Here is a 57,427-nt window from a genome sequence, read left to right on the forward strand (position 1 = left end):
CCGATGTAGATGAACGCCGTGGCCCGCTCGCGCGCGATCTCGTCCCAGAAGCCGGAGGCCGAGAACTTGCGGCTGAGCACATAGGTCGATTCGCCCGCGAGCACCGCCGACAGCGCGACCGTGAGCGCGTTGTTGTGATAGAGCGGCAGGCAGCAGTACAGGGCATCGTCGGCCCGCAACCGGATGCCGAGCCCGGCGAGCCCCGACATGCTCTTGGTCCAGCGTTGATGGGTCATCACACTGGCCTTCGGCAGGCCGGTGGTGCCGGAGGTGAAGATCAGGAACGCCCGCTCCCCGGCCCGCACCTGCTCGCATACGGCGGGGTCGGAATCGGCCGCGGTGCGGGCGGATTCGGCCAGCTCCTCGGCCGCGAGCACGTTCTGCGCGGGCTCGGGCAGCGAGTCGATCGCCTCCGCGCACTCCTCGCCGACGACAGTGAGCACGCTGCCGAGCAGGCCGATGCTGTGGGCGAGCACCTGATCGCGCTGGTTGTAGTTGAGCAGACCCACCGTGGCGCCGAGCTTGAGCACCGCCAGCACCGTGAACAGGGTCTCGGGCCGGTTGGTCATCAGCACGCCGACCACATCACCACGAGTCACCCCGCGCGCGGAAAGCACCGCGGCGTAACGGTTCACCTCGCTGTTGGCGGCGCGGTAGGTATAGGACCGACCCTCGAAACGCAGGAACACCCGGTCGGGCCTGCGATGCGCGACCCGCTGGAAATACCGGCCGATGGAGGCTTTGTCCTTGGGCCCCACCAGCATTCCGCGCGCGTTGCGCAGCATGCCGGGTGCGTCGAGCGCCATTCCCGGTAGGGCTTTGGCCAGGTCGAACACGCTTACCGTGTCGCGTGCGTCATTGCTCACGTCGATCTCCTACTGTGCGGCCGGTGCGAGCGCGGCGAACGCGGCGGGCAGGTCGGCGGCCACGATGAGGCGCTCGCGTGCCCGCCTCGGCACAATGGTGCGCTCGGACAGTTCATCGATCCAGTGGAACAGGCCGTCGTAGAAGCCGTTGGCATTCAGCAGCACAACGGGTTTGGCGTGTTCGCCGAGGTAGCCGCCGGTCCACGTCTCGAACAGTTCCTCGAGTGTGCCGATGCCGCCCGGCAGGGTGAGGAACGCGTCGGCGCGCGCTTCCATCAGCTGTTTGCGCTGGCGCATGGTGTCGGTGACGAGCAGTTCGTCGGCGTCGACATCGGCGACTTCCTTGTGCACCAGGTGTTTCGGGATCACGCCGATGGTGTGCGCGCCACCCGCCCTCGCCGCGGTGGCGACCGCGCCCATCATCGACACGTGGCCACCACCGGAGACCAATTGCCAACCGCGCCGGGCGATTTCGGTGCCGACGCGCGCGGCGAGGCTGATCAGATCGGGATCGGTGGTGCTGGCGGAGCAGTAGACACAGACGGAGTAGCTCACCATTGATCCTCGGTGCCCAGACGCTCGATATCGGCGTGTCCGCCGGTTTCACCCTGGATGATCCGCACGACCTCGTCGACACTGTCGGTGATCTGGATCAGGTCGAGATCCCCGGGCGAGATCTTGCCGGAGCCCGCCAGGGAGCTGCGCATCCACTCGACCAGACCCGACCAGTATTCGGTGCCGAACAGGATGATCGGGAAACGGGTGATCTTGCGGGTCTGCACCAGGGTGAGCGCCTCGAACAGTTCGTCGAGGGTGCCGAAGCCGCCGGGCAGGCAGACGAAGGCCTGCGAGTACTTCACGAACATCGTCTTGCGGACGAAGAAGTACCGGAAGTTGATCCCCAGATCGACCCACTCGTTGAGCCCCTGCTCGAACGGCAGCTCGATCCCGAGCCCGATCGAGTAACCGTCGGCCTCCGAGCACCCACGGTTGGCCGCTTCCATCGCGCCGGGCCCACCGCCGGTGATCACCGCGAAACCGGCCTGGGCGAGCGCGCTGCCGATCGCCTCGCCCGCCACGTACTCGGGGTGGTCGGGCCCGGTGCGCGCCGATCCGAACACCGTCACCGCGGGCGGGATTTCCGCGAGCGCGCCGAAACCCTCGACGAACTCGGCCTGGATCCGCAGCACCCGCCACGGATCGGTGTGTACCCACTCGCTGTCCTGCCGCGTATCGAGCAGGTTCCGGTCGGCGGTCCGCGCACCGGGCTTGCGATCCCGGCGGAACATCACCGGCCCACGGAACTTCGGTTTGGCCTTCCCAACCTGTTCATCAGCGGAATCGGTAGACATGCTCCCAACCTACTGTGTCGGATCAAGGGGACGGGCGGGAGCTACGGCTTCGTCAGGTAGGTCCGCAGCATGGCGGTGACGGCGGTGATCTGGCTGATCGGGACGTGCTCGTCGCGTTTGTGGGCGAGGTTGGGGTCGCCGGGGCCGAAGTTGACGGCGGGGATGCCGCGGGCGGCGAAGCGGGAGACGTCGGTCCAGCCGTACTTGGCACGCACGCCACCGCCGCCGTGGGCGTTGACCGAGTCGATCAGGGTGCGGGCGGCGGGGGCGGTGAGGCCCGGCAGGGCACCCGGTGAGGAGTCGGTGACTTCGAAGGCGACGTCGAGTCCGTCGACAACCTCGCGGACATGCGCGATGGCCTGCTCGACACTGCGATCGGGCGCGAAACGGAAGTTCACATCCACCTCGGCGACATCGGGCACCACATTGCCCGCGACCCCACCCGAGACACGCACGGCGGACAGACCCTCGCGATACACACAACCGTCGATATCGACCTCGCGCGCCACATACGCCGACAGCCGCGTCAGCAATGGGGCGAGACCATGAATCGCGTTCTCCCCCAACCATGCTCGTGCCGAATGCGCCCGCAAGCCGGAGGTGGTCAATCGCACCCGCAAAGTACCCTGGCAGCCCGCCTCGATCCAACCCGCGGAGGGTTCACCGAGAATGGCCAGATCGCCTTCGAGCCATTCCGGCAATTCACGCTCGATATGCCCGAGTCCGTTGAACTCCGCGGCGATCTCCTCGCCGTCGTAGAAGATCAGTGTCAAATCGTGGGCCGGATCGGCGATCGTCGCGGCCAGGTGCAGGAATACCGCATCGCCGGACTTCATATCGACTGTGCCACAACCGAACAGCACCGCTTCACCATCGACTTCAGCGGGTCGGCTCGGCACATTTTCGGCGATCGGCACGGTATCCAGGTGGCCCGCCAGAATCACTCGCGTCGGCAGGCCGCGCTGCGTCCGCGCCAGCACGACGTTGCCGTGCCGCAGCACTTCGAACCCGGTGGTCTGCTCCCGCAACGCCTGCTCGACCAGGTCCGCGATCTTGGCCTCGTCGCGCGAAACACTCGGCACGTCGACGAGGGCGGCGGTCAGCTGGATGGGATCGGCACGCAAATCGAGAGTCACATCTCGACAGTAGTACGGCGGTGGGGTCCGACACCGCCCACACGGCGACGAGACCGGCGTGGCCGGACGCACAGGGGTCGCGGAACACACATCGACGCTCGCGCGGCAAGATGGAGCTGTGAGTATTCAGGGAGCAACTGCAGTCGGAATCGCCAACGTGACCTCGGACGGGACCGTCCTCGATACCTGGTACCCCAGCCCCGAGCTGGGTGAGTTCACCGAGACCGGCTCGAAGCGCCTCGACGCCGCCGAGGTGCCCGAGTTCGCTGAACTCCTCGGGGTGGACGCCGCGCGTGGGGTCGAGGTGATCGCAGTGCGCACCACCATCGCGGACCTGTCGGCCGCCCCGGTCGACGCGCACGAGGTCTACCTGCGCCTGCACCTGCTCTCGCACCGCCTCGTGCAGCCGCACGGCCTCAGCCTCGACGGCCAGTTCGGCCTGCTCAGCAACGTGGTGTGGACCAACCACGGCCCGTGCGCGGTCGACGGCTTCGAGCAGACCCGGCTGAAGCTGCGCGCCCGCGGCCCGGTGACGGTGCTCAGCGTCGACAAGTTCCCTCGCCTGGTCGACTACGTGGTCCCCGCCGGCGTACGCATCGGTGACGCCGACCGGGTCCGTCTCGGCGCGCACCTCGCCGCGGGCACCACCGTGATGCACGAGGGCTTCGTCAACTTCAACGCGGGCACCCTCGGCAACTCGATGGTCGAAGGTCGCATCTCGGCCGGTGTCGTGGTCGGCGACGGCTCCGATGTGGGCGGCGGCGCCTCCATCATGGGCACGCTGTCCGGTGGCGGCACCCAGGTCATCTCGGTCGGCGAGCGTTCACTGCTCGGCGCCAACTCCGGACTCGGCATCTCGCTCGGCAACGACTGCGTGATCGAGGCGGGCCTCTACGTCACCGCGGGTACCAAGGTCACCGGACCCGACGGCGCCGTCGTCAAGGCCGCGACCCTGTCGGGTCAGGACAACCTGCTGTTCCGCCGCAATTCCACCACCGGCGCCGTCGAGGTCGTCGCCCGCAAGGGCACCGGCGTCGAACTCAATGCCGCATTGCACGCAAACGATTGATCGTCACGAATTGCCGGGCCGCCCGGCCCGGCAATTCTCTACGCAGTCACAATTCAGCAAATATTGCGGTTTCATGACGACGAACCCGAATGTGCGACAAGCAATTTCGCACGCTAACCTTCGTTTCGCTGCTCTGATCAGGACAGCGAAAAAGCGGAGGGATACAAAAGAATGAAGTTCGGAAAGATCACTACTGCTGTTTTCATGGCGGTCGCTGCGGTGGGGATTACCGCTGCCACCGCGCACGGTGCGCCCGCGGTGGCCACCGAGCAGCCCGCTGTAGTGGCTTCGGGGGGCGTGACTTCTGGCGTGACGCACGGCATCAACTACCAGACCACGGTCTCCCCGGCTGACAAGACCGTCACCTGGGCGGTCGACAGCGGCAAGTTCGAGCTCGCCGCCGACGGCGCCTCGGTGCTGCTGAAGACCGCCGACGGCGTGACCGTCGACCAGGCGCCGCTGCGCTCGGAGGTCGCCGGCCTGCCGATCGCCGTGGGCCAGCAGATCAGCGAAGACGGCCGCACCGTCAAGCTGACCTCGACCATGACCCCCGAGGATTCCGCGAAGCTGAGCAATGTCGCGGAACTGAAGGACATCAGCTCCTACGACCGGCTCATGGAGCAGGCCAACAAGAACATGCCCGGCATCGTCATCGGTGGCATCATCGGCGCGTTCTTCCCGTTCCTGTGGCTGATCACCATCCCGGCCGGCATGGTCATCGGCGGCTACGTGATGGGCGGCCAGGAATTCCTGGATGCCGTGATCGCGTTCGCGACCGGTCAGCCCTGATCTGACCTCGCGATAAGGAAAGGCCTCGTACTTCTGCGGAGTACGGGGCCTTTCCGCTGTGAGGCGCATCACCGTCACAGCAGGGCCCCGAGCCGCATCCCATGGTCGAACGCACAACCCCATGGCAGGAGGCACTGATGGACATCGTGGTGATCGGGGCAGGATACGCCGGGACGCTGGCGGCGAATCGGTTGCGTAAGAGGGCCCCTGACGCGCACATCACCGTGGTCAACCCGCGCGATGACTTCATCGAACGGGTGCGGCTGCACGAGCAGATCGCGGGCAGCGGCACCGCGGCCCGCCCCCTCACCGAGATGCTCGCCGACGGGATCGCGTGCGAGACCGCGAGTGTGGACAAGATCGGCGACGGGACCGTCACTCTCGACAGCGGTCGCAACCTGGACTTCGACTACGCGGTTCTCGCGACGGGCAGCATCGCGGACCCGATTCCCGGCGCGATCCCGGTCGGTACCTGGGAAGGGGCCGAGCAGGCGCGGGCCGCGCTCGCGGCGCTGCCCGCGGGCGGGATCGTGACGGTGATCGGTGGCGGTCTCACCGGGATCGAGACCGCGGCCGAGGTCGCCGAAGCCCGCCCCGACCTGCGCGTACGTCTGGTGAGCGATACCGTCGCGGCCTCGCTGTCCGTCGGTGCGCGGCGGCATGTGCGCCGCACACTCGACCGCTTGACCGTGGAGATCGTGGCCGGTCGAGTCATCGAGATCGACGGGACAACCCTGCGGCTGCGCTCGGGCGACGAACTCGATTCCGACCTCACCCTCTGGGCGATCTTCGCCGCGGTACCCGACCTCGCCGCCCGCAGCGGACTGGCCGTGGACGCCGACGGCAGGGCACTGGTCGACGCCACCCTGCGAAGCACGACCGACCCCCGGGTCTTCGCGGTCGGCGACTGTGCGGCGGTGCCCGGCATGCGGATGGCCTGCGCCACTGCCGCACCCCAGGGCGCGCATGCCGCCGATACGCTGGTGCGGATGAGCAAAGGACAGGAGCCACGGCCCTTTTCGCTGGGTTACGCCGGGCAAGGCATGAGTCTGGGCAGGCACGACGGGTTGCAGCAGATCACCGACCGCGCGGATGTGCCCTATCGACTGTTCCTCCGCGGGCCGATCGCGGCGTTCGTCAAAGAACGCGTGTGCCGCCTCGCCGCCAACGCCTCCCGCGCCGGCTACACCGTGTGGTTGCGGGGTCCGCGGCGGTGACGCACGAACCGGCGATCGAGAACACCTTCACCGAGAACCGGCGGCTGCTGTTCTCGATCGCCTACGAGATCCTCGGCTCGGTGGTCGACACCGAGGACGTCCTGCACGACAGCTACCTGCGCTGGCGCGAGGTCGACCGCACGCTGATCGACAATCCGCGCGCCTACCTCGCCCAGATCGTCACGCGGCAGGCACTTGGCGTGCTGCGGTCCACCGCGCGCAGGCGTGAGGAGTACATCGGGCCGTGGCTGCCCGAGCCCTTGGCCACCGAGGCCGAGGGCGGGGTCGAGCACGTGCTGACCGGCGAGGCGGTGACCACCGCGATGCTGCTCGTGTTCGAGAAGCTGACGCCGCTGCAGCGTGCGGTGTTCGTGTTGCGTGAGGTGTTCGCGTTCGAGTATTCGGAGATCGCGGCCGCGGTGGGCAAGTCGGAAGCCGCTGTGCGCCAGCTGAATCAGCGTGCCCGCGACCGGGTGCACGCGCACCGGCACACCGCGATCGCCACCCCCGCACAGGCTCAGTCGGTGGTCGAGCGGTTCTCGATCGCCGCCGCCACCGGCAATGTGGCCGCGCTCATGGACGTACTCGCTCCGGACGTGGTGTTCCTCGGCGACGGCGGCGGCGTGGTGAACGCGGTACGGCGACCGGTACTCGGCCAGGACAAGGTCGCGCGACTGGTCATCGGCCTGCTCACCAAGGGTCGACAATTGGGCGAGATCGGCGTGCACTTCGGCGTCTACAACGCGATGCCCGCGGTCGTGGCGACCGTCGACGGCGTGATCGACCAGGTGACGTCCATCGAGGTGACCGATGGTGTCATCACCGCGCTGTACTGCGTGCGCAACCCGGACAAGCTCAGCTCCGTCCAGATTCCGGAATGAGGCCGACAACCCGGTCGGCGCGCAGGCGGTTGGCCACCGACGACGTGGGCGAGCCCACAGCCGCGAGAAGCAAGCCGTCTCTCGACCTCGCACCGCCCGCACGCTAAGCTTCCAATTATACGGAACCGTATACTAGGAGGTTCGACATGACACTTCCCCCTGGTCAACGCGCGATCGACGGCTTCCCCCGGTTCGGCACGCACCTGCATCACCCACCGCCACCGATTCCCGCGAGCCCGGTGATCGAGGTCGGCGGGGAGCTGACGCAACAGTTCACCCTCACCATGACCGACCTCGCGCAGCTCCCGCGAGTGGAGGTGACGGCCGACTTCCACTGCGTGGCAGGCTGGTCGGCCACCGACCTGCGGTGGGCGGGCGTCCCGTTCGCCACGCTCTATCGCGCGCGCGTCGAACCGGTTCTCGCGCCGGGTGTTTCGATCAGCCATGTCGTCTTCGAAGGACTCGACGGGTATCAGTCCATCGCGTTGCTCGAGGACGCGCTGGCCGATGACGTGCTCATCGCCGACCGACTCGACGGACAGCCACTCACGAGCGACCACGGCGCTCCGGTGCGGCTGGTGAGTCCAAGCCAGTACGGATTCGTCAACACGAAACACCTGTGCCGCATCGGATTCCACACGTCGCAGCCCGTCGACCCGGACAAGTGGTCACCGCTCGCGGCGCACCGCAGAGCGCGCGTGTGGGAGGAAGAGCGGCATCGCTATCTGCCCGGACGCGTGGTGCGCCCGATCTACCACACCTTGATCGGACCGATCCGACGAATGAGCGCTCGGGGAAGCAGCGAACCGCACGCGTGAATCATGCTGTTGGACAGCCTGATTCGGCGATCGAGCGAGTGCAGACTCACTCGGCTGCCGACAGCGGTCTCGAGTCAGGCCAGCAGCTTCTTCTGCACCTTGCCCATCGCATTGCGGGGCAGCGCATCGACGAAGCGCACCTCGCGTGGCCGTTTGTGAGCCGAAAGCTGTTCGCCCACATAGGCGGTCAGCTCAGCACCCAGTGCGTCCGAGTTCGCCTCGCGCGCGACGACGAAGGCCACGATCCGCTGGCCGAGATCGTCATCCGGCAGGCCGACGACGGCCACTTCCGCGACCGCCCGGTGCCCGAGCAGCGTGGTTTCGATCTCCCCCGCGCCGATCCGGTAGCCGCCGGATTTGATGAGGTCGATCGATTCGCGCCCGACGATGCGATGGAACCCGTCGGCGTCGATGACGGCCACGTCACCGGTGCGGAACCACCCGTCTTCGGTCCAGTCCTGTGCGGTGGCGTCGGGCCGATTCAGATACCCGCCGAACAGCATCGGTCCGCGAACCTGCAGGCCACCGATGCTCGCACCGTCGTGCGGGACGGGCTCGCCCGCGTCGTCGCGCAGCCTGGTTTCCACCCCGCGCACCGGCGTGCCGACCCAGCCGGGCCTGCGCTCGCCGTCGGCCCGGGTGGACAAGGTGATCATGGTTTCGCTCATCCCGTACCGCTCCACCGGCGCCTGCCCGGTGAGCTCGGCGAGCTTGTCGAACACCGGCACCGGCAGCGGCGCACTGCCAGAGACGAGCAGTCGCGCCTTTCCCAGTTCCTTGGCCAATTCAGGCTTTTCGACCACCCGCGACCACACCGTCGGTACGCCGAAGTACAGACTGCCGCCCGCTGCCGCGTACGCCTCGGGTGTCGGCTTGCCGGTGTGGATCAGCGGACTACCCACCCGCAACGGCCCGAGTAGACCGAGGATCAGACCGTGCACGTGGAACAGCGGAAGGCCGTGCACCAGTGTGTCTTTCCACGTCCACGCCCACGCGTCGGCGAGCGCGTCCAGCCCGGCGGCGATCGCGGCGCGGCTGAGCATCACGCCCTTCGGTGCGCCGGTGGTTCCCGAGGTGTAGAGGATGAAAGCGATTGCCGCGGGGTCAGGTTCGGGATAGGTGTGCCATGACCGGGCGTGCAGGCGCACCGGCACCACCGGCAGCTCTGTGCCGTCGGGCGCTGCGCCGAGCCAGGCCTGCGCGCCCGAATCGCGCAGAATGTGCGCGAGTTCGGCGGCACCGGAATCCGGCGGCACCGGGACCACGGTCACCCCCGCGATCAGGCAGCCGACCACGGCGATCACGGTGCGCAGCGTAGGTTCGGCCAGCACCGCGACGCGGTCGGCGCGGGCGATGCGCTCCGCCACCGAGGTCGCCGAACCCAGCAGATCACTGCGCGACATGGTGGCATCATCGATGGTGACGGCGTCGGGAATGTCATCCCCGGCGGCGACGGCGGCCGGATTCAGCGAAGTGAGCAGCAGCGGCGGACCATAGGGCATTCGTCAACGCTAACGCGACGCGGTTCACCGCCCGCCGCCGGTCCGTTGACACCCCGACGGCATGATGAGACATTATTCATATAGTTCTCTCACGCTCTCGATGAAAACGGGGTCAACGATGACCATCCTGTCGCGCTCGCGTTCGCGGTCCGAACCGGAACAATTCGACATCCGCGACTACATCGACGGCTCCGCTGCCTTCTACGGCGCGACCGCCAATGTGATCATGCAGCTCAGCCTGGCCCCCGTCGGCTACGGCGTCGCGGAATCGACGGTGCACAGCGGCAGCATCATGGTGCACCCGATCAAACGCACCCGCACCACGCTCACCTACCTGTCGGTGGCACTGATGGGCACCGACGCCGACCGTGCGGCCTTCCGCGCCGCGGTCAACGGCGCGCACCGCCACGTGCACTCCACCGCGGACAGCCCCGTGCAATACAACGCCTTCGACAAGAACCTGCAGCTGTGGGTGGCGGCGTGCCTGTACTGGGGCTCGATCGACGTGATGGATCGCCTCTACGGCCCCGTCGACGACAGCATCGCCGACACCTTCTACGGCTACGCCCACCACCTCGGCACCACGCTCCAGGTGCCGCGCGAGATGTGGCCCGCCGACCGCGCCGCCTTCGACGCCTACTGGACCGAACATCTGCAGCTCACCAGTGTCGACCCGACCATCAAGGCCTACTTCGACAAGCTGCTCGACCTGAAAATGGTCAGCCCGCCCCTGCGCCTGCTCCTCGCCCGCTTCCACCGCTGGTTCACCACCGGCCTGCTCCCTCAACACCTCCGCGACGAACTCGGCATGACCTGGACCCCCGCCGACGAACGCCGCCTGAACCGCCTGATGCGCACCACCGGCACGGTGACGGCCCACCTGCCCCGCCTCATCCGCAATTTCCCCTTCAACGCCACCCTCGCCGACATGCGCCGCCGCCACCGCCGGGGCAAGCCACTGATCTGATCGGGGCTACCGCGCGCCTCACACGTCGACCCGCGACGTTCGGGTTTCATTCCCACGACCCCAACGCCGGCGCACGTAATCGGAGGACGCTAGTGAGCATTCGAACAGTGACATGGTGTCTGGCGGCGGCTGCTGTCGGCCTCATAGCGGCCGCGCCTGCCGCCAACGCCGACGAGGACCCGACGACGGTGCCGTCACGAACGGCCATTTCACTGCGGATGCCAGGCGGATTCGCCTGGGGCACAGCCAATGAGCACGAATCGCGGTCGGCGCTGTCGATGTCCAAGCTCTACATCGTCGACTACGCGCTACGCCACGGCGACGGCTCGCCGGAGGACCGCGCACTCTCGGAACGGATGATCCGGGACTCCGACGACGGCGCCGCCACCCAACTGGCAGGCAAATACCCGCAGGCGATCGAAGCGACCGCGAGCGAATACGGGCTGCGCGAGACCCACGGCACCGCCGACTGGGGCCGGTCGCGCACCAGCACCGCCGACATCACCGACTTCCTGGCCGCCAAGCAGCGCACCGATGCCGGTTCGCCGATCTTCGAGTGGATGGCGGGTGCGAGCAATACCGCCGCCGACGGCACTCCCCAGAATTGGGGCACCGCCCAGCTCCCCGGGGTGCAGGGCAGCAAGTGGGGATGGTCCGATTCCGGTGTCCCCGAGGTGGCTTCCGCGTCTTTCGGACCCAGCTTCTCGGTCGCCGCGCACACCTACGGCACCCCGGCCGACCAGTCCGCGGATGTGCTCGACGCCCTGCCCGCGCTGATCCTGCGCCTGGCCGGAGCGTACTGATCCGGTGCGCGGATCCCGATCTGTCACGCTCCCAAATCAGAAGGGGGCTTGCTGCCACCAGTTGTCGCGGGTCTCCTCGAAAGTGTGACCAGGCCAGGACACCTCGACCACCGAGTTCGCGCTGAACACATTGCCTCGTTCCCTGGCCGCGAGGGTGAACGGCGCGGCGGGGTCGCGTGGGCGGTAGGCGGTGAGGCTGGTGTGGTGCAATTCGCGCGTGGTGTCCTGGGTGGTGTGGCGCAGCAGATAGGCATCGACATCGGCGGCGGCGGGATACTCGGTGTACCAGGCGATGAGCCCGTCGGCGTCGGTGCAGGTGATCTGCTGTAGCGGCGCCGGGTCGCCCGGCAGCACCACCAGCGACGGGGTCGCTGAACAGCTCGCCTCCCGCCAGCCGCGCCCGGAGGGTCCCGGCGGGATCAGGTCGGTGAATCCCGAGGCCACTGACGCGTGCGCACCCCAGGTGGGCGGCGGCGGAACTCGATTCGGGCGCACGAACTTCCAGTAGACGGCCCCCACGCCGACGGCTCCGACCCCGGCGACCATCGCGAGTACGAGCAAGCTCACCGCGAGCACCCGCCATCGCGACGAAACTGCCTGCCGGGTCGCGCCACGGCCGTTCGACGGATTCCTCGGCCCGCTGTCATCGGAGCCTCGCGGCAGGTATCCGGCACGCGGAACAGGCCCGACTCCAGCCGATTCCCCACCTCCGACTCGACGCGTGGCCGCATGCACGGCGGAGTGCGACGACGGTGAACTGACGAGGGTCGGGTTCAGCGAGTCGGCATCGGGAACCGCCGACCACCCCACTCGGCCGGAAGCAGGCGGGGTCGCGGGCGACGTGACCGAACCATTTGCCGCGCGGTCGGCTTCGCGAGCGAGCGACGGCCGGAAGTCGCCGGCACCCGGCGATACGAGGTCGGCGCGGTTCAGCGCCGCTGCCGCCGCGTGCGCGAATTCCGCACAGCTGGCGAATCTTTCGGCAGGCTCCTTCGCCATCGCCCTCGCGATGACCGCGTCGATTCCGGTCGGCAGGTCGGCGATCGTCGCGGAGGCGCGGGGCACCGGTTTGGTCAGGTGAGCGGCGACTACCGCGCCGGGATTGTCTGCGGGGAACGGGCTTTCGCCGGTGAGCAGGGTGAACAAGGTGCAGGCCAGGGAGTACTGGTCGCAGCGGTGGTCGACCGGGGCCCCCGAGAGTTGTTCGGGGGACGCGTAGGCGAGGGTGGCGAGAAAGGCGCCGGTGCGGGTGAGCTGGCGGGCGTCGCCGCGGAGCCGGGCGATACCGAAGTCGGTGAGCAGGGCGCGGTCGCCGGCGCGGGCTGGCGCCAGCAAGATGTTGGCGGGCTTCACATCTCGGTGCAGGACGCCGCGATCGTGGGCGTAGTCGAGGGCTTCGGCGGTTTGGGTGATGATGCCGATCGCGCGGGCCGGATCCATCGGCTCACGGCGGAAGACGGAGGCGTCGGTGCCGTCGACGTACTGCATGGAGATCCACATGAGCCCGTTGTCGACGCCACGGTCGAGCACCGACACGATGCCGGGGTGATCGAGATGGGCGGAAACGTCGGCTTCACGTTCGAACCGGCCGCGCACCTCGTCGTCGGAATACAGTTCGCGGTTGAGCAGTTTCAGTGCCACCTGCCGCGGTAGGCGTGGATGCGCCGCGAGGTACACGGTGCCCATTCCGCCCCGGCCGAGCAGTCGGTCGATGCGATACCCAGCGAAGACCGTGCCGGCGCTGAACTCCACCCCGTGCATCTGTTGTGCCTCTCGATCCTGTCCGCGCCGACTGGCCGGACCCCAACCGGTCCAGCGCAGGACAGCTATCGCCCCTTGTGCTCCACACGATATCGCTCAACCTGGACAGCGCGCACCGCTGGGCGCGATCTACCCAGAGGTTCGTGCGGAAACCGCGTTCAGGACAGGCGTGCGACAGCTTCGGCGATGCGCTCGTCGGCGGCGGTGAGGGCGATGCGCACATGTTCGGGCGAGCGGGGACCGTAGAAATCGCCGGGGGCGGCGAGGATTCCGCGTTCGGCGAGCCAGTCGAGGGTGACGCGGCACGGTTCGCCGCGGGTGGCCCACAGGTACAGACCGGCTTCGGAGAAGTCGATGCGAAAGCCTGCTTGTTGCAAGGCTTTACGGAGGATGTCGCGGCGAGCGCGGTAACGCTCGCGCTGCTGCGCCTCGTGCACGTCGTCGCTGAGCGCGGCGGTCATCGCGGCCTGGATCGGGAGCGGCATGATCATGCCGGAGTGCTTGCGCACCTCGAGCAGTTCGGCCACGAGTTCCGGATCACCGGCGACGAAGCCGGCGCGGTAGCTGGCCAGGTTCGAGGTCTTCGACAGCGAGTGGATGGCCAGCAGGCCGGTGTGGTCACCGTCGCACACGCGGGGGTCGAGGATAGAGACGGCCTCGCCCTCCCAGGTCAGACCCAGGTAACACTCGTCGGAGGCGACCACCGCGCCGCGCTCGCGCGCGAACGCCACCACCTTGCGCAGGTGCTCGACGGGCAGCACCTTGCCGGTGGGATTCGAGGGCGAGTTCACGAAGATCAGCGCCGGATTCTGCGGGCCGATCTGGGTGAGACCGTCTGCGCGCCACGGCTTCGCGCCCGCCAGCAGCGCGCCGACCTCGTAGGTCGGGTAGGCGATCTCGGGGATCACCACCAGATCGTCGGAGCCGACGCCGAGCAGTCGCGGCAGCCCGGCGATGAGCTCTTTGGTCCCGAGCACCGGCAGCACGGCCGTCGACTCGACACCGGTGACGCCGAACCGGCGCGTCAACGCGGCGACGACGGCGGCGCGCAGCTCAGGGGTGCCGTGCGTGGTCGGATATCCGGGGACAGCCGCCACCGAACCCAAGGCCGCCTGGATCAGCGGATCGACCGGATCCACCGGCGTACCGACGGACAGGTCGACGAGGCCGCCGGGATGCGCGGCCGCCTTCTGCTTGACCGCGGCGATGGTGTCCCAGGGAAAATCCGGCAGCAGGCTGCTCACGCGGCCTACCCGGCCATGGGTCGGCACCCCTGCGCTCACTCTTCGGCCATCGGGGGCAGCGCCTTGATGAAGGCGGGGTCGAAATCGACCACACCGACCTTGGTCGCGCCACCGGGGGATCCCAGCTCGTTGAAGAAGTCGACGTTGGCGTTGATGTAACCGCTCCACTGGTCCGGAGTGTCGTCCTCGTAGAAGATCGCCTCCACGGGGCAGACCGGCTCACACGCACCACAGTCCACGCACTCGTCGGGTTGGATGTAGAGCATGCGACCGCCCTCGTAGATGCAATCCACGGGGCATTCCTCGATGCACGCCTTGTCCTTCACGTCAACGCACGGTTCAGCGATGATGTACGGCACTGCCGTTCTCCTAGTCTGTCCTCACCTGCGGGGTAACTCCGCCCACGAAACACTATCCCGACCGCCCACATTACTCCCAGGTCAGCCTGCCCTAACTCACAGTGACGATCACCCGATCGACAACGGTAATGGGACCGCTTTCGATTCGACCGAGCCGTAGACGGTGGTTCGTTCGCGGACCGGGCGGTTGATGCCCGCGGCGATCTCGGTCAACTCCGCGACGGTCTTGGCGGAGCCGTGTTGGGAGCCCGCCATGCGGGAGATGGTTTCCTCCATCAGGGTGCCACCGAGGTCGTTGGCACCGCCGGTGAGCATGGCCTGGGTACCGAGCGTACCCAGTTTCACCCAGCTCGTCTGAATGTTGTGGATGCGACCGTGCAGCATGATCCGGGCCAGGGCGTGGACCGCGCGGTTGTCACGGTTGGTCGGGCCGGGCCGGGCCGCTCCCGCCAGGTAGAGCGGCGCGCTCTGGTGGACGAACGGCAGCGGGACGAACTCGGTGAAACCACCCGTCTCGTCCTGGATGCCGCGCAGCACCCGCAGGTGGCCGACCCAGTGCTTCGGGTTGTCCACATGGCCGTACATCATCGTCGAACTGGACGGGATGCCCAGTTTGTGGGCGGTCGTGATGACCTCGATCCAGGCCGAAGTGGGGAGCTTGCCCTTGGTGAGCACCCAGCGGACCTCGTCGTCGAGGATTTCGGCGGCCGTTCCGGGGATCGAGCCCAATCCGGCCTCTTTCAGCGCCGACAGCCAATCATGGATGCTCTGGCCGCCGCGCGAGGCACCGTTGACGATCTCCATCGGGCTGAACGCGTGCACGTGCATCGACGGGACGCGCGCCTTGATGGCACGGACCAGGTCGGCGTAGCCGGTGACGGGCAGCTCGGGGTCGATGCCGCCCTGCATGCAGATCTCGGTGGCACCGTCCACGTGGGCTTCCCACGCGCGGTCGGCGACCTCGTCGGTGCTGAGGGTGAAGGCGTCGGCGTCGCCCTTGCGCTGGGCGAACGCGCAGAAGCGGCAGCCGGTGTAGCAGATATTGGTGAAGTTGATATTGCGGTTCACCACGTAGGTGACCTCGTCGCCGGAGACCTCGCGTCGCAATGAGTCAGCCAGTGCCGCAACGGCTTCCATGTTGGCGCCGTCGGCAGTGGCCAGGGCCAGATACTGATCGTCGGTGAGTCCCGCCGGGTCCTTCTCGGCGGCGCGCAGGGCGTCGAGCACCTCGGAATCGAGGCGCTCGGGTGCGACGACGGCCAGGTCGCGAGCGTGTTCGCGGATTGTCTCCCAGTCACCGAACGCGCCGACGACCTCCTGGCCGAGCCCGGAATCGCTGCGGCTGTCGGTGTTGCGGCCCTCGGTGTCGATGGCGGTGTTCAGGTCGACGCGGCCGACCGAATCCCACGACTCGTCGGGCTCCTGCCATGGCAGTCCGACCGGCATGGCATCGGGCCTGGCCAACCCGGTCGCGGGGTCGGTGAGCGCGTCGACGTGCGCGCCGATCCGCGGATCGATCCACGGATGGCCGGCGCGAACGTATTTCGGGTGCGCGGAGGTGCGCTCGACGAGGGTGAACCCGGCCGCCTCGGTGATCTCGCGCAGGGTATCGAGGTTCGGCCACGGACGTTCGGGGTTGACGTGGTCGACCGTCACCGGCGACACCCCGCCCCAGTCGTCGATGCCCGCGTCGATCAGCGCCCGGCAATCACTGTGCGACACCAGGTTCGGCGGCGCCTGCACCGGAACATCCGGGCCGAGCAGCAATCTCGTCACCGCGACGGTCGCCAGGAACTCCGCGACGCCCGCGTCGGGAACATCGCGCATGGCGGTGTCGTCCTTGGCACGGAAGTTCTGCACGATCACTTCCTGGATGTGCCCGAACTCCCGGTGCAGCTTGCGAATCGCCATGATCGACTCGGCGCGCTCGGTGAGATTCTCGCCGATGCCGACCAGGATGCCGGTGGTGTAGGGCACCGAGAGCCTGCCCGCGTCGGTGATCGAACGCAGCCGGACCGCCGGGTCCTTGTCCGGGCTGCCGTAATGGCATTCACCCTTGTCGGTGAACAGCCTGGTGGCGGTGGTCTCGAGCATCATGCCCATGGATTGGGCGACCGGCTTGAGGCGGGAGATCTCGTTCCAGCTCATCACGCCGGGGTTCAGATGCGGCAGCAGGCCGGTCTCCTCCAGCACGAGGATAGAGACGGCGCGCAGGTAGTCGAGGGTGGAGTCGTAGCCGCGTTCGTCGAGCCACTGCGCGGCCTCGGGCCAGCGGTCCTCCGGCCGATCGCCGAGGGTGAACAGCGCTTCCTTGCACCCGAGCGCGGCGCCCTGACGGGCGATTTCCAGGACCTCGTCGGGTTCGAGGAACATGCCCTTGCCCTCGGCGCGCAGCTTGCCCGGCACCGTGACGAACGTGCAGTAGTGACACTTGTCCCGGCACAGCTTGGTGAGCGGGATGAACACATTGCGCGAATAGCTGATGGTGTGTGGGCGGCCCGCCGATTCCAGTCCGGCATCACGCACCCTGGCCGCGCTGGCGCACAGGTCGACGAGGTCGTCGCCGGTGGCATGCAGCAGGACGGTGGCCTCGTCGACGTTCAACGTGACACCGTCGCGGGCCCGGCGCAGGGCCCGGCGCATCGCGGCGGGACTCGGCGGCGGCATCGGAACGCTCGGCTTCGGAAGATCGGTCACCCCGTCGATCATGCGCTACTTCTCTCCCGGACGTGTGGTCGGCTGCTCACGCCGCGCGCGGCGGGCGCGGGGAGGTCGTCCTTGCTCGACGACAACCTCGGGCGTGACCCCGCATATTCCCGACCGGATGAACTCGTCGGACGGGCATGGAACCATGGGCAGCATGTCGTTGCCGCGCTCCACCATTCTGGCCGAACCGGCCTGGCGTCCGAGTTCCAAGGCCAAGCTGCTGTGGGCGTTGGAGAACACGATCGGGGTGGTCGTGTCGATCATCGCGCTCGTGGTGTGGGCGGTGCTCGACGGGGACCATCGTGGGTGGCAGGTGCTCGCCGGGCTGGCGATCGTGGTGCTCGCGGCGCTCGCGGTCGTGGTGGTTCCGGTGTGGCGGTACGCGGTGCATCGGTGGGAGGTCACCGATGAGGCCGTGTACACGCGGGTGGGGTGGCTGGATCAGGAGTCGCGGGTGGCGCCGATCTCGCGGGTGCAGACCGTGGATACCGAGCGCGGGCCGCTGGAACGGATGCTGGGGCTCGCGACTGTCACGGTGACCACCGCGTCGTCGGCGGGGGCGGTGAAGATCAGTGCGCTCGACCTGCCGGTGGCCGAGGAGACGGTGCTGCGGTTGACCGCGATCGCCGCGCAGCACCGTGGAGACGCGACATGACCCAGCCCGTCGAGTGGCAGCGTCTCGACCCGCGCATGCTGCTGGTGTATCCGGTCACCGAGATCATGAAATACATTCCGGTGCTGCTCGGTTCGGTCATCGTCGGCACGACCAGTGGCAATCCGCTGTGGAGCCTGATCCCGGTGGCGCTGGTCGCGGCGTTCGGTGTCGCGCGGTGGTTCACGACGTCGTACCGGATCGATGCCGATCATGTGCAGTTGCGCAGTGGGATCGTGGCCCGCCGGACATTGTCGGTGCCGCGGCCACGGATTCGATCGGTGGACGTGGAAGCCGATCTGCTGCACCGGGTTCTGGGGTTGGCGGTGCTGGCGATCGGCACCGGCAAGCAGACCGACAAGGGCGAGGAATTCAAGCTCGACGCGCTCGATACGAGTCAGATTCCGGCATTGCGGGCCGAATTACTCTCGCACACAGGGCAACACACGCCGTCGCACGTCGATAGCGCTGCCGTGCCGCATGTTTCGCAGCCCGACGCACTCGGCGAGTCCGGGGTGGAGATCGGGCACTGGCGGGCGGCGTGGGTGCGGTACGCGCCGTTGTCGCTGACCGGACTGGCCGTCGTCGCGCCGATCGCGGGAGTCGGCGCGCAGTACGGGCTCATCGATGTGCTCTCGAACAGTGCAGTCGTGCGCGATCTCGACAACGACACCGCGGTCATCGTCGCGATCGTCATCGCCGGCCTGACCCTGCTGACGCTGCTGCTGGTGAATCTCGCCGCGTGCGCCCAGTACCTCGCCACCTGGTACGGCCTGCGCGTGCTCGACAACGGCGCCACCCTGCACCTGCGCCACGGCCTGTTCACCACCCGCCAGATCACCCTCGACCTGGCCCGCTTCCGCGGCGCCACCCTCAACGAACCACTCCTGTTGCGCGCCGCCAGCGCCGCACAACTGGAGATGATCATGACCGGCGAGAACCCCCGCCAGAAGATCCTCCCCCAGGCCCCGCGCACCGCCGTCGAACGCACCCTCGACGAACTCCTGCGCACTCGCCGCCGACCCGATGCGGCGACCGACCCGGCGCCGGAATCGGTCTGGGATCAGCGCGCGGAATCGAGCGCTCCTGCGCCGGACTCGACGTGGGCCCGACGCGGCGAATCGAGCGCCCCAACAGTGGTTGCGCACGATGAATCGGCATCGACGCCCTCCGCAGGCAATACCGGCAGCAGCGAGCTGCCGACGACCTCGCTCACCAAAGCCGCAGACGCAGGAATCTCGAATTCGACTGCACTGCAACCGATCACCGGCGCCACTCTCGGCACCATCGACCTACATCGCCACGGCCCCGCCGCACGCAGGCGCCGCTATACCCGCGCCGCGTGGCCGGTCGGCGGCGTTGTCGTCGCCATGCTCGCCGTCGTGCTCGCGGGCGGTGATCTACCAACCTGGACCTGGACATTGCCGGTGCTCTTCGCCGTGCTCATGGCCGCACTCGCCGAAGACCGCTACCGAGGACTCGGCCACCGCGTGCTGCGCGGCACCACCGGCCCGACCTGGCTCATCACCCGCCGCGGCAGCCTCGACCGCAACCGCGACTGCCTCGAAGCGCCCGGCATCATCGGATGGACAGTGCGCCAGACCTTCTGGCAACGCCGCGCCGGCCTCGCCACCGTCGTCGCGGCCACCGCGGCGGGCAAGAAGGCGTACCTGGTAGTCGACATCCCGATCGACCAGGCCGCCGAACTCATCGAGGCGGTGACCCCGGGCCGCCTCGGCCAACGGTGATTCGGCACCTGCGTGAGCTCAGCGGACCAAGCTCATGCCGCACGGCCCTTCGTCGAGCGGGTGACGATCGAGCGGGACTACCGGCTGACATTCGAGCGGTAGTACAGGTATCCCGCCGGGGCGAGCACACCGCACGCGAACAGCAGCAGGGTGCGGCCGTCGCTGCCGAGCATCACGTCGCCGCCGGGTCCGCGCGAGGCGCACACCAGGAACCCGAACACCCACACCACGATCGGGGCGAAGGTGAAGCCGATCCGGTCGGTCACCGATTCCATGCCGTAGACCAGCGCCACGTTGATCGGGGCGGCCAGCAGCGCCACCACCGGGAAGGGCACCGAGCCGAGGTACGTGGGCAGGAACAGCACCTCGACGGCGAGGGTGATCAGCGCGTCGACGCACAGCAGCACGACGATGAGGCCCGAGATCAGCGGATCCGGCAGGCCGGAGAGGCGCGAGGACCGCAGCACGGCGGTGGGCTGATCGTGATCGGTCACCATGGGCGTGAGTCTATTCGGCCGAGCCAGGCCGCTGTGCCCGTGCGCGCCAGGACGAAGCTCCGACCTATCCGCGACCGGTCGGCGCCGCTGTGGCAATCCGGTGGTCAGCTGCTCAATCGAGACCGGCGAACAGGTCGTGCTCGAAGCCGTCGGCACCGACCTTTCCCCGCGTGCCGCGCACCAGGGTGAAGTGTTCCTCCGGCAGCACCGGCAGCGCGATGTTGTTCGACAGCGCGAATTCCCGGCCACTCGGCGCGACGGTGACCTGGGTGGCGTGCGCGCGCATGGCGGCGCGCTTGGCCGAGACCACATCGGAGACGTCGACCACGGTGGTCACCCCGCTCGTCGACATGGCGGCCAGTTCGGCCTCGACCGGCAGGCGCCAGCCCGCGGGCAGCGCGCCGGGCAGTTCGTCGACAGTGCGGCGCGCGAGCGCGGCGGTGTGCTGACGCAGCAGGTCGCCGTCGGTGACGGTCCAGTAGAACTTGGGGACATCCCAGCCCCGCTCGGCGGCGGCCGCGACGGCCGCGGTGGTGATCTCGTGTGCGCGAATGTGGTCCGGGTGACCGTAACCGCCGCGCGGGTCGTAGGTGACGACCACCTTCGGCCGCAGTTCGAGGATCACCGCGACGAGCTCGTCCACAGCGGCGGCACCGGAGTTCACGAAGGCCCGCGGGTTCGCCGCCGACGGCGTACCCGCCATCCCGGAATCGCGCCATCGGCCGGGGCCACCGAGGAACCACGGCTCGCCCGCGTCGAGGGCCGACAGTGCGGCGGTGAGTTCGCCGATCCGGTAACCGCCGAGCTGATCGGCTTCGGCGGCGATCAGGCGCGACCACCGTTCGCCGATGACCTCGCCTTCCTCGCCGAGCGTGCAGGTCACCACGGTCACCGGAACACCGCGGCGGCGATAGTGCGCGATAGTGCCACCCGTGGTGAGCGTTTCGTCATCAGGGTGCGCATGGACGAGGAGCAGTCCACCGGTTCCGGTCATCGGGTCCACCACCAGTTCTCCTGTCCCACAACGAGACCCGACCGACGGGCGTCGATCACGGGATCCGCCGCCACTGTGCCGTATCGCCGAAGATCCCCACCTGGATGGCGCCCGACAGCGACACACCGTCGACGCGCGGACCGGCCGCCGCGACGACGTTGTCCTGCACGATCGGCAGCACCGTCGCCAATTCCCAGAGCCTGGGCTCGGATTCGGCAAGGATGCGCGGCACATCGAACCCTCGCAGGGCTTCGTCGATCGAGGGCTGCAGGGTCGGATCGCACACTCCGCCGATGTTGCTCGGCGCCTGGCGATACGCCTCGGCCGCGGCCAGCGCGGGACCTTCGGCACCGACCGGTTCGACCGGCGCGCAGCCGTAGCGTGAGGCCAGCGCGGTGGCGGGGTCGCCACCTGCCAGCTCCCAACCGACGATGGCGTCGATCGAGGATTCGGTGAGGTCCTTGCCGTACAGCTCGTCGGCGGCCAGGCCGCGCACGGTGGCATCGATTCCGGCACTGCGCAATTGGTCGGCGGCGGTATTGGCCACGGCCAGCGCCGACGCGTCGTCGGTGACGGCGCCGATCCGCACCGACAGCCCCTTGCCGTTGCGCGCCACCGAGCGCGGACGCGGCGCGGGCGAGGTGGGCGAACCGGTCTGCTGCGCCTCCGGTGCGCGGCCGAAGCCCGCCTCGGCCAGCAGCGCGAACGCCTCATCGGCGGTCATCCGCGGCGGAGCGGTGGGCACATAGCCGGGGCTCGACGGCGAAAGCACTTGTGCGCGTGCGGGTTCCACCCAGCCGCCGGTCTGCGCGCCGACCGTCGCCAGCAGCGCGGGGTCGAGCAGCGCGAGCACCGCCTTGCGGACCCGCACATCGGCGAGGTCGCCGGATCGGCCGTTGAGCGCGAGTTGCAGTTCGCGAGCCTGCGGCATGATCGTGGTCCGCACCGACGGGATCGCGGCCAGTTGCGCCTGGGTCGCCACGCCGCCGTGCACGAGCGCCATCTGCGCGTCGCCGGTGCGCAGCGATTCGGCCAGCTGCGAGGGCGTGCCGCCACGGCGGAACTGGACCTGATCCGGGGAGGCGGGGGTGCCCCAGAAGCGGTCGTTGCGTTCGAGCAGGATCTCGTCGCGCCCGCGATCGACCGACTTGATGGTGAAATTGCCGCCCGAGACCGGGATCTTGTCGACAAGACCACTGGTGAACCCGCCCGGCGAATCCTTCACCAGGTGCGAGGGCAGCAGATTCGAGAACAGTTCGCGCCAGGCCGGGTACGGCTGGGCCATGGTGACGGTGACCGTCTTGCCGCCCGCCGACGACGCCACATCCGAGATCAGCCGATAGCCGGCCGGATCCACCACGCCGGGCTGACTGATCATCTGCTGCCACAGGAACCGGAAGTCCTCGGCCGCGATCGGGGCGCCATCGGACCAATTGGCCTGATCACGCAGGGTGTAGGTGATGGTGAACGGCTCCTGGGCCGTCACATCGGCCGACACGATCAGCGAGCTGTCGGGCACCCAGTCGACCAGACCGGGATGCACCGGACTCGGCGCGGCGCGGAACGGGCTCGGCAGCACCATCGAGCTCACCGCGCTGGTCACCGGCGACTGATCCGAGCGCAGATGCGGGTTGAACCCGATCCCGATGTCGTCGATCGCGACGACCACGGTGTTCTTACCCGGCTTGGCCTGGGTGGTCTTGGGCGAATCGGAGGACTCGATCGGCGGTGGCGGATTCGCCGTGCAACCGGCCACGACCGCCGTCGAGGCAATCATCGCCAGCACCATCGCACGCCACCTCGCGCGCCGCCCCGAACTCACCTTGCGCACTCTACCTCCATCTAACAGCGGCTGGCGCCGCGGGTTTCGGCCCTCGTAACCTCGGTCTTCCCTCCCTCCGGGCGCTCCTTCGTCGCACCCTCCACTCAGGCCGGACCGAGGCGGGCCGAAACCAAAAATGAGGCGGCGCCGAAGCACCGCCCCATCATTGGTACGCCTTGGTTCAGTTCGCGGCGGCCTTGTCGCGAGCCTTGCGACGCGACAGGTCGCGGGCCCGCTCGTTGGCGCCGAGCACCAGCTTGCGCACGCGGACCACCTCGGGGGTGACCTCCACGCACTCGTCCTCGGTGCAGAACTCCATCGCCAGCTCGAGGTCGAGCTGCAACGGCTTGGCCATGGTCTCGAAGGTGTCCGCGTTGGCGCTGCGCATGTTGGTCAGCTTCTTCTCGCGGGTCACGTTGATGTCGAGATCCTCGGCACGCGGGTTGATGCCCACGACCATGCCCTCGTAGGTGTCGGCGCCCGGCTCGACGAAGAACTGACCACGGTCGGCCAGCTGGATCATCGCGAACGGGGTGACGGTGCCCGCGCGGTCCGACACCAGCGAACCGGTGTGGCGAGCGCGGATCTCACCGGCCCACGGGGCGTAACCGTGGGCGACGGCGTTGGCGATGCCGGTGCCGCGGGTCTCGGTGAGGAACACGGTGCGGAAGCCGATCAGGCCACGCGAGGGGACGATGAACTCCATGCGCACCCAGCCGGCGGCGTGGTTGCTCATCTGCACCATCTTGCCCTTGCGGGCGGCCAGCAGCTGGGTGATCGCGCCCAGGTACTCGTCGGGGCAGTCGATGGTCAGCTCTTCGAACGGCTCGTGGGTCTTGCCGTCGACCTGCCGGGTGACCACCTGCGGCTTGCCGACGGTGAGCTCGAAGCCTTCGCGACGCATCTGCTCGACCAGGATGGCCAGCGCCAGCTCACCACGACCCTGCACCTCCCAGGCGTCGGGACGGCCGATGTCGAGCACGCGCAGCGACACGTTGCCGATGAGCTCGGAATCCAGGCGCGACTTGAGCATGCGGGCGGTGAGCTTGTGGCCCTGCACCCGGCCGACCAGCGGCGAGGTGTTGGTGCCGATGACCACCGAGATGGCGGGCTCGTCGACGGTGATGCGCGGCAGCGCGATCGGGTTCTCCGGATCGGCGAGGGTGTCGCCGATCATGATGTCGGGGATACCGGCGATAGCGACGATGTCACCGGCCTCGGCGACCTCGCCGGGCTGACGCTCGACACCGATCGTCTGCAGCAGCTCGGTGATCTTGACCGTCTTGGCGCCGTCGGCGTTGATCCAGGTGACGTTCTGACCCTTGCGCAGCTCGCCCGCGTAGATGCGGACCAGGGCCAGGCGACCGAGGAACGCCGAGGCGTCGAGGTTGGTGACGTGGGCCTGCAGCGGCGCGTCCTTGTTGCTCTTCGGTGCCGGGATGTAGTCCATCAGCACCTCGAACAGGGCGTCGAGGTTCTCGGCGTCGGGCGCGGAACCGTTTTCCGGCTCCACCTTCGACGCCTTGCCCTCACGGCCCGAGGCGTAGAGGACCGGCAGGTCGAGTGCGAGCTCGGCGGCTTCGGCGGCCTCGTCGTCGAGGTCCGACGCCAGGTCGAGCAGCAAGTCGTGCGACTCGGAGACGACCTCGGCGATGCGGGCGTCGGGGCGGTCGGTCTTGTTCACGACCAGGATGACCGGCAGCTTGGCCGCGAGGGCCTTGCGCAGCACGAAGCGGGTCTGGGGCAGCGGGCCCTCGGACGCGTCGACGAGCAGCACGACACCGTCGACCATGGAGAGGCCGCGCTCGACCTCACCACCGAAGTCGGCGTGGCCCGGGGTGTCGATCACATTGATGACGGTGAGAGAACCGTCGGGGTTGTGGCGATGGACGGCGGTGTTCTTCGCGAGAATGGTGATGCCCTTCTCGCGCTCGAGATCGCCGGAGTCCATGACTCGGTCGACCAGTTCGGCTCGCTCGGCGAATGCACCGGACTGACGAAGCATGGCGTCAACCAGCGTCGTCTTGCCGTGGTCGACGTGGGCCACGATGGCGACGTTGCGAAAATCGCGTGAAGACGACACGCCTGGATCCTCCTGCTGTTGGGGTGTTTGGCGCGCATTCATCTGGCATCGCGGCCTGTTACAGCTTACCGGTTGCGCGGGGGCACCCTCGTGTCAGGCTTTGTACTTAGGCTAGGCTAACTCCCATGGGCAAGGTGAAGGCGAAGAAGGTCTCGAGCCTGAAGCCGAAGAAAAAGTGCTGCAGGAAGAAGACGCGCTGCTTCAAATGCCCCGTCGTCATCATGCGGATGAAGAAGGCCGAGGCTGCCGGAACGTGCGGTAAAGATCTCAAAAAGGCCTTGAAGCTGGCGCGCGCCAAGTAGCCGAACGCTGCGCGGGCGCGCCCATGAGGCGTACAACCGAAGTATGGGTGCTCCGCTGCTCTCCGACCCCGAGCTCACCATCGCCTTGGCCACCCTGCCGGAATGGTCGCGCGACGGTGACGCGATCACCCGCACGGTAAAGGCCGCGAGCTTCCTCGCCGGCATCGAGACGGTGCGCAAGGTCGCCGTCGCGGCCGAGGCGGCCGACCACCATCCGGACATCGATATCCGTTGGCGCACACTGCGTTTCACGCTGAGTACGCACTCGGAGGGTGGTCTCACCTCGCTCGATACGGCGATGGCGCACACCATCGACGACATCGTCGGCTGAGCCTCAGCCCGCGGGCACCTCGGCCGTGCGACGGCCGGGGAGTTGTCCGCGCAGCGTGTCGCGGCCGTGCCAGATCATCCAGCCGAGCAGGACGAACACGCCGATCACATCGACCGCGCCGAGCCAGGCCAGCGCCCACGGACGCGGAATCGTCCAGATCGTCGGCTGCGCGAACGAGAGCACCCACGGCACGCCGACCAGCATCGTCAGCACCCAGAACCCGGCGATGATCCGCGCGACACGCTCGTTCCGCAACGGCCCGTAGAGCAGCCACAACGCGGTCGGGATCAGCCACACCCAGTGGTGTGACCAGGAGATCGGCGAGATCATCAGCCCGAACAACTGCACCAGCACCAGGGTGCCGAGCCGATCGTCGGCGCCGAGGGTGCGCCAGGCGAGCAACGCCAGCACGGCGGTGATCAGCACCGCGACGATCCACCACGGCCCCGACTGCACGTCGTGCCCGAGGATGCGGCTCAGCGCGCCGCGCAGCGACTGGTTCCAGACCGAACCCACCGGGCCGATCCGGTCGGCGTCACCGAGCAGGGTGCCGAAATAGCGCTTCGCCTCGTGTGCGTTGATGAGGAAGCTCACAGCGACGGTCAGCCCGAAGGCGGCCGCCGACCACAGCACCGTCGCCCAGCGCCGCCGCGCCACGAAGTACAGGCCGGTAATGGCCGGGGTCAGCTTGATGCCGGCGATCACGCCGACGAGGCTGCCCGAGATCCACCAGCTCGCGCTGCGCACGGCCAGCATCGCCCCGAACACCAGGAACACATTGACCTGGCCGTAGTCGATCGTGGTTCGCACCGGCTCGAGCCAGACGCCGAGCGCCGTCCAGCCGACGGCCGCGGTGAGCCACGGCGTCCGCTTCGCCTGCTCCGCGCCGAGCAGCAGTTCGAAACTGATCCGGATCACGCCGTAGAGGGCGGCGACCGTGGCCAGCATCCAGCCGACCGCGACAAGGGTGAACGGCAGATAGTGCAGCGGGAAGAACACCAGCGCGGCGAACGGCGGATAGGTGAACGGCAGCGGGAAGTCCGGCGTCACCTCCGAGTAGGTGAAGTCGTAGAGCCGGTCGGTGAGCAGCGCGGCCGAGCCGTCCACATAGACGTGCAGATCGACGACGTTGAGCCCGTTCGGGGCGAAGAGCATCCAGGCCAGCCGGGCGAGCACGGACAGTCCGAGCAGCGCGAGAGCCCATCGGAGGTGTCTGTTCAAGGCCAGGCTTTCGGTCGGCATCGGTGGCGCCGGGCGCCATTTCGCGGGTGCTCAGCTACTTTAACCGGGCGCCCAACGACCCCCGCGTCCACCAGCCGCGGCGACACCATGGGTAACATTTGCATCAAAATCCCCAGGTGTAACTCCATGCGGGGCTAGCGTCGATGAACATCGTTTCGGCTGGTGCGCCACCTTGGGCCCGGCGGCTGTACAACACGGCGGCGTTGTCCTTAGAGTGACCCCCGACATGTTGGGCTCGACAACCCTCGCCCATCGCACCATCGAGGTAAGGACGGCTAGACAAGTGCTTCGTAGCCGAGGATCGCGGATCGCAACGACCGCTCTCGCCATCGCGGCAGGCGCCATGCTCGCCGCGCCTGCATCGATTGCCGCACCAGCGCCCGCCCCCCAGGCGGCGCCGATCAGTGTCCCGATGGTGCCCGAGGGCGTGCCGGTCGACGCGCTGGCCGCCTTCGCCCCCGCCGTGGCAGGCCTGGTCGCCGGTCCGGCCGACGTCGCGAGCCCACAGACCGCCCTGCTCGATCAGGCGCGCGCACTGCTGGCCACGCTGAATCTGCCGCCCGCCATCAAGTCCACCCTCGAGCGGATCATCACCTTCCTCGACGGCAGTGGCGGCGGCGGTCCCGAGCTCCCGCAGGACGGCCCGGCCATCGCGCAGTTCCTGTACCCGACCATCGGCAAGGGCTGCATCGGTGACGGCGCCGATTCGGTCGGCACCGCGCTCGCGGTCGCCGGTCCGGCGCAGCTGCCCCCGCCCGGGCCCGCCGCCGGTCAGGCCGGTTTCGTGTTCACCGCGCTCGGCACCAAGGCGCCGACCGGCGTGCAGAATCCGCCGATGACGGTGCAGTGGCTCAACCTCGACACCCGCCAGTCCGCGATTCAGACGCTGACCGACGAGGCCAAGATCAACCCCGGCGGTCCGGCCACCCTGTCGGCCGTCGCGAACACCGGCCACGGCCGGGTCGTCGCGGTGATCTCGGGGTCACTCACCACCGCCGCCGAGGGCGCCGCACCACGCACGTGCACGTTCATGCCGACCCTCGGCTTCTTCACCGTGTAGCAGACAGCGCCACTGAGCCCGGTTCGTTCCTCGAGAACGGATCGGGCTCAGTTGTTTTGGGCTGTTCCCGCGGGCACCGCGATGTGGTAGACCGAGACGATGGCGACCACGCGTGGTTCTTCCCGGAATGTTCGGTCGATCCGGAGTCAGCGGTCGATCCTGTCGTACCGATCCGAGGGGTCGATCCTGTCGATCGGCTCGGCCTATTCGGTGCTCTCGATCGGCAGTGTCGGATCCGTGCTGTCCATCGGCTCGATCGGGTCGTTCGGGTCCGCGATCTCGTCGCTGTCGTTCGCCAGCATCGGGTCGGCGCTGTCGGGTCTGTCGCGGTGGTCGCTGATGTCGTGGCGCGGGGTGTGGGCGGAGCCCGAGATGCGGTCAGCGCTGCGTGTGGTGCCCGACGACGAGGCCGATATCCGCTGCGGCGCGACTTGCCACTGCCAGACCTAGGTCACCACTGGCCGTAGTCCTCGGCCAGTACCCGGTTCAGGTCGACGCCGATACCGTCGATCGCGCGCTTGTCGATCTCGAATTGGTGCAGGTGCGCGGCGTCGTGCACGAAACCGCGCTCGGTGCCCCAATTGTGTTGCCAGAACCAGGAACCAAGGCCCGCGTCGAGCGCGCGGTCGATCGTCGGGGCGTTGGCGTAGATGCCGACGAGTTCGGAGCCGAGCACCGATTGCCAGCCCTCGATGTAGGGCGCGATCATCTCGTCGAACTCCTCTTCCGAGGGGTTGTCGTCGATGGAGGCGTAGATCGGCGCGGTGTCCGGTCCGCCCGCGGCGGTATGGATCGCCCAGCCGCGTTCGGCGTGTTGCTTGCCCGCTTCGAGGCCGCCGCGCCAGTCGGCCGTCGGGCCCTTGCCGAACTGGTAGTTCGACACGATCGACAGGCCGTGCGCCCACAGATCCTCGACCTCGGCGGCGAGCAGCGGTTTACCTTCCATCCACTCCGCGCCGGGCCTGCGCTCGGAGACATATCGGATCACGCCGATATGACCCTCGGCCGCGATCGAGGCGGCGGAGGGTACCCCCGCGGCGTAATCGACCATGGTGCCGAAGGATTGGGCGCGGGCAGGCGCGGCGGCGAGACCGGCACCGATCGTGGCAGCGGCGGCGGCGAGGCCGAAGAACTTCCGCCGGGTCACCGGAACAGAACGCATCGCAGGACTCCTTCGCGCAACCTTCACCGGCAAGCGAACCCGGCGCGCCTTCCCCGAAAATCGCGCGCCGGGAGTCTAGAAACGTGCGACTCATTGCACCACAACCCCAGGGGAACCGCCAGAACCAAGGGCAACATTCGCCCCACGAGTCACAGGACTCAGGTGGCGCCGTCGATCGCCGCGCCCACGTCGATGGTGCGGCCGGCCGGATCGGCCAGCTCGGTGCTGACCACCGCCACAACCTGCGCGACGATCTGCTTCTTGATACCCGCCAGCCGGGCCAGGGTGGCCGCGCGCAGGCCCTTGGCCTTGAATTCCATCGAGATGTCCTCGAGCGCGGGCGGCGGCACCTCGATCACGATCTGCAGCGGCTCGGCGGCCCGTGCCGTGAGGACGAGGGGAATCTCCAGGTCGGCGCGGTAGTGGTTGGCTTTGAGGACGTCGACGGTGATGTCGAGTCCCACCGGCAGGGTCATATCGAAGATTCGCAGGTCACCCGGCTCGCCGAGGCCACGATCGATCACCCGCGGCTGCTCGATCGCGCCGCGCACGGTCACCGTGGCCGCGCCGCGCGGGCCCTCGGCCAGCGGCCCCACCTCGATCTCGCTACCCGCCATCTGGCCGACCACCCCGTGCACGCGGTCTCTGGTGACGATGGTGGTGAAGAAGCGCAGACCGAATTCGCGGTAATCGATCCAGTCGAACACGGTGTCGTTGCGATGCGGTGAGCGGTAGCCGTCCAGGATCGCCTCGATGTCGAAGACCCGTTCCGAGCGGACCTTCGGGTCGCCGACGATGGCGTTGACCCGGCTGGCGACCTCGCTGCGCACCAGGCCCGCGATCGGATCGAGCAGCATCTCCCAGGCGCCGTCGACGGCCTCGGCGCGCAGCGTGAAGCTCACGTCCTTGGCGGTCACCGGGGCGACATCGATCACGACCAGCAGCGGAGCGGCAGTCCGGGCGTGCAGCGTGAGCCCGATCTCCACCACGGCGGCCAGGCGCAGCTTGCGGCCACCGAGAACCAGCTTCACGGCCAGGGTCAGCGGGATTTTCACGCCGAAGCTCAGCGCGTCGCCGGGTGTGCGGGTGACCACGGGGGTGCCAAGCGTGCCCTCGGCCACGAAACCGGCAAGTCCGGCGGGACCGAGCGAGAACGGTCCGATCTGCACGCCGCGCCCGGTCATCCCCGATACCGCGGCGGCGATGCGTTCCTCGGTCACCGCGTAGGTGACGAACCGTTCGCCGAAATCGGCGTACTCGATCCACATCGGGTCACGACGTGGCTTTTCGTCCACCTTCACACGCACATCGGACACCGTACGGGATGGCGGTAAACCCCCAGCTGGTGGCACAACTCCCCCGTCCTGCCGATGAGGGGGAAGCAGGACGGAGGAGCTGGCGACGGCGCTGCCGGGCGCCGCGAGCTCCATGGTACGGGTATCAGCGTGGTACCGCCGTCCAGGATCGTCGCAGTTGTCTTGAGCGCCAATCGATTTCAGAATCGCCCGTAACCGACCAGATCGGCGGTCTCGGACGGGGTGATAGTGCGAACCCGAACCGTGCCCATCTCGTTGCCGCCGATGGTGGTGATCTCCTCGCCCTCGGCCTTCAGCACGATATTGGTGTGCTGACCGAGCGGACTGCCGGGGCCGTAGAGCACCACGTCACCGGTGCGCGGGCGGTAGCCGACATCGGCGCGGGTGAATCGGCCGACCTGCTGGTAGTACTCCTGCAAGGTGTACACGCCGGGAATGCGCCAGGAACCGGAGTTCGGATTCGCCAGCGGCCTGCCCGCCTCGCGCATCGTCCAGCTGACGAAGTCGGCGCACCAGGCCTCGCGGACACCCTCGGCGTACTTCGGCCCGTCGCCGGGCTGCTCGTACTCACGACGCAAGACGTCGACGAGCACGATCTGCTGCTCGTCGAGCTGCTCACTGTCGAGCGCGGGGAACTGATCGCCCCAGTCGTGCTGCCACCACACCAGTCCGACGACTACTACCGTCGCCGCCGCCAACACGCCGGAGATTCCGGCGATCCAGGACGTGCGGCGTCCCGGTCGTTGCTGTACTTGCGTCATCGCCCCCCACTCTCGTTCATCCATCTGCCCTATTGGACGAATCGCGAGGGCTTTCGGTTCCCGCTCACGCGTGTTTTCCGAAGCGGACGGGCGACCACCGGATGGACCCCTGCGCCACCCGGGTTTCACCCGGCAATCGCTCTCGGCGCGCACACAGCGAGCGCACGCCGTCCCCTCCGGCGACATTCGTCCGCGCAGGGGGTGGTGTCGAACACTTTCCGCTCCGGAACACACTGGCCCGACCAGCACAAAGGCCGACAATGGGCCTGGGCGCGGCGGCCGGACAGCCATGCGATCACCCGCTCGGCTGACATGATTTTTGCGAAACCTTTACCCTCGGTCAAGCTAGACGACTGTCCCAATTTGTACCGGTGACCGAAACAGGAGCGCATTGTGGAAGACCCGAACGTGTCGATCTCGCGATACCTCCGCGAACGCCGCGAATCGTCGGGCCTGACCAGGGCGGCACTCGGCGAGGTGGCGGGCATCTCCCCCGCTCTCATCCAGAAGATCGAACAGGGTACGCGCGCACCGACATTGGAGGCGCTCACCGCGCTCACCGACGCGCTCGAGGTGCCCGAGATGTTTCGCGACCACCTCGTCGCGCTGTCGGTCGCTCAGCGCTACGACTCGACACCGTCGCTGGTCCGCCCCGCCGACCAGGTGCTGCTCGACGGGATCACCCATCCGGCCAGCCTGCAACTGCATCCGGTCTTCGAGGTCCTCGCCACCAATGCCGCGTGGCGGCTGCTCTTTCCCGGACTCGAAGCGGGGGTGTCGATGCTCGAGTGGATGCTGCTCGACCCTCGCGCCAAGACCGCCATGGTCGATTGGGAACACCAGGTTCACATGTGCGTCTACGGGTTTCGCGTCATGGGGCCGGGATTGGCGTCGCGGGCGCAGATCGCCGACATCGTCGGAGCGTGTTCGCGGGCTCCCGAATGGGAGAAGTTCTGGACCACCGAACCCCTGACCGCGCACGGCCCCGACGGTCCGGTAGTCCATTTCCGCGACCCGCACACCGGTGCGACGGTCGCGATGGCGGTGCACTCCCTCGGCGCCGCCCTGGTGCCGCGCCGCGACTGGTCGCTGGTGGTGTACTCGCCGGTCGCGGACTGACTCAGCCGACCTTCTTCTTCCCCATGGGGATGAATACGGTCAAGGCGATCGCGGCGATCGCGCCCGCCATCGAGATGAAGAACGCGGTGTGGAACGCCGAACGAGTCGGCACCATGTGCGGGCCGAGTTGCATCGTCATGTGCGCGAGCACCACGCCCATCACCGCCGCCGAGGTCGAGGTGCCGATGGAGCGCATCAGCGAATTGAGGCCGTTGGCGGCGCCGGTCTCGCTCAGCGGCACCGCACCCATGATCAGCGCGGGCATGGCCGCGTACGCCAGGCCGACGCCGCCGGCGACGATGACCGCCGACAGCACGATCTGCCACACGGTGTCCATCATCACGACCGCGCACAGGTAGCCGACAGCGATCACGGCCGAGCCGAGCGCCAGCGTGAACTTCGGGCCCTTCTTCGCCGACAGGCGCGCCGATACCGGCGAGAGCAGCATCATCACCAGACCGGTCGGCGCCATCGCCAGGCCCGCGACCACCATCGACAGACCGAATCCATAGCCGGTCGCCTCGGGGGCCATGAGCAGCTGCGGGAACGTCAGCGACATGCCGTAGAGCGCGAAGCCGACCGCGATCGACGCCATATTGGTGAACAGCACGCGCGGACGGGCCGACACGCGCAGGTCGACCAATGGCGCGCCTTGGTGTAGTTCATAGGCGCCCCAGCCGAGGAAACTCACCAGCGACAGACCGAACAGCGCGAGGATCGAGCCGCTGCCCCAGCCCCAGTCGGCGCCCTTGGTGATGCCGATCAGCAGCGTGAGCAGGGCGATCGACAGCCCGATCGCACCACCGAAATCGAAGCGCGACGGCGTGCGCACCGGCGACTCCGGCACGAAAACGAAAACCAGCACCGCGCACAGCACGCCCATCCCGGCGGCCGTCCAGAACAGCATGTGCCAGTCCGCGTTCTGCGCGATCAGGGCCGCGAACGGCAGGCCGACGGCGCCACCGACGCCGAGGGTCGCGCTCATCACGGCCATCGCGCCGCCGACCTTCTCGGGCGGGAGCTCGTCGCGCATGATGCTGATACCCAGCGGGATCGCGCCCACCGCGATGCCCTGCAGCGAGCGGCCGACCACCTCGGGCAGCAGCGAATTCGCCATCGCGCAGATCACCGAGCCGACGATCATGAAGCCGAGATTGCTGACGAGGATCAGCCGCTTGCCGAACATGTCGCCGAGCCGTCCGGCGATCGGCGTCGAAACCGCGCCGGCCAGCAAAGTGGCGGTGACCACCCAGGAGGCGTTGGACGCCGAGGTGTTCAGCAGCGTCGGCAGCGTCGGGATGATCGGGATGACCAGCGTCTGCATGAGCGAGACAACGATGCCGACCGTGCTGAGCACCGCGATGAGCACAGCCGGGGCCGGGCGGCGGCGGATTTCGGGTGGGGCCGGCGAAACATCGGCATCGGTGACAGACACAAATATGCACGTTACACAGCATGTGCATAGTACACAATTTGATTCAGCGGTGACCCACCCGACATAGTTGGCACATGTCCGATTCCGGCGCCGCCGACGACACCCCGTTCACCCGCCTGGTGTTCGAGATGAACCTGATCTCGCGGCACTTCCCCACGACCACCCGCAGGCGCCCCGGCTTCCTCCTCGACCGGTCGGCGTTCCTCATCCTGACCCGCCTCGATCTCGGCGAACCACTGAGCTTGCGCGAGCTGTCGGAGTCGTTCCAGCTCGACATCTCCACCATCAACCGCCAGGTCGGCGCGATGCTGAAACACGATCTGGTACAACGAGTTCCCGATCCCGACGGCGGCGTCGCGCGCAAGATCGAGGCCACCGCCGACGGCAAGGCGGCGCTCGCGGCGGATCGGCGCCACCGCAGCAGCGACCTCAGCAAGGTCGTCGCCGACTGGGACGCCGAGGATGTCACCGAACTCGGCAGACTGATGCGCAAGTTCAACCAGTCGGTCGAACAGCTGGAACGAAACCCGTGGCCGAGACCGCCGCACAGCGACAGCTGATCGCGTTAAGCTGCGCGGCGTGGTCACTCACCGGTCTACCCGCCCGAGCTGGCTTTCCTGGGACAACTACTTCGTCGGCGTCGGCGGTCTTGTCCTCGGACTCTGCTTCGGTACCTGCGCCGCGCTGATCGCCGGCCCCGGATACAATCTCGCGGCGATCGTCCTCGTCGCGCTCGCCGCGCTCTGCGTCCTGCCCGCGCTGCTCCGCGCCCTCGGCGAACTCAGCGTCTGGGTGCGGCTGGCGATCCTGCTGATCGGCTTCGCGCTGCTACTGCCCGCGATTCTGGTCAGTGGCGAGGTGCGCGACTGGGCTGCCGAGCGCTGGGAGAAGGCCTGGGACTAGCCGTTGCGCATCGGGACCGACAGCAGCATGCGCAAGGTGTTGTGGATGAACTGCGCCGACTGCCAGGTGAGGTAGGCACCGGCCGGGCCTGCCGCCGCCGAACCGGACGCCGAGCCGGATGCCAGGTCCGCGGACCCGCTGGCCGAACCCGATGCCGACCCCGAACCCGGAAGTGCCGCAGCGGTTCCCGCCGAACCGAGCAGTCCGATCAGCACCGCCGCTCCCACCACTGCGACCCGAGCGGCGTACGGCTTGGACGTTTCACGGCCGGAAAACATCAGATAGATCCCACTCTGTCGAAATGCATTGCGAATGCCCAGTATTCACACCAGAACTCACCGCCAAACCTGTTTCGCCGGATTATCCCGGTTTATCGGTTTGCGCGGTGAGTTCGCCGGTGTGCCCGACCCCGGATCTATGGTGCGCCACAACCACATCGGGGCACCAGACCACGATTGTCGGGGCATCCACGTACTGACCGGCCGGTTCGCCCGTGACGGCCGCGCGGGCGGTGCTGCCGAGTTCGCAGTGCCTACGGGATTCGCCGGGTGGAACCTATCGCCTCGACCACCGACGGGCAGGCGCTGCGATTTCCTCGCGCTCGCGCGCCGCGGCGGCCAGTTCCGAGCCGCGTTCGCGGGCCGTATCAACCAGGTAGGTGCCTCGCTCGCGCGCGGCTTCGGCCAGCTCAGGCCCCTTTTCCTTGGCGACTTCGGCCATGTGGGCACCGCGGGTGCGGGCCGCCTCAGCTACCTCGGGACCGCGATCTCTGGCCACCTCGACGAGGTGGGTACCACGGGTCCGTACGGCTTCGGCCACCTCGGGGCCACGGTCCTTGGCCACCTCGACCAGGTGTGCACTGCGATTGCGCACCGCGTCGGCCAGCTGCGGCCCACGCTCACGGGCGATCTCGGCCAGCTGCGAACCGCGCTCGTTCGCGACCTCCGCCAGGTGCGTGCCCTGCTCGTGGGCGACATCGGCGAGCTGCGCGCCACGAACCTTGGCCGCGGCCGCGATGGCAGCGCCCTCGGCCGCGATGCGCGGCTCCTCACGCGAGAATGCCCGCCGTGCCCGCCAGCCCAGCGACGGCTTGCCCTCGGTGTCGGCCGCCGCGATCATCAATCCGCCGAGCAACCCGAGATCCTTCAGGAAACCCACCCGCTTCGCTGCTTTGCGGTCGGGGTCGTTCTCGGCCCAGAAGTCCTGTTCGGTGACGGTCCCCGGCACCACAGTCGCGGCGAGCACGAGTGCCGCGGGCCGCGGTGCCCGTCCGCTGGCCAGCAACAACCCACCGACCACCTGCGCCGCGGAGTTGACTCGCACGAATTGACTCGGATCGTCGGGCACCCGCGCGGCCAGTGCGTCGGGCAGACCGGTCCTGCCCTTCGCGGCCAGCGCGTTCGCGGCGTCGGCGCGGGGCTTCTGATTCATCAACCCGTTCACTCCGGCGGCCACGAATGTGGTCCCCAGCAGCGCGCGAGCAATGCGTCGAACAGGCTTGATCGGCATCGTCGATCCCTTCGTGTCTACGACTGGGAAAACGGCTCCCTACATTCGACTACCCGGGTCTTGCGGACACAAACGATGGACGAAACGGGGCATGCCCTGTCCAGTGGCTAGTGTCGGCCGGGTGCCCGACAACACCGTTCAAGCCGCTTACACAGCCATCCACGACCTCTACATCGACCTCTTCGGCTCCCCCACCGACCTGCCCCCCGAAGACACCGCCTTCGCCCGCACTCACCTGGCCCCCGGCCCGGTCCTCGACCTCGGCTGCGGCCCCGGCCACTTCACCAAATTCCTAACCGACGCCGGCATCCCCGCCACCGGCATCGACATCGTCCCCGAATTCATCACCCACGCCCGAACCACCTACCCCGGCATCGGCTTCGAACTCGGCTCCCTGCGCACCCTCGACGCCCCCACCGCATCCGTCCCCGCCATCCTCGCGTGGTTCTCCCTGATCCACCTCGACCCCACCGAACTCCCCAGCGTGCTGGCGGAATTCCACCGCGTCCTCACCCCCGGCGGGCGCCTGGTCGTCGGCTTCTTCGAGTCCGCCGACACCGTCGAACCCTTCCCCCACAAGGTGACCACCGCCTACCGCTGGCCCGCCGACCACCTCGCCGAAACCCTCCACAAGGCCGGTTTCATCGAACTCGCCCGCCTACACCACCCCGCCGCAGGCGAGGTCCGCCCGCACGGTGCGCTGGCCGTCGCCAAGTCGTGAGTTCGATCGACCTTCAGCCGATGACGGCGTCCGCGATCCGCTTGGCGGCTTCAGCCGGCGTGAGGTCGGTGGTGTCGACAACCTCGGCCTCGCTGTGCAGCCAGGTGCGAGCGGCCTCCGCATAGGGCTCGAGGTACTGGAGCAGGCGCTGGTTGCTCAGGCGACGAGTGCCAGCTGGGCGCGCACGGGACGGTCGGTCTGAACTGCGCGGGCGACCAGGCGGGTGATGGCCGCGGCGACCTGGGTGGGCTGTTCGAGGATGACCGAATGGCCCGCGCCGTCGATCTGGACGAGGTCGGCGTAGTCGACGGCGGTGGCCATGGCGACGGAATGCGACGGGGGTGTCATCAGGTCGGCGGAGCCGCACAGGATCAGGGTGGGGATGGTCGAGAGGGTGGCCAGGGCGGCGGTGCGGTCGAAGGTTTTGAAGGCGCTCAGGAAGGTGGCCATGGTGACGATCGAGGTCGCGTTGTGCATCGCCTCGGCCAGCGCCAGCACGCGCGCGCTGACCTTTCGATCGCCGAACTCGGCGGCGCGCACAACCGGGGCGAAGACCTTGCAGGCCAGCACCTTCACCTGCTGCATCAGGCGCGGTGCCCGCCGCACCGCGGCCTGGAAAACAGGGACGATCGGGTTGTGCAGCAGTCGGCCGAAACCCGCGTCGGCGAGCCCGCTCGCGGCGGTGGCGACGAGGCCGACGCCCACGATGCGCGTCCCGACCTCGTGCCGATACTGGTCGACGTAGGTCAGCACGGTCATCCCACCCATCGAATGCCCGACCAGCACGACCGGCCCGGTCGGCGCGACCACGTCGAGCACCTCGTGCAGATCATGACCGAGCTGCTCGATGTTGTAGGTCTGCCTCGATGCCGCGGCGGAGTCACCGTGCCCGCGATGGTCGTAGCAGATCACCTTCGCACCGGAATGCTCGCGCAACAGCGCGTCCCGCACATCCGTCCACGACTCGGTCCGCAGGCAATGCCCATGAATGAGAACAACCGTCAGGTCCGCGTTTCGCCGGCCGTACTCCCGAACCGCGAGCTCCACCCCATCACCGGTCGACACCGAAACACGACGCTCGGCCGAGCGGGCGATTGTGCTGATGTTCGACATCGGAACCTCCGGTTCGCGTGCGGTGACAACACCAACTCTCCGCCGAACCGCCCCCCACCATCAGGGCCCCGAGTACTGAGCCCGCACCCCCGAGGGTGCCCAGAACACCACCTAGGTGTCACTTACCGCTGGACTGAGAGGTCAGAGGAAGCGGCTCGGAATTCCTTGGGTTTACAGCGATGCGTTGTTCAATATTTCATGTTGTTCAGTTAAAATGAACAACATGTCGGACCGAACGCGGCTTGATGACATCGAACAATCGCTGGCACGGAGACTTGCGGAGTACTCGATCGACCTCTCCGTGCGGCGCTGGACGTCAGAGCAGACTGCGATTGTCGACGTGCGCCGACAGGGCTTCGAGACGACCTATCGGATGGCTTGGTTACCGCGCGCAACCCTGTCCGAGCTGGCACGAATCGACCAGCAAGATCACATGCATCGCCTGCTGGTGACCGGACCACGGGTCACCGGTCGCACCGCTGACGCTCTGGTTGCCGCGGACATCGATTACATCGACTACGCGGGCAATATCCACCTGAACTTCGGACCAGTCCTCGTCGATATCCGCGGGCGCTCTGGTCCCGCCACGGCATCGAGCCCACTGGCCGCGGAGGCAAACCTGTTCAGCGGCCGACGGATGCAGGTCCTCTTCGTGCTGCTCACCTGGTCGAACATGGCGGAGATGCCGGTCCGGCGAATCGCTGAAGCTGCCGGAACATCGGTAGGGATCACGCAGTCGACGCTCGAGATCATGAAAGAAGCCGACTATCTGATCGGCAGATCGCTCCACCGCCGCGATGAACTGATCGATCTGTGGGCCGCCGCTTTCAGGGGCGCACTACTTCCGAAGATCCGGAACCTCTCCTTTCGCGGAAATATCGACCGCTGGAGTGCGCCCGCAGGATGCCTCGTGAGCGGGGAGTCTTCTGTCGAAATGATCAGGCAGCCACAGACACTCACAATTTATGCCGAGAACTTCGACCTCGCGGAGGCCGTCCGCAACCGCTGGCAGAAGTCGGATGATCCGAACATCGAGGTTCGCCAGAAATTCTGGAAAGCACCTGACTGGGCTCCTCCGTCCGATGAACACAGCCAATTCGTCAGGTCCGCGGCGCCCCCATTGTTGGTTTACGCGGATCTCCTGGCTTCGAAGGAGCCGCGGCAATCCGAAGTGGCAAAAAGCTTGAGGAAGGACCATCTTGTTTGACCTCAGCCGGATCGATCAGCGGTCAGTGGATCTGATCGATAGCGTGGTGGTCGCATTGATCTCGGGCGCCGAGACCAACGACGCGGCGATCATGATCATCGGTGCGCAGTGTCGCGACTTGCTGCACACCGGATTCGGCCGCATCGACCTACTTCGCTCCACCTACGACCTCGATGTAGCGATCGCCGTCGACGGTGACGCCGCCTACCGCCGCATCATCGCGGCGCACCCGAGGTCGGGAACCACTGACATCCGGTTTTCGATCGCGGGAATGGCGGTCGATGTGGTGCCGTTCGGCGACATCGAAGATCCTGTCGGGACGACCTCCCTAGCAGGCAGAAAAGAAGCCATTGATGTTTTCGGCTTCCGCGAGGTCTTCGCACATTCGATCGAATTGCGACTTCCGAGCGGTTACCAGGTACGGATTCCGACGCCAGCGGGCTACACCGCGCTGAAGCTGAAGGCATGGTGCGATCGATCCGCCAACGGCGAATACAAGGACGCCGAGGACATCGCGACGATTTGTGCCTGGTACCAGGGAGACGCCGATATCACGGCTTCACTCTACGAAATTCGCACCGATCTGCTGATCAGAGCCGAACTGGATGTCGATCTCGCATCACTGCATTTCCTCGGCGAGGAGGTCGCAGACCTTCTCGGCCCCGTGCGACTAGCTGAGCTCTCAGCAGCATGGGACCGAACGGATCGAGACCTACTCGCCCATCACTTCGCACGGCATCAGTCAAGGACACATCCCGACCGCGCCGCGGCGCACAGGGCAGTGCGGGCGCTGAACAACCTACTCGCAAGATGACAGCACCATCCATGCCGAGAACGTCGCTTCTCGCAGTCGCTTCGCCCCGTCGGCAAACGTGAAGTGATGTGCCGCTTCGGCGCTCGGTAATCAAACGCTAATGCCCGCGCGGACCGGTGCCGAAAGACGGTGTGCCGCGAGTCAGCTGCACAGGGCTGCGCGAATCCCACCCCTATGCAGCAGACACAGATGACTCCCGCGAACTAGCTTTTCTCGGGGCGACACAGCACGCTCGGGCTCGATCGAGCTAACTCGCGCTAGACGTTGAAGCGGAACTCTACTACGTCGCCGTCGACCATGATGTAGTCCTTGCCTTCCATGCGGACCTTGCCCGCGGCCTTGGCAGCTGCCATGGAACCGGCATCGACCAAGTCGTTGAAGGCGACGATCTCGGCCTTGATGAAGCCGCGTTCGAAGTCGGTGTGGATGACGCCTGCGGCCTTGGGGGCGGTGTCGCCCTGGTGGATGGTCCAGGCTCGGGATTCCTTGGGGCCTGCGGTGAGGTAGGTCTGCAGGCCGAGGGTGTGGAAGCCGGCGCGGGCGAGGGCGTGCAGGCCGGGTTCGGTTTGGCCGATGGATTCCAGGAGTTCCAGGGCGGATTCGTCGTCGAGTTCGAGGAGTTCGGCTTCGACCTTGGCGTCGAGGAAGACGGCGTCGGCGGGGGCGACGGAAGCCTTCAGCTCGGCGATCTTCGCCTCGTCGGTGAGAACGGACTCATCGGCGTTGAAGACGTAGAGGAACGGCTTGATGGTGAGCAGGGAGAGCTCACGCAGCAGGTCGGCGTCGATCTTCTTGCCCGCGGCGAACAGCGTGGTGCCCTCGTTGAGGAACCCCTCGGCGACCTTGGCCGCGTCGAGCAGGGGCTTGCGATCCTTCTTGACCCGGGCTTCCTTCTCGAGGCGCGGGATGGCCTTCTCGAGGGTCTGCAGGTCGGCGAGGATGAGCTCGGTTTCGATGACCTCGATGTCGGCGGCGGCGTCGACCCGGCCGTCGACGTGGATCACGTCGTCGTCGGCGAACACGCGCACGACCTGGCAGATCGCGTCGGCCTCACGGATGTTGGCGAGGAACTTGTTGCCGAGGCCCGCGCCTTCGGAGGCGCCCTTCACGATGCCGGCGATGTCGACGAACGACACCACGGCGGGCACGATCTTCTCGGAACCGAAGATCTCGGCGAGCTTGTTCAGGCGCGGGTCGGGCAGCGGGACCACGCCGACGTTGGGCTCGATGGTCGCGAACGGGTAGTTCGCGGCCAGCACGTCGTTCTTGGTCAGCGCGTTGAACAGCGTCGACTTTCCGACATTGGGCAGGCCGACGATTCCGAGGGTGAGGCTCACTGTGTTTATCTTGCCGCACCTGCGGCGCGGCGGGTTCGCGGCCCCCTTGTGGCCAGCTGGTCAGGCGCCTGACCAGCTGGCCGAGCCGCGAACGGCACGGTGGGCGTTGATCAGGGAACGAGGACGACCTTGCCCAGGTTGGCGCGCTGCTCGATGACAGCGTGCGCGGCGGCGGCATCGTCGAGGGCGAACTCGGCGTGCACGACCGGGTGCAGCAGACCGGAGGCGTAGTACTGCCAGACCTCTTGGCGCAGGTCCTCGTAGCGAGCCGGGTCGCGCTGAGCGAGACGCCCGATCCGGAAACCGGTGAGGGTTTTACCGCCCGCGAGGAGGTCTTCGGTGTCGATGAGGCCGCCGCCGGTGCCGTAGGTGACCGCGCGGCCACCCTCGGCGAGACCGGCGAGTGTGCCGCCGAGACCGGTGCCGCCGACGCCGTCGAGGGCGTAATCGGCCTGCTTGCCGCAGTGCAGCTGGTCGTAGGTGAACACCTCGTCGGCGCCGAGTTCGCGCACGAAGTCGACCTTCGACTCGTCGGACACCGCGCCGACCACCCAGCTCGCGCCGCGCACGCGGGCCAGCTGCACCGCGAGGTGGCCGACACCACCCGCGGCGGCTGTGACCAGGGCGGTTTCGCCGTCGCGCGGTGCGGCGGTGTCGAGGGCGCCGAGGGCGACGAGACCGCTGCGCATCAACGCGACGGCGTCGACCGCCGAAGCGCCGTCCGGGATCGCCGAGACCTGGTCGATCGCGAGGACGACGTACTCGGCGTAGGCGTCAGCGGTACACAGCCCGACGACGCGATACCCGGCGCTGTAGCCGTCGATCCCGTCACCGACCGCGACGACCTCACCGGCCACCTCGGCGCGCACCTGCTCGGCCTCGCCGCTGATCCGCCGAATCGCCGACAGGGTCACCCCGATCGCCTCGACCCGCACCAGCAGCTCACCGGCACCGGGCACCGGCACCTCGGCCGCGACGACTTCGAGCATCTCCGAACCACCGCTGCGTTCGTATCGAACCCGCCGCATGACACCTCCTACAGAATTGAGCGAAGGCGCAAGATTAACCGGCTGACCTCGCGTTTTCACAGACCGTGCGCCCGCGAGTGCGAAATCTCACCGCCGCCCCCGCGTTGCGGAGAGCACCTTCGGATGCTGGGTACCCCACCTCGGAGGCTGGGACGCGTGGGCAATGCCACACCGCGGCCGGTTTCCCGCGGGCTTGCCGCGAGTGCGCCCGAGACGGGCAGACGTCTGACCTGGTCGCCACCGGTGTTCTCGGCGTAGCGTGGCGAACATGGAGGCGACCACCGAGGTGGTGACAGCGGCCCCCGCCCCGGTGCTGGCAGCGTTCATCGACCGGTACGTGGGCTATCGGCTCGTGGGTTTCGAGCCGGGCCTGCACCGCGGCCTGCCCTCCCGGCACATGACGTTCATCGTCGCCGTCGGCCCGACCATCGATGTCATCGAGCAGACCGATCCACACCAAGCCCCCGGCAGTTACCGCTGTGTGTTGAGCGGACTGCAGGCGAGCCCAGCGATGATCGCGCACACCGGTTTCCAGGAGGGCGTGGCGATCGAGCTGACCCCGCTGGGTTGCCGGGTGCTGTTCGGGATGCCCGCGAGCGAACTGTGGGACACCTCGATCGAATGTTCCCAAGCGCAAAGGATTCTGGGCGATCAACTCGCCGATGCTGTGCAATCGCACCAGGATTGGCCGAGCCGGTTCGCCGCGTGCGATCGCGCCCTGACCGCGGCGGCGCGAACCGACACTCTCGCGGGGCCCGAACTGTCGATGGCCTGGCGCGCGCTCGTCAAAACCGGCGGCACCTGCCCGATCAACCCGCTCGCCGATCGAATCGGCTGGACCCGCCAGCACCTGACCCGCAAGTTCACCGCCGAATTCGGCGCGAGCCCGAAACTGGCCGCGCGGATCATCCGGTTCGAGCGCGCCAGGCGCATGCTCGCCGGCACGCCGTCCTATATCTCCATCGCCCAGATCGCGACCACCTGCGGCTACTACGACCAGGCCCATATGAACCGCGACTTCGCCGAGCTGGCAGGCGTGGCCCCCACGGTGTGGCTCGCCGAGGAGATTCCATCCGTCCAAGACCCGAGCGCCGCCGAAGCGCGAGGCTGAACACATGGCTACTTCAACGAACACCACAACCACCATTTGGCCCTGCCTCGCCTTCGACGACGCCCGCGCCATGGTCGATTTCCTCACCACCGCCTTCGGTTTCGAAGCCACCGCGGTCTACGCACGAGACAACGACGCCTCGATCGTCGAGCACGGCGAACTGCGCTGGCCCGCGGGCGGCGGCATCATGTTCGGTTCCACCGGCCGCAACGACACCCCGTTCGGCACCCGCCCACCCGGCGTCGCGAACCTCTACCTGGTCACCGACGACCCCGACGCCCTCTACACCCGCGCCGAGGCCGCGGGCGCGACCATCATCCGCGAACTCCGCGACGAGGACTACGGCTCCCGCGGCTTCAGCGCCGCCGACCCGGAAGGCAACCTCTGGAGCTTCGGCACCTACCGCGGCGAATGACCAGCTGAACAAAATTTCATTCTGCGCACGATCGTGTGCGAATCTCTCCGACGCAGTTCCGGGATCGGCTACGTTGTCGATGCTTCACCCGAGGCTCTGCGCGTTATACAGGAGAGTTGTCAATGGCGACCATCGAATATCTGCGGACCGATCCGGATTTGCCTCCGGTCGGTGTCGTCGATCGCACCCCGATCACGCCCGCGAAGAAGGCTGTGTTCGCGGGGATCGCGGTGCTCGGCGCCATCGCGTGGACGATCATCGCGTTCGTGCGCGGCGAGTCCGTGAACGCGGTATGGATCGTGATCGCGGCGGTCTGTACCTACATCATCGCCTACCGCTTCTACGCGCGGTTCATCGAATGGAAGATCACCAAGCCGCGTGACGACGTGGCCACGCCCGCCGAGATCTACGACAACGGCAAAGACTTCATGCCGATGGACCGGCGGGTGCTCTACGGGCATCACTTCGCCGCCATCGCGGGTGCCGGTCCGCTGGTCGGTCCGGTGCTGGCCGCGCAGATGGGTTATCTGCCCGGCACCATCTGGATCATCGTCGGCGTGGTGTTCGCCGGCGCGGTGCAGGACTACCTGGTGCTGTGGGCCTCGACCCGTCGACGTGGCCGCAGCCTCGGCCAGATGGCGCGCGACGAACTCGGCACTGTCGGTGGTGTCGCGGCGATCGTGGCGATTCTGGTGATCATGACGATCCTGCTCGCGGTGCTGGCGTTGGTCGTGGTGAACGCACTCGGCGAGAGCCCGTGGGGCGTGTTCTCCATCGCGATGACCGTCCCGATCGCGCTGTTCATGGGTGTTTACCTGCGGTATCTGCGACCGGGTGCGGTCGGCGAGGTGTCCGCGATCGGCATCGTGCTGTTGCTCGCCGCGATCATCGGCGGCGGCTGGGTATCCGAAACCGAGTGGGGCGCGGACTGGTTCACACTCTCGCGCACCACCATTGCCTGGGCCCTGATCGTCTACGGCTTCATCGCCTCGGTGCTGCCGGTGTGGCTGCTGCTCGCCCCGCGCGACTACCTGTCGACGTTCATGAAGGTCGGCACGATCGTGCTGCTGGCCGTCGGCATCCTGATCACGATGCCCGTGCTGAAGGCGCCCGCTGTCTCCGAGTTCGCGCACACCGGTGCCGGACCCGCGTTCGCAGGCAGTCTGTTCCCGTTCCTCTTCATCACCATCGCCTGCGGTGCGCTCTCGGGTTTCCACGCGCTCGTCTCCTCGGGTACCACGCCGAAACTGCTGGCCAAGGAATCCAATGCCAGGATGATCGGCTACGGCGGCATGCTGATGGAGTCGTTCGTCGCGGTCATGGCGATCATCACCGCCTCGATCATCGACCAGCACCTGTACTTCGGCATGAACGCCTCGGCCGGACTCACCGGTGGCACGGCCGAAGGTGCCGCCAAGTTCACGAATTCGCTCGGCCTGTCCGGCCCGCCCGCGACGCCGGAATTGTTCTCCGACGCGGCCGCCGATGTGGGCGAGAATTCGGTCGTCTCGCGCACCGGTGGCGCCCCGACCCTGGCCGTCGGCATCTCCGAGGTCTTCTCCCAATTCCTCGGCGGCTCGACGATGAAGGCGTTCTGGTACCACTTCGCGATCATGTTCGAAGCGCTGTTCATCCTCACCACCATCGACGCGGGCACTCGGGTGGCGCGCTTCCTGGTCTCGGACGCGCTCGGCAACTTCGGTGGTGGGTTCAAGAAGTTCCGTGATCCGTCGTGGCGGATCGGTGCCTGGCTGTGCTCGCTGATCGTGGTCGCGGGCTGGGGCGGGGTGCTGCTGATGGGCGTCAACGATCCGTTCGGTGGCATCAACGCGCTGTATCCGCTATTCGGCATCGCCAACCAGCTACTCGCCGCGATCGCGCTGATCGTGGTACTCACGATCATCGTCAAGCGCGGGCAGTGGAAGTGGGCGTGGATTCCCGGCATCCCACTGGCCTGGGATCTGGTGGTCACGATGACCGCGTCCTGGCAGAAGATCTTCTCCGACGATCCCAAGCTCGGTTACTGGAAGCAGCACAGCCTGTGCCAGGCCGCCAAGGACGCGGGTAAGGCCTGCCTGACGGCCAAGACGCCCGAGCAGGTCGACATCGCGATCCGCAACACCTTCATCCAGGGCACGCTGTCGATCGTGTTCGCCGTGCTGGTGCTGATCGTCACCGTCGTCGGTGTGCTGGTGTGCGTGAAGGCGATCCGGACGGGCACGGTGACCAGCACCGAATCCGAGGAGCAGCCGTCGAAGATCTTCGCCCCCAGTGGTTTTGTCGCCACCGCCGCGGAGAAGGACGTGCAGAAGGAATGGGACGTGCTGATCGCCGAGGGCAAGGTGAGCGCGCCCGGATCGGCGCACGTTTCCTGATATGACCGGTGTGAATATCACCCGCGGTGCGGACGGCCGGTTCATCGAACCGACCGTCCGCACCGCTGCGGCCGGCCCGCTCGACAGCACCACCGCGGTCGCCGGGCCGCGAGCGATCCTCCAGCGAGTCTGGGCCGCCGCGCGTGGAATCGCGCGCTGGTACAGCGCGATCAACGGCGGCCAGGACTACCAGCGCTACGTCGACCACCTGCGCCGCACCCATCCGGGGGCGCCGGTACCGTCGGTGCGCGACTACTGGCGCGAGCGCTATGCCGAGGCCGAACGCAATCCCACCAACCGCTGCTGCTGACCTCAACCGTTGCCACCGACGAGCACACCGGACGAGGCCGACATCGCGGCCAGTACCCGTCGGGTGTTGTCGTCGGCGGGGAAGAACATCTCGACGGCGATCTCGTCCAGCGTCACATCGCGCGGCGAGCCGAAGACCGTGACGGCGTAGAGCAGCGACAGCGGACCCGCCTCGGTGTCGAGCAGCATCGGCGTGCACACGTCGGCGTCGAGGCGACCGGCGATTTCACCGGAATCCGTTGCGACCGGGTAGCTCTCGAGCTCGGCGAGCAGGTCGGCCAACGCCGGGTCCGCGATGCGGTCGAGCTGGCGGCGCACCCGGCGCAGCGTGTGCTCCCGCCACTGCCCGTGGTTGCGGATCTGTCCGGCGAGACCGTCCGGATGCAAGGTGGCGCGCAGCATGTTGGTGTGCGGCTCGCGCAGGTGCGCGGGGACTGCGGCCAGAAACCCGGTCATGGTGCGGTTGGCGGACAACAGATTCCAGCGTGCGTCGACCACCACCGCCGGATTCGGCTCATGGCCGGCGAGGACGGCCTCGACGGCGACCCTGACCCTGCCCAGATCGCGCAGGGGTCGTTCGGTGTGCACCGGCGCGTATCCCGCGCACAGGTGCAGATGATTGCGGGCCCGCAACGGCACCTCTAGTTCGTCACAGAGCCGCTCGATCATCTCCCGGCTCGGCACGGCCCGTCCGGTCTCGACGAAGCTGAGATGACGCGCCGAAAGACCGGCGGCCAAGGACAGCTCGAGCTGGGTGCGCCGCCGCCGCTGGCGCCACTGCCGCAGTAACGATCCCACCGTCGGCTGATCACCCATAGGCGCCACTCTAGGACGCCGTCGCCTTTACCTCCCGCGTAATCGACTGCCGACCCCGCGCGAAACCATCATGGACTCATGTTCCTCATCGAGATCGCCCACCCGGCAGGCACCTATACCGCCGACGACCACCACACCATCGCCACCGCCCTCGTCGCGACGATGACCAGCGCCGACGACGCACCGGAGGCGACCATGCGGCGCGCGCGGCGGATGACTCATGTCGCGTTCCGGGAATTGCGCGACTGGCACACCGGCGACGGCCCGATCGCGGGATCGGGCGCGCCACCGGTGATCGCCACCATCACCCTGCCCGAGGACTGGTGCGACGAATCGGGCGCCCACATGATGGGCACCGTCCGCGCCGCCATCGGCCGCGTCGACCGTGCCCGCGGCTGGACCCGCGACGTCGGCGATCTGTGGATCAATGTCGTCGGCATCGCCAACCGCCGGATCGGCATGAACGGCAAGGCCACCGACAGCGACGGCGTGATGGCCGAACTCACCGCGGAGTTCCAGGCCCTGCTCGCGTCCGGGGAATACACCGTCCCCGAGGGCAAACTTCTCGACCCGATCTGCGGCATGACGGTCACCGCGGGTAAGAGTGCGATCACGCTGGACCACGACGGCAAGACGATCGGATTCTGTGCCATCGGCTGCCGCGACACCTACGCCAGACGACACGATCTGTCGCTGAGCTGACGAAAGGCCAGCTCGCGCTCGGGTGACCGTCTCGCTCGAGACTGCGCCACCGGGGCACCGAGCAGGGCCCGCCGGGGTCGGGTAGATGGCCGATTTCCGCTAGCACCCCGACCGAGTGGGTGCCATTGTGGAACTCGTGACCATCAGTGCTTTGGACTTCGAGGGCTGCTACCGGGCGGTCTCCACCCGTGACTCCCGCTTCGACGGGCAGTTCTTCACCGCGGTGCGCACGACTGGCATCTACTGTCGGCCGTCGTGTCCGGCGATCACGCCCAAGCGGGTCAATGTGTCGTTCCTGCCCACCGCGGCGGCGGCCCAGCAGGCCGGTTATCGCGCCTGCCGTCGGTGCCTGCCCGATGCCGCGCCCGGCTCGCCGCTGTGGAATGTGCGGGCCGACCTGGCCGCGCGTGCCATGCGGTTGATCGGTGACGGGGTGATCGAGCGGGGTGGGGTGCCGGGATTGGCTGCCACCCTTGGCTATTCGCAACGTCAGCTCACGCGGGTGCTCACCACCGAACTCGGGGCGGGGCCGCTCGCGCTGGCCAGGGCGCATCGTGCGCACACCGCGCGGCTGCTCATCCAGACCACCGAGATGCCGATGTCGGACATCGCGTTCGCGGCGGGATTCGCCAGCATTCGGCAGTTCAACGACACGGTGCGCGAGGTGTTCGCGGTGAGTCCGACGACGATGCGGGCCGAGTTGCGCCGATCGCCGCGCGCCGATGTGGTCGCGCCGGGCACGCCCGGTCTGCTGACTTTGCGGCTGCCGTACCGCGAACCGCTCGATACCGGCTGGCTGAGCTGGTTCCTCTCGGCACACGCGGTGGCTGGGACGGAACTGTGGGACGACGACGTCTACACGCGCAGCCTGCGTACTCCGCACGGGCACGCGACTGTTCGGCTGTCGTTTCAGCCCGGCCATGTGCGGGCCGAGCTGGCATTGCGGGATATGCGCGATCTGGCGCCGACCGTGGCACGAGTGCGGCATCTGCTCGATCTGGATGCGGATCCGATGGGGATCGACGATGCGCTGGGGATCAGCGGCACCGACGGGTTCACGCCGGGAATCCGGGTGCCGGGGTGCCTGGAGGGCTCAGAATTGTTGCTGTGCACCATGATCGGGCAACAGATCTCGGTGCGGGCGGCCGGCACGCATCTCGCGCGGCTGGTGGACGCGCTGGGTGAGCGGATCGAAGGGCCGGTGCCGCGGCTGTTCCCGACGGCCGCGGCCATCGCCGAGCACGGTGCCGAAGTGTTGACCGGCCCGGCGCGCAGGGTGGCCGCCATCGTGTCCGCGGCACGCGCGATCGCCGACGGCGAACTGGTCCTGCATTCCGGCCGCACCGCCGATGACCTGCGGCGCGACCTGCTCGCGCTCGACGGCGTCGGGCCCTGGACCGCCGATTACGTCACCATGCGATCCCTGGCCGATCCCGACATTCTGCTCGACACCGACCTGGTGGTCCGGCAGGGCGCCGCACGGGCCGGAATCGACCTCGCCAACACCACCCGCTGGGCGCCGTGGCGCTCCTATCTGTCCATGCACTTGTGGAAGACCGCGCTCGAACATCGTGGCGCGCTTGTCCGTGAACCCGCTCTCCAGGAAGCGAAAACCCATGACTGACACTGCTCTTCGTCTCGCCGATGTCGCGACCGTCAGCACGCCGATCGGCCCGTTCACCACCATCGTCGATGCCGACGGCGCCGTACTCGCCTCGGGCTGGACCGGCGACCCGACCACGCTGACCGGCCTCGTCCACAGCACATTGCGCCCGGCCGAACTGCGGCAACGGGATTCGCTCGGTGCGGTGACCAAGGCGGTCATCGACTATCACGCAGGTGATCTCACCGCGATCGACGCGATTCCGGTGCGGCAGCAGTCCGGCGAATTCCTGGTCCACGCCTGGGAAGTCCTGCGCAAGGTACCGGCCGGCGAACCGGTGACCTATACGGAGTTCGCCGGACTCTCCGGGCGTCCGGCGGCCACCAGGGCCGCGGCCAACGCCTGCGCTCGCAACTCCGCGGCGCTGTTCGTGCCGTGTCATCGCGTGCTGCGGATCGGCGGAGCGCTCGGCGGGTTCCGGTGGGGGCTGGAGGCCAAGGCCTGGTTGCTCGCGCACGAGAGCTGAGCATGCGCCGGGGCGGCGGCCATCGCCGCACGCCCCGGTTCAGCCCACTAGGTGGGTGCAGGGAGCGCCGCGTGACGATTCGGCGGAAGTCCAGTCCAGTGATCGTCGATTGGCTCTTTTTTTCAGGTCCAGTAGGCCGGATTCTGTTAGCTATGCTCACTCGTCGCCTGGTCGCGCTGTATGTCGGTTTGTGGTTGTACGGGACATCGATGGCAGTGATGATCCGGGCGGGGCTCGGGCTCGACCCGTGGGATGTGTTCCACCAGGGGGTCGCCGCGCATGTGCCGTTGAGTTTCGGCGTGGTGACCGCGCTGACCGGGATCGCCGTGCTGCTCGCCTGGATTCCGCTGCGGCAGCGGCCGGGGCTCGGGACCGTCAGCAATGTGGTGGTGATCGCGATCGCGGTCGACGCCGGATTGTGGCTGATCCCGGCGGTGGACGGGCTGTGGTTGCGGATTCTGGCCATGCTGGCCGCGGTGGTGGTGAACGCCGCGGCGACAGTGCTCTATATCGGCGCGGGCATGGGTCCGGGACCACGCGATGGACTGATGACTGGACTGGTCGCTCGCACCGGATGGCCGGTCTGGTCCGTTCGTACCGGTATCGAGGTGTCGGTGCTGGCCACCGGGTGGTTCCTCGGCGGCAGTGTGGGGATCGGCACGCTGGTCTACGCCTTCGGGATCGGACCGCTGGTCCAGCTGATGATCCCGCTCGTCGACGGCAAGCTCCCCGGGTTCGCGCCTACTCCTAGCCGTTCGCGGTCGGCACTCGACAAGGCGCCGGCGTAATCGCCGTCTTGTCATCGCGCGCGGCTGCCGTCGACGCCACGACGGCGTCGATTACGCGACGGTGGCTTCGAGGTGAGAGCCTGCGCGGCCGCGCAGGACGTGCAGGCGGGTGGGGATGCGTTGACGCATTTCATCGACGTGGCTGACGACGCCGACCACGCGGCCGTTCGCGCGGAGTTCGTCGAGCACGCCCATGACCGCGTCGAGGGTGTCGGCGTCGAGGCTGCCGAAACCTTCGTCGATGAACAGGGTGTCCAGGACCAGGCCGCCGGATTCGGCGGCGACCACGTCGGCGAGGCCGAGGGCCAAGGCCAGTGAGGCCATGAAGGTTTCGCCGCCGGAGAGGGTCTTCGCCGACCGGATGGCGCCGGTGTAGTCGTCGCGGACATCGAGCCCGAGGCCGCCGCGCCTGCCGCGCGGGCCCGCCTTGTCCGAGTGAACGAATTCATAACGGCCGCCCGACATTCGGCGCAGCCGCAGCGAGCCCGCGACGGCGACCTCTTCCAGCCGAGCCGCAAGGACATAGGAGCGCAACGACATTCGCCGGTTGTTCTCGCCACGGCCCGCGACTACTTCCGCCACGGCCGCCAACTCGTCGAAATCACGCTGTTTAGGCGCGATCCGCTCGACCTCGCCCCACAGCTGCGTGCCCAGCTGCTCGAGCTGGGCGACGCGCTCGGTGGCCGCCGACTGTGCCGCCACCGCCGCGGTGAGCGCGCCCTGCGCTTCGCTGAACCGGCGTTCCAGCGCGTTCAGGTCGCCCGGGGTCTGCTCGGCGACAGCGCGGATCTGTGGTTCGGCCAGCACCGCCTCGGCATGCGCACGGGCGCGGTCCGCGGCGGTGAGTTCGTGTTCGATCGTGGCCTGCTGCTGCGCGGTCCGCGCGACGGCGGTGACGACCTGCGCGTAGGCGGTGAGCTGTGCGATGTCGTCGCGGGGCGTTGCCGGCTCGATCTCGGAGACTTCGTCTGCCGGTTCCTCGTCGATCGGATCTTCCTCGAAAAGGTCGAACAGGCTCGGCATTTCGGGGTCGGCGCGCACGGCACGGGATTCACGTGCACTTCTGGCGTGCTCGGTCGGGCGTTTCGCGGCGCCATCCACCGTCTTTGCGAGGTCGGCTGCCCCGTCTGCGTCGGCCGGCGAAGCGTTGCCCGCTCCCGCGGCGACGTCAGTGGCGTTGGCTGCCATGGAACCATCCGCCATGGCCGTGTCGGCGTTGGGAGCGACATCCGCGGTCACCACGGCGTCGGCGGTATTCGGTTCGGCGACGACGGCGGCCCCGTACCCCTCGGGCACGAGACCTGCTGCGCGGGCGAGGTTTTCCACGCGATCGGCGATGGTTTGCACAGCGTTGCGGGCGGCGGATTCCTCGGTGCGAGCGGTGCGCAGGGTTGCGGCGACGGTGATGAGGGACTCGAGGCGGGCGGTGCGGGCGTCGACGGTGTCGTCGGCACCCGCGGCGGTGCGCAGGCGGGCGGTGAGTTCGTCGAGGCGGGTGCGGGTGGTGGCGATGTTGGCGGTGACGGTGCCGAGGCGGGCGTCGAGGTCGCGGGATCGGTCGTGGAGTGCGGTCTCCTCGGCGCGAAGGGCCTCGAGCCGGGTGGTCAGGGCGGGGGCGCGGTCGGCGGCTTCGGCGGTGTCGTCGAAGCGGTGGGTGGCGGTGCGGACCGCGTCGGCGAGGGTGACCGGATCGGCGTCGCCACCGCGCGCGATCAGCGCCTCGATCTCGCGCTCGATGGCGCCGATGCGTTCGGCGATGCGCTCCCGCGCGGCCTCGGCGACCTGTTCGGCCGCGTGTGCGCTGTCCTCGGCGGCTTTGGACACCGCGTCATCGGTGGGCCGCGCCGGTTCGGGATGGTCGGCCGAACCGCAGACCGTGCACGGCGCACCGTCGGTGAGCGCGCCCGCGAGCTCGGCGGCCATCCCCGCGAGGCGGCGTGCGCGCAGGTCGAGCACGCGCTCCCTGGCATCGAGATGGGCACGGCGAGCGGTATCGAGTTCGGCCTGCGCCTTGTCCAAAGCCGGCCGCTGCCGGGCTATTCCGACCGCCGCTGCCGCAGCGTCCTGCCACTTGGCCAGCTCGTTGCGCACTCCGGGCAGCGCGGCCGCCGCATCGGTCGCCTCGCGTAACTGTTCCTGCACCGAGGCGATCGCCGTCGGCAGTTCGAGGCGCCGCTTGCCCAGGTCGCCCGCGCGCTGGGTCAGCCGAGCGGCTTCGCTCTCGTGGGCGGCGAGATCGCCGGTGAGCTGACGCGCGGTCACCGCATCGGCGCGCACCTCACCGAGCACACCGAGCAGCGCGTTCCACTGACTGATGCCCGCATCGAGATCACCGCGGATATCGACAACGCCCGCGCCCGAACCGAGAACGCCGGCAGACGGGCCGATCGGGTCGTCCATCACAACGGTCAGCAGGTCTACGCCCGCGATGTCGGCGGCGGCAGGGGCTCTGAGCTGGTCTGCCAATGTGGTTGCGGCGCTTCGGGTTGCGGCTTCGGCGCGGCGCAAGGTGCGGACTGTCGAGCGGGCTTCGTCGATGGCTTGGACAACGGGTTCGGCGCGGCGGGCCTGGTCGAGTTCGTGTTGGAGTTCGGCGCGGCGGGGGGCCGAGGCGGCGTACGCGGCCAGCTCCGCGCGGGCCGCCGCCATCCGGGCGCGCAGCTCGGTGATGCGGCGTTGCGCTTCGGCTTCGGTGCGGGCCTCGCCCGATTCCTTGTGCCGCAGTTCGGCATTCGTGGTCGCCTCGGCGAGGGCAGTGCGTGCGGTGGCCAGCAGTTCCTGGGACCAGGTCACCGCGTCGAGGATCCCGATCGATTCCGCGCCGCCGTAACCCGCCGCCATGCCGACCTTGGTGATCAGGCGATCGATGCCCTGCCGACGCGTGGCCAGATCGGCTTCGGCCGCGCGGCGCCGATCCGACAACCATTTCTCGGCCGTGCCGAAACGCTGGGTGTCGAAGAGCTTTTCGAGCAGCTTCTCGCGGTCTTCGTTCTCGGCGCGCAGGAATCTGGCGAAATCGCCCTGCGGGAGCAGCACCACCTGGAAGAACTGGTCGGCGCTCATGCCGAGCAGGCGCATCACCTCGTCACCGATGTCGGTGAGCCGGGACAGGTTCTCGCCCGAGCCGTCGAGCCACTCGAGGGTGCCCTTGGCCTGAATCTCGCGGACCTTGGTGCTGTCGCGGCTGCTCGGCCGTTCGAACGCCGGGCTACGGGTGAGCCGCAGGCGCCGGCCACCGAGGGTGGCTTCGAGGGTGACCAGGGGCTGGGTCTGTACGTCGGCGTGGTCGGAGTGCAGGCGCTTGCTCTCCCCCCGCGCTCCCGGCACGCGCCCGTACAAGGCGAACGCGATGGCATCGAGGACGGTCGTCTTGCCCGCGCCCGTGTGCCCGTGCAGCAGGAACAGCCCGTCGGTACCGAGCGCGTCGAAATCGACGACGGTGGGCTCGGCGAACGGACCGAACGCCACCATCTCGAGCCGATGCAGCCTCATGCGCCACCGCCGATGTCGGCCCGGCGGCGGGCCTCGACGCCCGGTTCCCCGGACATGCGTGCGCGGACGGCACTCGCCGGATTCAAGCGACAGCGTCCGCGGCGTCGACCGACTCCCCGGTGCCGGATTCGCGGACCGGATCGGTGTCGCGGACCGCCGCCTCGAGCGCCCGCTCCACCCATGCCATCTCCCCCTCGCTCGGTGTGCCACGTACGTCGGTCAGAAAACTCGCCGCGACCTCGGCATCGCGGCGGCCGTGTACCCGCTCGCGATAGCGCAATTCCGGGCTACCTTCGGGCCGAGCCCATTCCACGTGCACCGCGTGCGGGAATCGCTCGCGCAGCTTACGCATCGGGTCCACCGGGCGGGTGGTGTCGGTGAGCGTGGCCGACACGTAATGCTCTTCGGCCGCCGCGTATTCGGCGTCGCCGAGCAGGGATTCGATGGTGCCGGTGAGCCTGCTCAGCCCGCGCACCAGCGGCAGCTCCTGGCGGCGCACCGCGGCCAGTCCCGAGGCATCGAGGTCGACGATCCACACGGCTTTTCGATGCGAGGCTTCCCCGAACGAATACGGCAACGGGGATCCGCTGTAGCGCACCGACTCCGACAGCGTCTGCGGTGAATGCAGGTGGCCGAGCGCAACATAGTCGATGCCGTCGAAGGCTGACATCGACACTGTCTCCACGCCGCCCACCGAGATCGACCGCTCCGAACCCGTGGCCTCGCCGCCGATCACGAACGCGTGCGCCAGCACCACCGTGCGCGTGCCGGACCTGGCGGCGAGATCGGCACGAATCCGCTCCATCGCGGCATCGAGGATCTCCGCGTGCGAATGCGCCTGTGGCACACCGAGTTCGGTGCGGGTGATCTCCGGTTCGAGATAGGGGATCGCGTAGAACGCCACGTCACCGTGGGTATCGGCCAGCACGATCGGGCGGTCCGCATCGGCGACTCTCGTGCACAGGTGCAGCCCACCGGCCGCGGCGAAGCTGGCGCCCGCACCGAGTCGAGCGGGCGAATCGTGATTGCCCGAGGTGGCGATGATCGTCGCGCCCGCCGCCCGGATCGCCTCGAATCCGCGATTGCAGACCCCGATGGCATCGGCATTGGGGATGGAGCGGTCGTAGATGTCGCCGGGCACCACCACCACGTCCACGGATTCGCGCACGACCAGTTCCGCGATCGCGGTGAGCACGCGCGCCTGATCGGCCAGCAGGTCGACACCGTGAAAGGTGCGCCCGATGTGCCAGTCGGAGGTGTGCAGGATCCGCATGTCGCGAACCGTAGGGCACACCCCCGACAGAATTCAATCGACGCACCACACGCGTGTAATTCACCGGCGTGGCGCACACACCGGCCGAATGTTCGGCCTGCGGCGGATAGTGCGCACCCGTCCGTGGTGCATCCGCCGCGGAATTGCCCGGTTTGCCGGGGAATTGCGAACTTGTCGGTGGCCTCGGGCAGTATCGCCGCCATGACCGCTTCGATGCTCGTCGCGCTCGTCCTGGTATTCGCCGCAGGCTTCGGTCTCGGCTGGTTGGGCCACTCCGCCCGTGGTGGGCAACGCGCCGCCACCGCGGAGGCTCGGCTCGCGGCGGCCGGGGACAATCAACGGTTGCTGCAGCAGTCGCTGCACTCGGCCAACGAGGATGCGGCGCGCAGGCATTCGGCCGCGATCGGCGCGATGGTCGATCCGCTGCGCGACGCGGTCGGGGCATTGGAACAGCAGATCAGGCAGGTCGAGCACCACCGGATCGATGCGTATTCGGGCTTGCGCGAGCAGGTCGCAGGCATGCAGCGCACCTCGCATCGACTCTCCGATCAGACCGGTCAGCTGGTCGCCGCGTTGCGTGCGCCGCAGGTGCGCGGCCGGTGGGGTGAGATCCAGCTGGAGCGGGTGGTCGAACTCGCCGGGATGACCCGGCACTGCGATTTCGACACCCAGGTATCCAGGTCCGGCGGCGACGATCGCGGCGTGGTCCGGCCCGACATGGTGGTGCGGCTGGCCGGTGGCCGCCACATCGTCGTCGACGCCAAGGTGCCGTTCTCGGCGTATCTGGAGGCGGCGACCACCGACGACCCCAGCGCGCGCACCCAATTATTGGCCCGCCACGCCAAGCACCTGCGCGCCCACGTCGACCAATTGGCCGACAAGGCGTACTGGGCGGCATTCGACCCGGCGCCGGAATTCGTCGTGCTGTTCGTGCCCGGCGACCCGTTCCTCGATGCCGCGCTCACCACCGATGCCGAGCTGCTGGAGTACGCGTTCGGGCGGAACGTGATCCTGGCAACCCCCACTACCTTGATCGCGCTGCTCCGCACTGTGGCGTTCAGCTGGCGACAGGAAGCGCTCTCGCGCGATATGGCAACGGTGCAGCAACTGGGCAAGGAGCTCTACACCAGGGTGGGCAAGGTCGCCGAACATCTGGACAATCTGGGCGTGAATCTCGGTAAGGCCGTAGCTGCTTTCAACGCGACAGTGGGCTCGGTGGAGTCACGCGTGATGGTCACCGCGCGCCGGATGCACGATCTCGGGATCGCCGATCAGGAGCTCCCGGCAATCCGGCTCACGGAGTCCCGACCGCGGGTGGTGGCCTTAGCGGACGCTGAGGATCGCATCTGAGATCCCCGTGCCGTGGCGCCTACGGGGCCGATGTGCAGTTA

General features: G+C 68.0%; 54 protein-coding genes (1 of these 54 cut by a window edge). 28 read left to right on the forward strand and 26 right to left on the reverse strand.

The features are described from left to right. The 4 genes in view from ACWZHB_RS23005 to dapE are tightly spaced (at most 41 nt apart) and all read right to left on the reverse strand, a layout consistent with a single transcriptional unit that may run on beyond the window. Positions 1-866, reverse strand: the 5' end (the start) of a protein-coding gene (locus tag ACWZHB_RS23005) for a long-chain-acyl-CoA synthetase (protein ID WP_427903901.1). 901 nt of this gene lie to the left of the window's left edge; 866 of the gene's 1,767 nt are visible here — the first part of the coding sequence; it begins with the start codon at positions 864-866; its stop codon lies beyond the left edge, outside the window. A 9-nt stretch (positions 867-875) separates the two neighbouring features. Continuing rightward, positions 876-1,421, reverse strand: a complete 546-nt coding sequence (locus ACWZHB_RS23010; protein WP_427903902.1) for an LOG family protein — start codon at positions 1,419-1,421, stop codon at positions 876-878. Further along, positions 1,418-2,218, reverse strand: a complete 801-nt coding sequence (locus ACWZHB_RS23015; protein ID WP_427903903.1) for an LOG family protein — start codon at positions 2,216-2,218, stop codon at positions 1,418-1,420. The genes ACWZHB_RS23010 and ACWZHB_RS23015 overlap by 4 nt, the downstream gene beginning before the upstream one ends. 41 nt (positions 2,219-2,259) lie before the next feature. Next, positions 2,260-3,354, reverse strand: coding sequence for a succinyl-diaminopimelate desuccinylase (dapE, locus tag ACWZHB_RS23020; protein ID WP_427903904.1), 1,095 nt, complete (start codon positions 3,352-3,354; stop codon positions 2,260-2,262). A 118-nt stretch (positions 3,355-3,472) separates the two neighbouring features. Here dapE and dapD point away from each other — a divergent pair, with 118 nt between their 5' ends. The 5 genes from dapD to ACWZHB_RS23045 all read left to right on the forward strand — a co-directional run bounded on the left by dapD (position 3,473) and on the right by ACWZHB_RS23045 (position 8,128). After that, complete coding sequence (gene dapD / locus ACWZHB_RS23025; RefSeq protein WP_427903905.1) at positions 3,473-4,423, forward strand: 2,3,4,5-tetrahydropyridine-2,6-dicarboxylate N-succinyltransferase; 951 nt, start codon at positions 3,473-3,475, stop codon at positions 4,421-4,423. A 171-nt stretch (positions 4,424-4,594) separates the two neighbouring features. Continuing rightward, positions 4,595-5,212, forward strand: a complete 618-nt coding sequence (locus tag ACWZHB_RS23030; RefSeq protein ID WP_427903906.1) for a hypothetical protein — start codon at positions 4,595-4,597, stop codon at positions 5,210-5,212. Between the two features lie 101 nt (positions 5,213-5,313). Beyond that, positions 5,314-6,429, forward strand: coding sequence for an NAD(P)/FAD-dependent oxidoreductase (locus tag ACWZHB_RS23035; protein ID WP_427903907.1), 1,116 nt, complete (start codon positions 5,314-5,316; stop codon positions 6,427-6,429). After that, positions 6,426-7,310 (forward strand): RNA polymerase sigma-70 factor, encoded by an 885-nt coding sequence (locus ACWZHB_RS23040; protein ID WP_427903908.1) that lies wholly within the window; start codon positions 6,426-6,428, stop codon positions 7,308-7,310. The genes ACWZHB_RS23035 and ACWZHB_RS23040 overlap by 4 nt, the downstream gene beginning before the upstream one ends. Before the next feature lie 146 nt (positions 7,311-7,456). Beyond that, positions 7,457-8,128 (forward strand): molybdopterin-dependent oxidoreductase, encoded by a 672-nt coding sequence (locus ACWZHB_RS23045; protein WP_427903909.1) that lies wholly within the window; start codon positions 7,457-7,459, stop codon positions 8,126-8,128. A 74-nt stretch (positions 8,129-8,202) separates the two neighbouring features. On the opposite strand, the gene ACWZHB_RS23050 is transcribed toward ACWZHB_RS23045, so the two are convergent. Then, positions 8,203-9,630 (reverse strand): acyl-CoA synthetase, encoded by a 1,428-nt coding sequence (locus ACWZHB_RS23050; protein ID WP_427903910.1) that lies wholly within the window; start codon positions 9,628-9,630, stop codon positions 8,203-8,205. A gap of 118 nt (positions 9,631-9,748) precedes the next feature. On the opposite strand from ACWZHB_RS23050, the gene ACWZHB_RS23055 reads away from it, so the two are divergent. Together ACWZHB_RS23055 and ACWZHB_RS23060 are read left to right on the forward strand one after the other, a co-directional pair. After that, on the forward strand, positions 9,749-10,597 hold the full coding sequence (locus ACWZHB_RS23055) for an oxygenase MpaB family protein (protein ID WP_427903911.1): 849 nt from the start codon (positions 9,749-9,751) through the stop codon (positions 10,595-10,597). A 107-nt stretch (positions 10,598-10,704) separates the two neighbouring features. Next, complete coding sequence (locus ACWZHB_RS23060; protein WP_427903912.1) at positions 10,705-11,400, forward strand: serine hydrolase; 696 nt, start codon at positions 10,705-10,707, stop codon at positions 11,398-11,400. Between the two features lie 36 nt (positions 11,401-11,436). On the opposite strand, the gene ACWZHB_RS23065 is transcribed toward ACWZHB_RS23060, so the two are convergent. The 4 genes from ACWZHB_RS23065 to ACWZHB_RS23080 form a co-directional block, all read right to left on the reverse strand. After that, positions 11,437-13,152, reverse strand: a complete 1,716-nt coding sequence (locus ACWZHB_RS23065; protein WP_427903913.1) for a serine/threonine-protein kinase — start codon at positions 13,150-13,152, stop codon at positions 11,437-11,439. A gap of 167 nt (positions 13,153-13,319) precedes the next feature. Next, positions 13,320-14,405, reverse strand: a complete 1,086-nt coding sequence (gene dapC / locus ACWZHB_RS23070; protein WP_427903914.1) for a succinyldiaminopimelate transaminase — start codon at positions 14,403-14,405, stop codon at positions 13,320-13,322. A gap of 35 nt (positions 14,406-14,440) precedes the next feature. After that, positions 14,441-14,764: a ferredoxin gene (gene fdxA, locus ACWZHB_RS23075; RefSeq protein WP_056813450.1), complete on the reverse strand. Its 324-nt coding sequence runs from the start codon at positions 14,762-14,764 to the stop codon at positions 14,441-14,443. 108 nt (positions 14,765-14,872) lie between these two features. Next, positions 14,873-17,473: a bifunctional FO biosynthesis protein CofGH gene (locus tag ACWZHB_RS23080; RefSeq protein WP_427903915.1), complete on the reverse strand. Its 2,601-nt coding sequence runs from the start codon at positions 17,471-17,473 to the stop codon at positions 14,873-14,875. A 151-nt stretch (positions 17,474-17,624) separates the two neighbouring features. On the opposite strand from ACWZHB_RS23080, the gene ACWZHB_RS23085 reads away from it, so the two are divergent. Both ACWZHB_RS23085 and ACWZHB_RS23090 read left to right on the forward strand, forming a co-directional pair. Beyond that, the gene (locus ACWZHB_RS23085) at positions 17,625-18,125 is read left to right on the forward strand and encodes a PH domain-containing protein (protein ID WP_427909271.1); all 501 of its coding nucleotides are present in this window, start codon (positions 17,625-17,627) and stop codon (positions 18,123-18,125) included. Next, entirely contained in the window at positions 18,122-19,870 is a 1,749-nt protein-coding gene (locus ACWZHB_RS23090) for a PH domain-containing protein (RefSeq protein ID WP_427903916.1), read from the forward strand. Before ACWZHB_RS23085 ends, ACWZHB_RS23090 begins: the two co-directional genes overlap by 4 nt. Before the next feature lie 77 nt (positions 19,871-19,947). On the opposite strand, the gene ACWZHB_RS23095 is transcribed toward ACWZHB_RS23090, so the two are convergent. From ACWZHB_RS23095 to typA, 4 genes are all read right to left on the reverse strand, one after another. Next, positions 19,948-20,367 carry a hypothetical protein gene (locus tag ACWZHB_RS23095; protein ID WP_427903917.1) on the reverse strand — a complete coding sequence of 140 codons (420 nt, stop codon included), beginning with the start codon at positions 20,365-20,367 and terminating at the stop codon, positions 19,948-19,950. 112 nt (positions 20,368-20,479) lie between these two features. Continuing rightward, on the reverse strand, positions 20,480-21,361 hold the full coding sequence (mshB, locus tag ACWZHB_RS23100) for an N-acetyl-1-D-myo-inositol-2-amino-2-deoxy-alpha-D-glucopyranoside deacetylase (RefSeq protein WP_427903918.1): 882 nt from the start codon (positions 21,359-21,361) through the stop codon (positions 20,480-20,482). Between the two features lie 55 nt (positions 21,362-21,416). After that, positions 21,417-23,150 carry an ABC transporter family substrate-binding protein gene (locus ACWZHB_RS23105; RefSeq protein WP_427909272.1) on the reverse strand — a complete coding sequence of 578 codons (1,734 nt, stop codon included), beginning with the start codon at positions 23,148-23,150 and terminating at the stop codon, positions 21,417-21,419. Positions 23,151-23,364: 214 nt separating this feature from the next. Continuing rightward, a complete protein-coding gene (gene typA / locus ACWZHB_RS23110; protein WP_427903919.1) occupies positions 23,365-25,266 on the reverse strand; it encodes a translational GTPase TypA in 1,902 nt (633 codons plus the stop codon). A 125-nt stretch (positions 25,267-25,391) separates the two neighbouring features. Here typA and ACWZHB_RS23115 point away from each other — a divergent pair, with 125 nt between their 5' ends. Continuing rightward, positions 25,392-25,568: a hypothetical protein gene (locus ACWZHB_RS23115; RefSeq protein WP_194826542.1), complete on the forward strand. Its 177-nt coding sequence runs from the start codon at positions 25,392-25,394 to the stop codon at positions 25,566-25,568. A gap of 43 nt (positions 25,569-25,611) precedes the next feature. Further along, on the forward strand, positions 25,612-25,899 hold the full coding sequence (locus ACWZHB_RS23120) for a 4a-hydroxytetrahydrobiopterin dehydratase (RefSeq protein ID WP_427903920.1): 288 nt from the start codon (positions 25,612-25,614) through the stop codon (positions 25,897-25,899). A gap of 3 nt (positions 25,900-25,902) precedes the next feature. Here the strand turns inward: ACWZHB_RS23120 and ACWZHB_RS23125 are convergent, their stop codons facing one another. Next, a complete protein-coding gene (locus ACWZHB_RS23125) occupies positions 25,903-27,141 on the reverse strand; it encodes a mannosyltransferase (protein ID WP_427903921.1) in 1,239 nt (412 codons plus the stop codon). Between the two features lie 283 nt (positions 27,142-27,424). On the opposite strand from ACWZHB_RS23125, the gene ACWZHB_RS23130 reads away from it, so the two are divergent. Together ACWZHB_RS23130 and ACWZHB_RS23135 are read left to right on the forward strand one after the other, a co-directional pair. After that, positions 27,425-28,201, forward strand: a complete 777-nt coding sequence (locus ACWZHB_RS23130) for an Rv1157c family protein (RefSeq protein WP_427903922.1) — start codon at positions 27,425-27,427, stop codon at positions 28,199-28,201. 99 nt (positions 28,202-28,300) lie between these two features. After that, positions 28,301-28,651, forward strand: a complete 351-nt coding sequence (locus ACWZHB_RS23135) for a hypothetical protein (protein WP_427903923.1) — start codon at positions 28,301-28,303, stop codon at positions 28,649-28,651. 1 nt (position 28,652) lies between these two features. Here the strand turns inward: ACWZHB_RS23135 and ACWZHB_RS23140 are convergent, their stop codons facing one another. The 3 genes from ACWZHB_RS23140 to ACWZHB_RS23150 all read right to left on the reverse strand — a co-directional run bounded on the left by ACWZHB_RS23140 (position 28,653) and on the right by ACWZHB_RS23150 (position 31,440). Next, positions 28,653-29,363 carry a DUF1906 domain-containing protein gene (locus tag ACWZHB_RS23140; RefSeq protein WP_427903924.1) on the reverse strand — a complete coding sequence of 237 codons (711 nt, stop codon included), beginning with the start codon at positions 29,361-29,363 and terminating at the stop codon, positions 28,653-28,655. 158 nt (positions 29,364-29,521) lie between these two features. Further along, the gene (locus ACWZHB_RS23145; protein WP_427903925.1) at positions 29,522-30,670 is read right to left on the reverse strand and encodes a hypothetical protein; all 1,149 of its coding nucleotides are present in this window, start codon (positions 30,668-30,670) and stop codon (positions 29,522-29,524) included. A 188-nt stretch (positions 30,671-30,858) separates the two neighbouring features. Beyond that, a complete protein-coding gene (locus ACWZHB_RS23150; protein WP_427903926.1) occupies positions 30,859-31,440 on the reverse strand; it encodes a CHAP domain-containing protein in 582 nt (193 codons plus the stop codon). A gap of 393 nt (positions 31,441-31,833) precedes the next feature. Between ACWZHB_RS23150 and ACWZHB_RS23155 the strand changes: the two genes are divergently transcribed. Further along, a complete protein-coding gene (locus ACWZHB_RS23155; protein WP_427903927.1) occupies positions 31,834-32,559 on the forward strand; it encodes a helix-turn-helix domain-containing protein in 726 nt (241 codons plus the stop codon). A 1-nt stretch (position 32,560) separates the two neighbouring features. On the opposite strand, the gene ACWZHB_RS23160 is transcribed toward ACWZHB_RS23155, so the two are convergent. Then, positions 32,561-33,994: an MFS transporter gene (locus ACWZHB_RS23160; RefSeq protein ID WP_457204118.1), complete on the reverse strand. Its 1,434-nt coding sequence runs from the start codon at positions 33,992-33,994 to the stop codon at positions 32,561-32,563. Between the two features lie 74 nt (positions 33,995-34,068). Between ACWZHB_RS23160 and ACWZHB_RS23165 the strand changes: the two genes are divergently transcribed. Together ACWZHB_RS23165 and ACWZHB_RS23170 are read left to right on the forward strand one after the other, a co-directional pair. Next, positions 34,069-34,554 (forward strand): MarR family winged helix-turn-helix transcriptional regulator, encoded by a 486-nt coding sequence (locus ACWZHB_RS23165; RefSeq protein ID WP_427903928.1) that lies wholly within the window; start codon positions 34,069-34,071, stop codon positions 34,552-34,554. Between the two features lie 19 nt (positions 34,555-34,573). Beyond that, complete coding sequence (locus tag ACWZHB_RS23170) at positions 34,574-34,897, forward strand: hypothetical protein (protein ID WP_427903929.1); 324 nt, start codon at positions 34,574-34,576, stop codon at positions 34,895-34,897. Here the strand turns inward: ACWZHB_RS23170 and ACWZHB_RS23175 are convergent. Beyond that, complete coding sequence (locus tag ACWZHB_RS23175; RefSeq protein ID WP_427903930.1) at positions 34,894-35,175, reverse strand: hypothetical protein; 282 nt, start codon at positions 35,173-35,175, stop codon at positions 34,894-34,896. The two genes, ACWZHB_RS23170 and ACWZHB_RS23175, sit on opposite strands and share 4 nt — an antisense overlap. Before the next feature lie 277 nt (positions 35,176-35,452). Next, a complete protein-coding gene (locus ACWZHB_RS23180) occupies positions 35,453-36,406 on the reverse strand; it encodes a DoxX family protein (RefSeq protein ID WP_427903931.1) in 954 nt (317 codons plus the stop codon). A gap of 121 nt (positions 36,407-36,527) precedes the next feature. Between ACWZHB_RS23180 and ACWZHB_RS23185 the strand changes: the two genes are divergently transcribed. Continuing rightward, on the forward strand, positions 36,528-37,127 hold the full coding sequence (locus ACWZHB_RS23185; protein ID WP_427903932.1) for a class I SAM-dependent methyltransferase: 600 nt from the start codon (positions 36,528-36,530) through the stop codon (positions 37,125-37,127). A gap of 156 nt (positions 37,128-37,283) precedes the next feature. Here the strand turns inward: ACWZHB_RS23185 and ACWZHB_RS23190 are convergent, their stop codons facing one another. After that, positions 37,284-38,240: an alpha/beta fold hydrolase gene (locus tag ACWZHB_RS23190; protein ID WP_427903933.1), complete on the reverse strand. Its 957-nt coding sequence runs from the start codon at positions 38,238-38,240 to the stop codon at positions 37,284-37,286. A 223-nt stretch (positions 38,241-38,463) separates the two neighbouring features. Here ACWZHB_RS23190 and ACWZHB_RS23195 point away from each other — a divergent pair, with 223 nt between their 5' ends. Together ACWZHB_RS23195 and ACWZHB_RS23200 are read left to right on the forward strand one after the other, a co-directional pair. Continuing rightward, a complete protein-coding gene (locus ACWZHB_RS23195) occupies positions 38,464-39,447 on the forward strand; it encodes a type IV toxin-antitoxin system AbiEi family antitoxin (RefSeq protein WP_427903934.1) in 984 nt (327 codons plus the stop codon). A gap of 25 nt (positions 39,448-39,472) precedes the next feature. Beyond that, positions 39,473-40,261, forward strand: coding sequence for a hypothetical protein (locus tag ACWZHB_RS23200; protein ID WP_427903935.1), 789 nt, complete (start codon positions 39,473-39,475; stop codon positions 40,259-40,261). A gap of 257 nt (positions 40,262-40,518) precedes the next feature. Here ACWZHB_RS23200 and ychF read toward each other — a convergent pair whose 3' ends face one another. Then, positions 40,519-41,598 carry a redox-regulated ATPase YchF gene (gene ychF, locus ACWZHB_RS23205; protein WP_427903936.1) on the reverse strand — a complete coding sequence of 360 codons (1,080 nt, stop codon included), beginning with the start codon at positions 41,596-41,598 and terminating at the stop codon, positions 40,519-40,521. Between the two features lie 110 nt (positions 41,599-41,708). Next, positions 41,709-42,626, reverse strand: coding sequence for a quinone oxidoreductase family protein (locus ACWZHB_RS23210; protein ID WP_427903937.1), 918 nt, complete (start codon positions 42,624-42,626; stop codon positions 41,709-41,711). A gap of 268 nt (positions 42,627-42,894) precedes the next feature. Between ACWZHB_RS23210 and ACWZHB_RS23215 the strand changes: the two genes are divergently transcribed. The 4 genes from ACWZHB_RS23215 (at position 42,895) to ACWZHB_RS23230 (ending at position 46,837) form a co-directional block, all read left to right on the forward strand. Continuing rightward, on the forward strand, positions 42,895-43,737 hold the full coding sequence (locus tag ACWZHB_RS23215; RefSeq protein ID WP_427903938.1) for an AraC family transcriptional regulator: 843 nt from the start codon (positions 42,895-42,897) through the stop codon (positions 43,735-43,737). Positions 43,738-43,741: 4 nt separating this feature from the next. Next, the gene (locus ACWZHB_RS23220; protein WP_427903939.1) at positions 43,742-44,152 is read left to right on the forward strand and encodes a VOC family protein; all 411 of its coding nucleotides are present in this window, start codon (positions 43,742-43,744) and stop codon (positions 44,150-44,152) included. 122 nt (positions 44,153-44,274) lie between these two features. Beyond that, entirely contained in the window at positions 44,275-46,527 is a 2,253-nt protein-coding gene (locus ACWZHB_RS23225) for a carbon starvation CstA family protein (protein WP_427903940.1), read from the forward strand. A gap of 1 nt (position 46,528) precedes the next feature. Next, entirely contained in the window at positions 46,529-46,837 is a 309-nt protein-coding gene (locus tag ACWZHB_RS23230; protein ID WP_427903941.1) for a YbdD/YjiX family protein, read from the forward strand. Positions 46,838-46,839: 2 nt separating this feature from the next. On the opposite strand, the gene ACWZHB_RS23235 is transcribed toward ACWZHB_RS23230, so the two are convergent. Further along, positions 46,840-47,652: a helix-turn-helix transcriptional regulator gene (locus ACWZHB_RS23235; protein ID WP_427903942.1), complete on the reverse strand. Its 813-nt coding sequence runs from the start codon at positions 47,650-47,652 to the stop codon at positions 46,840-46,842. A gap of 78 nt (positions 47,653-47,730) precedes the next feature. Between ACWZHB_RS23235 and ACWZHB_RS23240 the strand changes: the two genes are divergently transcribed. The 4 genes from ACWZHB_RS23240 to yczE all read left to right on the forward strand — a co-directional run bounded on the left by ACWZHB_RS23240 (position 47,731) and on the right by yczE (position 51,271). Continuing rightward, positions 47,731-48,354, forward strand: coding sequence for a hypothetical protein (locus tag ACWZHB_RS23240; RefSeq protein ID WP_427903943.1), 624 nt, complete (start codon positions 47,731-47,733; stop codon positions 48,352-48,354). Between the two features lie 127 nt (positions 48,355-48,481). After that, a complete protein-coding gene (locus ACWZHB_RS23245; protein WP_427903944.1) occupies positions 48,482-49,978 on the forward strand; it encodes an AlkA N-terminal domain-containing protein in 1,497 nt (498 codons plus the stop codon). Continuing rightward, a complete protein-coding gene (locus tag ACWZHB_RS23250) occupies positions 49,971-50,483 on the forward strand; it encodes a methylated-DNA--[protein]-cysteine S-methyltransferase (protein WP_427903945.1) in 513 nt (170 codons plus the stop codon). The genes ACWZHB_RS23245 and ACWZHB_RS23250 overlap by 8 nt, the downstream gene beginning before the upstream one ends. A 152-nt stretch (positions 50,484-50,635) precedes the next feature. Continuing rightward, complete coding sequence (gene yczE, locus ACWZHB_RS23255) at positions 50,636-51,271, forward strand: membrane protein YczE (protein WP_427903946.1); 636 nt, start codon at positions 50,636-50,638, stop codon at positions 51,269-51,271. A gap of 51 nt (positions 51,272-51,322) precedes the next feature. On the opposite strand, the gene ACWZHB_RS23260 is transcribed toward yczE, so the two are convergent. Both ACWZHB_RS23260 and ACWZHB_RS23265 read right to left on the reverse strand, forming a co-directional pair. Continuing rightward, a complete protein-coding gene (locus ACWZHB_RS23260; protein WP_427903947.1) occupies positions 51,323-54,763 on the reverse strand; it encodes an AAA family ATPase in 3,441 nt (1,146 codons plus the stop codon). An 82-nt stretch (positions 54,764-54,845) separates the two neighbouring features. After that, positions 54,846-56,036: an exonuclease SbcCD subunit D gene (locus ACWZHB_RS23265; protein ID WP_427903948.1), complete on the reverse strand. Its 1,191-nt coding sequence runs from the start codon at positions 56,034-56,036 to the stop codon at positions 54,846-54,848. Positions 56,037-56,237: 201 nt separating this feature from the next. Here ACWZHB_RS23265 and ACWZHB_RS23270 point away from each other — a divergent pair, with 201 nt between their 5' ends. Further along, positions 56,238-57,386 (forward strand): DNA recombination protein RmuC, encoded by a 1,149-nt coding sequence (locus tag ACWZHB_RS23270; RefSeq protein WP_427903949.1) that lies wholly within the window; start codon positions 56,238-56,240, stop codon positions 57,384-57,386. The last annotated feature ends 41 nt before the right edge of the window (positions 57,387-57,427 follow it).

This window comes from Nocardia sp. FBN12 (assembly GCF_054031145.1).

Coding starts and splice junctions, on each gene's coding strand:
- ACWZHB_RS23015 (WP_427903903.1), bottom strand. CDS start 2,218: ATGTCTACCGATTCCGCTGATGAACAGGTTGGGAAGGCCAAACCGAAG.
- ACWZHB_RS23030 (WP_427903906.1), top strand. CDS start 4,595: ATGAAGTTCGGAAAGATCACTACTGCTGTTTTCATGGCGGTCGCTGCG.
- ACWZHB_RS23035 (WP_427903907.1), top strand. CDS start 5,314: ATGGTCGAACGCACAACCCCATGGCAGGAGGCACTGATGGACATCGTG.
- ACWZHB_RS23045 (WP_427903909.1), top strand. CDS start 7,457: ATGACACTTCCCCCTGGTCAACGCGCGATCGACGGCTTCCCCCGGTTC.
- ACWZHB_RS23050 (WP_427903910.1), bottom strand. CDS start 9,630: ATGCCCTATGGTCCGCCGCTGCTGCTCACTTCGCTGAATCCGGCCGCC.
- ACWZHB_RS23055 (WP_427903911.1), top strand. CDS start 9,749: ATGACCATCCTGTCGCGCTCGCGTTCGCGGTCCGAACCGGAACAATTC.
- ACWZHB_RS23080 (WP_427903915.1), bottom strand. CDS start 17,473: ATGATCGACGGGGTGACCGATCTTCCGAAGCCGAGCGTTCCGATGCCG.
- ACWZHB_RS23085 (WP_427909271.1), top strand. CDS start 17,625: ATGTCGTTGCCGCGCTCCACCATTCTGGCCGAACCGGCCTGGCGTCCG.
- ACWZHB_RS23090 (WP_427903916.1), top strand. CDS start 18,122: ATGACCCAGCCCGTCGAGTGGCAGCGTCTCGACCCGCGCATGCTGCTG.
- ACWZHB_RS23095 (WP_427903917.1), bottom strand. CDS start 20,367: ATGGTGACCGATCACGATCAGCCCACCGCCGTGCTGCGGTCCTCGCGC.
- mshB (WP_427903918.1), bottom strand. CDS start 21,361: ATGACCGGAACCGGTGGACTGCTCCTCGTCCATGCGCACCCTGATGAC.
- ACWZHB_RS23105 (WP_427909272.1), bottom strand. CDS start 23,150: ATGGTGCTGGCGATGATTGCCTCGACGGCGGTCGTGGCCGGTTGCACG.
- ACWZHB_RS23115 (WP_194826542.1), top strand. CDS start 25,392: ATGGGCAAGGTGAAGGCGAAGAAGGTCTCGAGCCTGAAGCCGAAGAAA.
- ACWZHB_RS23120 (WP_427903920.1), top strand. CDS start 25,612: ATGGGTGCTCCGCTGCTCTCCGACCCCGAGCTCACCATCGCCTTGGCC.
- ACWZHB_RS23125 (WP_427903921.1), bottom strand. CDS start 27,141: ATGCCGACCGAAAGCCTGGCCTTGAACAGACACCTCCGATGGGCTCTC.
- ACWZHB_RS23135 (WP_427903923.1), top strand. CDS start 28,301: ATGGCGACCACGCGTGGTTCTTCCCGGAATGTTCGGTCGATCCGGAGT.
- ACWZHB_RS23140 (WP_427903924.1), bottom strand. CDS start 29,363: ATGCGTTCTGTTCCGGTGACCCGGCGGAAGTTCTTCGGCCTCGCCGCC.
- ACWZHB_RS23150 (WP_427903926.1), bottom strand. CDS start 31,440: ATGACGCAAGTACAGCAACGACCGGGACGCCGCACGTCCTGGATCGCC.
- ACWZHB_RS23165 (WP_427903928.1), top strand. CDS start 34,069: ATGTCCGATTCCGGCGCCGCCGACGACACCCCGTTCACCCGCCTGGTG.
- ACWZHB_RS23175 (WP_427903930.1), bottom strand. CDS start 35,175: ATGTTTTCCGGCCGTGAAACGTCCAAGCCGTACGCCGCTCGGGTCGCA.
- ACWZHB_RS23180 (WP_427903931.1), bottom strand. CDS start 36,406: ATGCCGATCAAGCCTGTTCGACGCATTGCTCGCGCGCTGCTGGGGACC.
- ACWZHB_RS23190 (WP_427903933.1), bottom strand. CDS start 38,240: ATGTCGAACATCAGCACAATCGCCCGCTCGGCCGAGCGTCGTGTTTCG.
- ACWZHB_RS23195 (WP_427903934.1), top strand. CDS start 38,464: ATGTCGGACCGAACGCGGCTTGATGACATCGAACAATCGCTGGCACGG.
- ACWZHB_RS23210 (WP_427903937.1), bottom strand. CDS start 42,626: ATGCGGCGGGTTCGATACGAACGCAGCGGTGGTTCGGAGATGCTCGAA.
- ACWZHB_RS23215 (WP_427903938.1), top strand. CDS start 42,895: ATGGAGGCGACCACCGAGGTGGTGACAGCGGCCCCCGCCCCGGTGCTG.
- ACWZHB_RS23220 (WP_427903939.1), top strand. CDS start 43,742: ATGGCTACTTCAACGAACACCACAACCACCATTTGGCCCTGCCTCGCC.
- ACWZHB_RS23225 (WP_427903940.1), top strand. CDS start 44,275: ATGGCGACCATCGAATATCTGCGGACCGATCCGGATTTGCCTCCGGTC.
- ACWZHB_RS23230 (WP_427903941.1), top strand. CDS start 46,529: ATGACCGGTGTGAATATCACCCGCGGTGCGGACGGCCGGTTCATCGAA.
- ACWZHB_RS23235 (WP_427903942.1), bottom strand. CDS start 47,652: ATGGGTGATCAGCCGACGGTGGGATCGTTACTGCGGCAGTGGCGCCAG.
- ACWZHB_RS23240 (WP_427903943.1), top strand. CDS start 47,731: ATGTTCCTCATCGAGATCGCCCACCCGGCAGGCACCTATACCGCCGAC.
- ACWZHB_RS23250 (WP_427903945.1), top strand. CDS start 49,971: ATGACTGACACTGCTCTTCGTCTCGCCGATGTCGCGACCGTCAGCACG.
- yczE (WP_427903946.1), top strand. CDS start 50,636: ATGCTCACTCGTCGCCTGGTCGCGCTGTATGTCGGTTTGTGGTTGTAC.
- ACWZHB_RS23260 (WP_427903947.1), bottom strand. CDS start 54,763: ATGAGGCTGCATCGGCTCGAGATGGTGGCGTTCGGTCCGTTCGCCGAG.
- ACWZHB_RS23265 (WP_427903948.1), bottom strand. CDS start 56,036: ATGCGGATCCTGCACACCTCCGACTGGCACATCGGGCGCACCTTTCAC.
- ACWZHB_RS23270 (WP_427903949.1), top strand. CDS start 56,238: ATGACCGCTTCGATGCTCGTCGCGCTCGTCCTGGTATTCGCCGCAGGC.